Below are 50,486 nucleotides of genomic sequence, written 5' to 3' on the forward strand. Positions count from 1 at the left end.
CGCTCGCCGCCACCGCGGCCGGAGCCGCCACCACCGTCGCCTGGGGCCGCTGGAACGGGCGAATCGGCAAGAAGCGCCTGCGCAGGCGCCTCCCGCGCCGCGCCGACTTCATCGCCGCCGCATCCGCCGTCACCACCGGCGGCGGCCTCGTCACCGCCATGGCCGCCACCGGCGGTCTCCAGCCCGGCCACAGCCCCTACCCCGGCCTCGTCGTCGCTTGGAGCCTCGGCCACGGCATCTACTGGTGGCGCCGTGGCAAGAAGACCGCCACCCCCGTGCCCGCACTCAGCCAGCAGCTACAGGACTGGCAGGACAACGTCGCCTCCCCTGACGGCTCCCTGCCGGGCTCCCGCCTCGTCGACGTCGTCACCACCGGCTACGGCTGGACCGGCGTCATCGTCCTCAAGAAAGGCAACTGGCGTAAGGCCTACGCCGCCTCCGCCGACATCGCCGGCGACCTCGACCTGCCCGAGGAGTCCCTGCAGATCGAGAAGGCCATAGGGCAGTCCGCGAAGCGGGCCACCATCGCCGTGTTCAACGTCAACCCGCTGCAGAAGGTCATCGACCACCCTGGGCCGCAGATCCTCGACAAGACCACCGGCCAGGCCAAAGTCGGCCTGTTCTACGACGGCGACCCCGCCCACTACGCCTTCTGGAAGCCGTCCGGGCCGGTCCACACCGTGGTCTACGGCGCCACCGACGGCGGCAAGTCCCGCTTCCTCGACATGCTGCTCGGCACCGAACGACACAACGGCATCGTGTCCTGGGTGTGCGACCCGCAGGGCGGGCAGTCCCTGCCGCGCTGGCGGGAGGCCGTCGACTGGTACGAGGACACCGCCCAGGGCGGCCTGGCCATGCTGTACGCCGTCCGCAACGTCATGTACGAGCGGTCCGCCCGCTACTCGATGATGGAGTTCGTCGACCACAAGGGCCGCAAGCTCCGCGGCCGAGACCACTTCGTCGTCGACGACCCCGACCCGCTGATCTCCGTCACCATCGACGAGGCGCACCGCGTCCTCAACCTGCAGGGCGCCCCCGCGCTGGTCCTGGAGATCATCCAAATGGCCCGCAAGTGCGGCATCAAGATCCGACTCGTGTTCCAGGGCCCCAAAGCGAACATGTTCGGCAACGCGCCCGAGTCCACCGACATCCGCGAGCAGGCCCAATCCGGCAACACGGTCATGTTCCGCACCGCCTCCACCCTCACCGACTCCATCGGCCTGCCCGGCTGGGACGTCAACCCATCCAACCTGCCCATGTACTGGCCCGACAAGACGTCCACCGCCGGCCTCGGCTACATCAAGGGCCCCGACAACCGGCAGGCGATGTTCCGTGCCTACTTCGACCGCGACCCCGCCCACTGGGCCACCACCGGCACCACGCCCACCGTCGAAGCCTCGGCTGCGGCCGTGACCGGCAAGGCCTACAGCGAGCGCCTCGAGCGTCTCGCGGCCCGCCTGCGCGGCGAAACACCCGTGCTCCCCGACGACGCGTTCACCAACGCACCTGCCGACGCAGCCCGCCGCGCCCCGTCCACCGACCCCATCGCCCAGGCCGCAGCCGCCATCGAGGCCGAAGCGCCCGCCGGCACCGACGAGAAGGTCGCCGCGTTCCTCGCCGAACGAGGCCGGCCCGTCGGCCGCAACACCATCGCCCAAGAGACCGGCCTCACGGTCAGCGCCGTCAAGAACGCCCTCACCCGCCTCAAGAACAAGGGCCAAGCCGTCGACGTCGACCGCGGCATCTGGGCCCACCCCGACCACGCCAACACCCCCGCCGACACCACCGACCTCGCCGACGCCGCCTAGGAGACCCCGTGACCGCCCAGCCCGACCCGAAGCTCATTGCCGCCGTGGAAGAGGCCATGTGCCCGCCCACTTCATTCCGCGACGACAGCCCCCTGCCCGCCTACGGACCAACCCCGCCCGTCCCGCAACCCGGAGTGCCGGCCATGTCCCAGCAGGCCACGGACATCGGCCGGGCGGCCATGTACTGCGGGCTCGCAACCGTGCCGCCCGGTCTCGTCGCCGTCGCCATCCTCGTCGCATCCGAGCACGCCGACCCGACCGTCATCGGCATGGTCTGCGCCGCACCCGCCGCGCTCGCCGTCCCGATCTTTGCTCTCGCCCGGCTGTTCCGCAGCGCCAAGCCCGAGCCGGAGGTGCACCAGCACATCCACGGGGACGTCACCCAGACCACCGTCAACGCGAAGAGCAGCGGCGTATGGGCCAAGAACATCAACCAGATCGGCGACTGAACATCAACCTGCTACGCCGAGGCCCCGACCGTCATCTGTGGCGGTCGGGGCCTTCTGCGTGGGTACGGCGCGGGCGACCCAGCCGCGCCCAGTGCCGGACGTCGGCCGCAAAGTCGGGCGCGCGCCGAGCAACTGGCAGATACGGTCCAACTCCCGCTGGCACGCTTCCCGCGTCCCACCCCGCACCATGTACACCACCTCATCCATACCGGCAGTGTGACGGAGCAGCCGAGGGAGAAAGAGCGGAACGGGCGAAGCGCCCTGCCAGAGTCATCCGGCCGGGCGCTTCGAGAGGGCGGGCTACGGGCGCCACTCCTCGCGGTAGCCAGGCCGGTCCGCATAGGGCAGGGCCATCTCCCACGCGGTCTGCTTCGCGAAGTGGACGAGCATCGGGCTGGCGGACAGCATCGCCTCCTCGCAGCGGATCAGCGTGCGCCGCTTGGCGTCGATCTCGCGCAGTACCCGCGCCGGATCATGCTCGGCGATGTGGTGGGTAATGTGTTCGGCCAGCGGCATCTCTAGCCCGTCAGCGGCCTTTGCGACTTCGGCTTCCCGGCCGCCACCTCCGCTGCCTGCCATGACCCACGGGCCGGGATCGGACCATGAGCGGCCAAGGTCGGCTGGGACCGCCCGCGCGATCCGCTCGTCCTCGTCGAGCTGAGCGCGCAGCCACTCCACCAGCTCATCCATCCTGCGCCTCCCCGGCCTGGTGCTCGCGCAGTTCAGCCAGCAGTGATGGGTTGACGATTCTGACGATGGCTTCGATGTCGCGGTCGTCGGCGGCGGCCCAGAGGACGTCTCGTGCGGCCCGGTACTTCGCGGCGAGGCGGGCGCGCTTCTCCTCGGAAAGTTGGGCCGCCCGGTCCGGGTGACTGTTGTGGGCGTTGTCGGCGATCTTCACGAGGGTGGCGTCGCTATTCGTCATGATGCGACGGATCTTCTCCTCGTAGGGGATGCCCTTCTCGTTGGTTACCGCCTCCACGATGGAGACGACACGTTCCGGGATGCCCTCCCCGCGCAGCCGCTCCGCCGTCCAGTCGGTGTCTTCAATGATGTCGTGCAGCAGCCCGGCCATAACGAGGTCGTCGCCGAACGGCGCGAGCCCAGCGGCTAGGGCTCGGACATGCTCGATATAGGGAGCCCCGATCTTGTCGACCTGCCCGGCGTGGGCCTCGGACGCGAGGGCGTCCGCCTCGCTGACGGTGATCATCCCTGCTCCTCTTTCCTGGCGGCCCGTTCCTTGTCGATGCGGTCGGCGATCTTCCGCGCCCACTCGCGGCTGTAGGGCGTGTGCTTGGCGATGGTCATGAGCGGCACGCCGGCTGTTCGGGCGTCCGCGATCAACTCGTCGAGGGTGGCCCGCGCCTTCTCGTGGGCGGTGGTGGCTCGGTCGAGCTTGCGCAGCCAGGCGGCTTCGGCCTGCGGGTCGGGGCGTGGCGTCATGTCCCAGATGGTCTCACGGGCGGGTGCCAAGTCGGTATGCACCTTGCTGCCAACTGAATGGGCATCGGTTCGCGGATTCGTCATGCCAACTATGTTGCACTCTGAAGGGTGAGCATGTCACTATCAGAGTGCCAACAAAGTTGCAGTAGGTCGCACCGCCCTTTGATCGGAGTCAGCATGGACAACGCCACCAGCGCCGCGATCGTCGTCGCCGGCACCGCCGCCGTTCTCGCCCCCATCCCCACGAAGGCCGTCCGCGACCTGACCGGCAACCTCGCCCTCCCCGAGCCAGCCCCCGCCCCGGAGCCCGAGCCCACCCCGGTCCTCACCTACGACAACCACGGCAGCTACTGGGGCGCCTCCACCATCGACAACGTCGAGATCGACATCGACCAGGCCCAGCTGTTCGGCCAGCGCGTCGACGAGTGGCACGTCACCGACCGCCACGGCCAGCCGCTCCGCATCGTCCGCCTCGCCGACCCTGACTTCCTCGACACCATCTGCGTCATCCCCGCCTAACCCACCCCAGGGCCCGGCCAGCCGGCCGGGCCCGCCGATCCACCGCACAACGAAGCCGGGGGAACCTGCCCATGCGTACCTACGCCACCGCCCAGCTGATCGGCGACCGCACCCACCAGTGCGACGTGACCGCCGTCGCGACTGCCCCGTCCGGCGCCCGCGCGTATGTCCTCCTCGACGGCATCGGCAGCTCGGACACCGTCCGCGACTGGACCTGCAACGCCGCCCGACGCCTCGCCCGTACCGCCGCCCGCCGCGGTCACGCGGAAGCCGGCCTGCGCGCCGTGTACAACCGGCTCACCAGCGACCACAACCTCCGCCGCATCTACCCGCCCCGCGACGGCAGCCCCGGCGGCAACCGCAACATCATCACCTCCTGCCTCGGCGCGACCGAGACCGACGAGGAGAACCGCAACCAGTACGGGCACCCCGCCATCGAAACCGCCGTCTGCCACGCCGACACCTTCCGGCTCCTCCTCGCCTCCGACGGCGCCTACGAACCCCACGAGGACGCCGGCCACCACCTCGCCGACCAGCTCATAGGCACGCCCGGTGAAGCCGCCCGCCACTTCGTCGACACCGCCGTCGCCACCGCCCGCGCCGCCATCAACCCGCACGCCGACAACGCCACCGTCCTCATCGCCGACATCCGTCGCTGACCCCGGAAGGAGATCCCGCCATGACCGAGATCGTCGGAAACCGCGGTGGCCACCGCTACACGATCACCGTGACCGGGCGTAGAGGCACGGCCACGATCACCCGCACCCACCACCCCGACTGCCCCTGCCACACCCAGCCGGCCCTCACCAGCCAGTCGGCGCGCACCGCACGCCGGCGCAAGCCCACCCGCCGCTAGGAGCAGCCACCATGTTCGACATCCCCGACACCGTCACCGAAACCATCCACGCCCACCAACTCACCGTAGGCCGCGTCATCTTCCTGCCCATGACCGAACACCGGGTGGAAGTGGAGACCGTGCACGTGAACGGCCAGTACGTCCACGTCGACACGACACGCGGCCACACGTTCATGTGGCCCGCCACCGAACGCCTGCGCGCCCTCCGCTGAACTCCTGCCGGGCTGTCCTGCCCGGCCTGAACCGATAGGAGCCTCCCGTGAGCCTTCCGCAGATCGTCGCCCAGCGTTCCGTGATCGCAGGCGACAAGCAGCTGGCTGTTTCCACGATCCGTATCGCCGCCGACTACTACGACACCGTGATCTTCGACGACAGCCCGGACAAGCAGCACGTCGGCATGGTGATCGGCGGCTACGTCATCGACCACTCGTCCAAGCGCGCCAACAACCGCGAATCCGCCATGGAGAACCACCGCCAGGCGCTGATCGCCGCCCGCAACGAGACGCCCAAGGAGACCCACTCGTGACCACCAGCGCCTGGCCGTTCGGCACCGACGCCAAGCAGGACGACCCGCTGACCGCCCTTCGCGTCCCGGTGGTCGACAGCTTCAACCCGAAGTGGAAGTACATCGCCGCATACATCGACGTCGACCGCAGCCGCTACAGCTGGGGCAGCCAGGAGCGGCCCACCGACGCCGAGGCCGCGATGCTCGCCTCGTTCATCGAGGAGTACAAGCACCACTGGTTCCGCGAGAGCTACCACCGGAAGCTCGCCGAGCGGCCCCTGGACGTTGACTCCGGCTGCAACACCACCGTGTTCGTGAAGTACGGCACCGACGACTGGGGGTACCGCCTCTGCTCGTGGGAGCGCGGTCCGATGTACGTGCCCGTCAGTCCGAAGCTGCGCGGCGGCGACTACGACTACGCCAAGTGTCCCGGCCCGCTGACGCTGGAGAAGGTCATGGACTACCGCCACACCATCGTCGGAGAAGTCATGCAGCACTGGCTGGACTGGAAGAAGGACCACCCGGAGGTGTTCCCCGCATGACCCGCCGCCCGATGTCTGCCCGCCGTGCCCGCGAGGTGATCGAACCCGCCGACCCCGACGGGCCCTACCCCGAACACCCCGGATGGCCCGAAGCCTGCAGCCACCCCGACGGACCCAAACTCCAACAGCCCATCACCAACTGCCCGCACTGGGAGACCCGCAGGTGAAGCCACTGCTCCACATCCCCGCCAATGACCTGCGGGTTGGTGACGTCATCGTTCACGACGATGGCGAGACCACCGTCCGTCAGCTCGACCGGAGCAGGACGCCCGCCATCGTCACCAACCCCGGCGACGACGACCAGATCGACGGCTACCTCTGGCAGCACGTCGTCGTCCGACGAGAAGGGAACACCTGATGGGACAGTCCACGAACGGCATGCTCGTCTACGGCTACGACCTCGGCGGCGAGGAGGAATGGAAGATCCGCGAGGCTGGCGAATACGGCGAGTTGCCGCCCCTCGACTGGTTCGACCCCGACAACGAGGAAGGCGACGGCTTTCAGGAAGCCGCCGAACGTCGACTCCTCGCCCAGCTGGCCGACTTCACCGAGACCGACTGGAGGGCCGACGGCTACTTCGAACGCGAACGCGAGGCGAAGGCCCGGCTCGGAGTCGAGTTTGACACCTACTGCTCCGGCGACTACCCGATGTACCTCCTCGCCGCCAAGGTCATCACCGTGTACCGAGGCTCTGCCGAGGAGATTGACATGACCGAACTCGCCATCGCGCCCGAGATGAACGGCTGGGACGAGAAGCTGAACGCCGCCGTGCAGGCGCTCGGCATCACGCCGACGCAGGACAAACCGAAGTGGCTGCTCTGCTCCTACTGGGGATGACCGCCCCACCCTGTGGGCCTGCGCCGTCTGGTGCGGGCCCACACGCATGTCGTGTGCCATTAGCCGCCGTTGTCAACCTCATGCTGCACCATTGGCCTAATGCGCCACCTGCTTCCCGCACCACACGAGGAGCCCGCCGTGCACCACCACCCCACCGCCAAGCCCTGCCCCGGCCCCTGCAACAACGCCTGGCGCCGCGCCGAAACACTCCTCGCCAGCGACGGCACCGAACACCACCTCACCCCCAACTGGGGCCAGCCCGTCCAATGCGACGGATGCGTCGGACGCGCACGGCAACAACTCGCGGAACTCCCCGAACTCCTCACCGCCATCCAACTCGAAGCCCTCTACGGCACCCGCCCACAGAACACGGCAACCATCCACAGCCGGCCCAACAACACACCCGCCTGGCCAGGACAAGCCGCCCGCCTCCTCATAGACACCCTCCTCGGAGAAATCGAGGAACTCGCCGCCGACATCCTCTACCAGCGCCGCATATGGCGAGACGCCAACCAGCCAGACCGCACCGCCATGCGCGAAGGACGCCGCATCACCGACGCCTGCCACACCCTCGCCGGCCACCTCGACTGGATGATGCAGCAGCACCCTGCTGCAGGAGAACCACACGACGCCGGGAACGCCAACCCCGGTGGACAGATCCGCCACTGGCACGCCGCCGCCCAGCGCTTCACCAAAGCCCACCCACAGCACGACATCCGCAAGATGGCGCCCTGCCCCCGCTGCAAAGGCCCCTACCTCGCCGAAGCACGCGACCTCCGCCTCGTCGACGACCGGCCCTACATCGAATGCCGCGACCCCGACTGCCAGCGCATCATGACCAGCGCCGAATACGACACCTACGTCAAAGCCCTCGCCGCCGTAGTCACGCAGGCCGCTTGACACCCGCGCGCATCATGCATGATCCTGAGGCCACGCGAAGCATGCCCGCACATGCTCAAGGCCTCACGGATCATTCCGTAGAGGCCTTCTCTCATACCCCGGCACCCTTCAAGGAGGTGGCCGCCGTGGTCGATCTGACCGCAGACCTCCAGACCACTCTCTGGACCGTCGCCGAAGCCGCCGAAGCCGCCCAAGTCCGCCCCAACGTCGTCCGCAACTGGAAGTACCGCGGCGTCCTCCAGCAGGCCGGTGAAGACCGCAATGGGCGACCGCTCTTCCGCGCCATCGACGTGATCAACGCCGAGAAGGCCACCCGCGAGAAGGCACGACGGGTCTACCCCGCGCACGCCGCCTGATGCTCCTGCGCTGGCGAGGCGCAGGAAGGGCCTTGTAGCGCCACCGCGCTCGGCCCCACCGTCCGCCCGGCCTCTGTGGGGTGGCCGGGCGGACAACAACCCCCCAGCCGGAGCGGACCGGTCACCACCCCCGGGAAGACCACCGTCTACTAGGAGACCTGCCATGCCCACCAGCGACAACGAGGGCAAGGACTGGTCCCTCGAAAAGTTCCGCTACCACCTGCCAAACACCGTCACCGACGTAGGACCGGGCGAAGGCACCTACGCGAAACTCCTCCGGCCCGTGCACGAGGGCGTGTGGTGGACCGGCATCGAGATCCACCGGCCGTACATCCGCAAGTATGGGCTGAAATCCACGAAGACGCGGAAGATGTACGACGAGCTGCACGTCATGGACGCCCGCGAAGCACCCGACCACCTCTTCTACCGGGACCTCGTCGTCTTCGGCGACGTCCTCGAACACGTCGAACGGAACGACGCCGTACAACTCCTCCAGCGCGCGGAGGCCGCCGGCGCCTGGAACATCCTCGTCTCCGTCCCCATCGTCGACTCCCCGCAGGGCGAAGTCGACGGCAACCCGCACGAAGCCCACCTCCACCAATGGGACCCCGACGACATGGACCAAGTCCTCGCCGGACTCGGCGGGAAGGTCGAGTCCATGCGCGGGTCGACGCTCGGGTGCTGGTGGTGGAACCGTGGCTGACGGGGCCAAGCCGTTTCGGCTTCGGCTGACCGACGGTCGCGTCTGGCAAGGTGCCGAGTTCCCCGACGGCTTCGTCTGCGTCCACCACCCTGGCGAACCCACCATCTGCACCATCGCCGTCAGCCTCGACGACCTCCTCGCTGACCTGCCGCCGATGCACCAGGCGCACGGCGCGGTCGTTGAGCGGCCCAACACCTGACCCCACGGAAGGCCCGCGCCCATGGCCCGTTACCAGGTCACGCTCACCGTGCGGCCACCCACCTGGATCGAACGGCTCTGGTACTGGAGCCTCGACATCCCCGCGCCTCGCGCGTGTAGCGCCCCGCTGCGGTCGGAGCCGTGGATTCGGCTCCTGCCGCAGTCCTGGACCCGCCTCCACAAGCGGTACGCGAACCGGCACGGCTTCTACTGGATGCCCTGCCTGCTCTGCTCCCGCCCCTACGGGGGCCACCAGCACGCAGGCAGCATTCCCGATCCCGAGTACGGGCCCGGCTCCGGCCGCAGCGTCGGCATCTGCCCTCACTGCACCCGGCACGGCCACCATGTACCGATCGACTACGACGACCTGCTCAACCACTGACCGTCGGAAGGTCCGCGCCAAATGAGCACCACCCAAACCGGTCCCGCCCGACAAGGTCCCATGGAGCGCTGCTCCTGCGGCCATACCAAACGTGATCACTCCGGCCGCCGCGACCACCGCGAGAAGTACGGGCCCACCGTCGCCGGACGCCCGTGGTGCCATGTCTGCGAGACGGAGTGCATCTACTGCCCGCCCGACCCCACCGAGCAGGCCCCCACCGGACGCCCCGTCGAACTCCGCGTCGCCGCCCAGCTCGAAGCCGACTTCGACAAACACCAGCATCTCCTCGCCGGCCGCGAACTGGCCCGCCGCCGCGACGGCGACCACATCATCCTCACCTGGCACGCCCCCGACGCACCCGAAGACGCCGTCCTGATGAGCCCGTGGTTCACGCTCGTCGGCGACCGCATCGAACTCGGCGGCATCGACTACTACGACACCGCCGGATACCGCATCACCTAACCCCACCCGGAGCCCGCGCCATGGATCTCCACGCCTGGATCACCCAGCAAGTCGACGAGCGCGAGCGCATCGCCCTGAAGGCGCGTGAGGACATCCTGGCCTTGCTTGCGAGCGGAGACGTCGACAACCGCTTCGCCGAGCGGCACATCGCCGCGAACGACTCGGCCGCCGTCCTGCGTCGCTGTGAGGCGGACCGCCGCATCCTCGCCCGACACCGGATCGACCCCCACGAGTCCGCGTTCCCCGCCTCCTGTGAAGGCTGCGGACTCGACAACTGGGACCTCCCGAACACCGAGAGCGTCAACGACTGCCCCGAACTGCTCGACCTCGCGCACGCCCACGGCATCACACCGGCGATCCTCGCCAGCCTCGACCGGCCGACGCCGCCCGAACCCAAGCCGCGCACCGGCTGGCGCCTCGGCCTCGGCGACATCCTCGCCCCACGCACCCCAATGCGCGACGTACCCGCCGCACTCCGCGGCCCCCACTGGAAACCCTGAACCCCACAGGAGCCCGCGCCATGTTCGAGCCCCTCAAACAGGCCCAGCCAGAGCCCGGCGGCTCCTGGACAGTCGACTTCGCCGATGGCGGCACCCGCATCATCAAGGCCGACTGGTTCGAGCCCGTAGGCGAGTGGGTTGAGTTCCGCAGCATCGAGCACGGTCTCATCGCCATGACCCGAGCCGCCGCCACCGACTGCATAACCCACATCCCGCCCACACCCTGACCAGACCGGGAGCCCGCGCCATGGCCCAGTACACGATCAGCTACCTGAACGGCGACGAAGAGGCCGTCCACGCCGCCAAGGTCGAAAAGAGCGCCGACGGCAGCGAGTACCGCTTCCCCGACCGCAACGGGCGCACTGTCGCCTATGTCCCGGCCGCCAACGTCCTCAGCATCGTCCTCGTCGAGGAGCCCAAGGCGGTGACCGGCTGATGGCCGTGCCCAGCTACCGCGAACTCGCCCAACGCACCCTCGGACAAGCCGCCTCCGAACTCAACGCCATGCCGCAAGGCCAAGTAGCCTCCGCCGAGATCCAAGCCCGAGCCGCCAAAGCAACAGCCATCGCAACCGTCGCCACCGCCCAGGCCCTCCTCGAGATCGGCGACACCCTCCGCGAACACCTCAAGCGAGGTGACGGCTGATGGCCACCGTCGAACTGCACATCGCCAACGAGATGCTCGACAGCTTCGAAGCCATCCGCCCCAACCTCAACGGCCACGAGACCGGACGCCGCCCCAGCCCCACAGCAATGGGCATCACCATCCTCGACATGGAAATGGCCGGCGCACCCGACCAGGCGAAGACCATGGAAGTCGTCCTGCAGCTCATCGACGGCCAACCCAAGATCAGCGGCATCCACTACTGGGACGAGCACGGCATCTTCCTCGCACCCGCCCTCCCCTTCCGCCGGGCGGTGAACTGATGGCCCGCCTGCAGATCCTCGAACTTCCCGAAGGCACCGGCGACGACCGGCCGCCGTTCATCCTCGTCATCGACCAGATGCCGAACGACGAGCCCGGTTTCGAAGCGCTCCGCCGCGACCTCAGCGACGGGAACCTCGCCGAACGCATCGGCTCCCGCGCCGTCCTCGTCTTCGAAGACACCATCGACATCCCCGCCAACGACACCAGCGCCTACCTCAACGCCCCGGCCGCAGCGCAGAAGGTCGTGGTCGAACTGGCTGGCCAGGACCCGCAAGGCGCCATCGACGCGGCGATACGGAAGGCCAAGGACGGACTCCGGCTCGCAGAGGAGCGCACCGACATCGCCCGCGACATGGACCGGCTCGCCAAGTGGAGGCACGAACTCACCGACGCGCTCGGCATCAACCAGATCCGCGACTGGGACGAAATCCGCAACGCCGCCGCCGCACTCCGACGCGAACGCGACGCACAGACCGAGGCCATCGAGCGCGTCCGTAACCTCCCCGAGCAGCCCGAGATCATGAACGCTCAGCACCCGGACCCCAGCGGATACCTGCACGGGTACGGCGTCGCCATCCGCGAAGTCAAGCGCGCCACCTACCCGCCCGAGCGGGCCGAACCCGTCACCGATGCCTGACGTGACGGTGAAGCTGGCCGACGGCATCCGCGAGATCACCGTCGAGATCAACGGCAGCAACGACGACCCCCTCGCACACGCCGAGGAGACCGCCGTCCGGCTGTACGGGATCGCCGTCGCCAGCAGCCCGCTCGAGCGCCGCGCTGGCTTCGGAGACTGGACCCTCAGCAGCGACACCGAACGCAGCGACGAGGAGTAGACGTGACTTCCTCGAAGGACTTCCTGCCCCGCTGGCTGCACCGGCGCGGCATCGCGCGAACACTCAGCAGCACCAGCAGCAATAGCCACCCCGACGTCCAATACCTCATGGAGTCCCGCCGCTGGACGCCCCGCTGGCTCGTCGTTTGGGCCGCGAACCGGAACTTCTCCTGGATGTACCGCAGCCAGGCCAGCCAGCTTCACCTTGCCGACGTCCGGAAAGGCGCCGTAGCTCAAGACGGCAGTCGAAGGTGGACGCTCCAATACAGGCCCACGCTGTGAGCGGCGGCTGGAAGGGCAGCGACCGCAAGAGCCGGCTGCCGTCAAACTGGCCGACCATCCGCCGCAAGGTGCTCGACCGGGACGTGGTCTGCCAAATCTGTAAGGTGCGGCCAGCCACCCACTGCGATCACATCGAAGCCAAGACCGACGCCCACGCCGAAGACCGACTCCAAGGCGTCTGCGCCACCTGCCACGGACTGAAGAGCAGTGCGGAAGGGAACGCCGCCCAACGCGCCAACCCGCGACCCGGCAGGCGACGCCCTGAGGAGAAGCACCCCGGGATCAAGGAGGGGTGATGCATCGCTACGCCTTCCTCGCCTGGGTGCCGAGAGGGCTGGAAGTCACGGAACAGCTCGCCGCGCTTCTCGTGCAGAAAGAAGGCGAATCCCGAGGCATCCCGCCCGCGGCAGACCCCGACATAGAAGTGCGGCCCGTCGAAGTACACGAGGACTCGGCAGGGTTCGTTCACCCCGATGTAGACGGTCGCGACTTCTACGTGCTGGAGTACGACGCCGATTTGGGGGCGATCGGGGAGCGCGCGCTATGCCCGCCTACCTGATCGTCCACCCGCGCGAGCAGCGCCGCGAAGACGTTCACATCGAAGGCGACGACCTCACCCTCACCGTCACCGACGGATGGGCCGTCTTCTCCGACCGCGCCGGCATCTGCCTCGCCATCCCCGCCGGGCTAGGAGCCCAAGTCCAGCGGGTAGACGAACAAGAGGATCCCGACCAACCGGAGCCCGCGCCGCAGAAGGAGTGAGACCTGTGGCCAGCAAAGGACGAAGCGGACGAGGAAAGCGCGGCAACGCCGAAACCCTCCGGCGATTCTGGGGTCCTTCGGGGGCAGGCGGAGCACGCGTGCGCTGGGGCACACCAGGAGACTGGTCAAGGTGTAATCGCCTGCTCAGCCGCTACATGGGCGGTCGCGCCCGCGGATACTGCCAGCTCATGCACCGGAGGTACACCGGCAGCTACACCGGGTCCCGAGCCAACGTCGGCCGGCGCAGCAGGTGACCCACACACTGCACGTCACCCCACTCGGCGACCTTGTCGACCACGACACCAGTACGACTGACGCCGACTGCGTGTGCGGACCAGAGGTCAGGCCAGCCGCTCACGACGATGGGTCGATCGGCTGGCTGCTGGTGCACTACTCCCTCGACGGAAGGGAGCAGGCGGAGGGGTAGACCCAGGCCGGGTCGGCGGGCAGGGAGGCAGCAGGCATGGCAGCGGTCGGTGTGGTCCAGGTCCACTGTCCCGAGTGCGACGTCGTCATCCCGATCACGATGACCGCGAAGTCGCCGACTCGCGAAGGCGACACGTTGATCGTCAATGTCGAGCCGGACCTGACGGACGCCATGGCACATGTCTGGACACATGATCCAACACCTTGGTGATTAGCAAGTCTTGATCCAAATAGAAACGGACATAGGGGGCATATCCTCCATCATGATCCTTCTGGGATCGGGGCCGTCTAGCCCCTCACTTTGAGCGTGCGGCTGAGCTGTATTTTTTCGGCCCCTGGTGGGCCGTCTCGAGGCCCCAGGAGGGTCGCCATGTCATCGAAGATCGAACCCCCTGAGGGTCTCGGACCGAAGGCCCTGGTGGTCTGGTCGGAGATCGCGGGGAACTACGAACTGCGGATCGACGAACTGCGTGTCCTGGAGGACGCTTGCCGGGAGATCGATCTGATCGAGCGGTTGGAAGCTGAGCTCGTCCACGCCGACCTGATGGTCACGGGCAGCATGGGGCAGCCTGTCGCCTCACCGCTGGTGCAGGAACTGCGGCAGCACCGTGGGGTCCTGGCCCGACTGTTGGGCTGGCTGAAGTTGCCGGACGAGGAGGAGCCGGCGAAGGGGAACGCGTCTGCGTCTGCGCGGCAGGCGGCTATGGCGCGTTGGGGCCGTGGCGCGTAGGCGGTCGGTCGAGCGTCAGGACGACGGGCACGACGAGGTCATCCGCTGGTACCGGGAGCGGCTGGCGGTTGCTGCGCCGCAGCTGAAGCTGGAGTGGGAACCGAAGCTGCTCGGCCCAACCTGGCAGCGGAACCCGGATGGCACCTGGCTGCTGCCCGAGGCCACGCTCGGCTGGGAGGCCCTGGGCTGGTGCGGTGTCTGGCTGCAGCACTCCCGCGGTGTGCCGTGGCGTTTCACCAACGAGCAGGCTCGCTTCCTGCTCTGGTGGTTCGCGCTCGACGAGTCAGGTTCCTTTGCCTACCGCGATGGTGTCCTTCAGCGTCTGAAGGGCTGGGGCAAGGACCCATTGGGAGCTTGCCTGTGCGCGGTCGAGGCGCTCGGCCCGTCCCGCTTCGCTGGCTGGGCTTCGGACGGCACGCCGATCGCGACGGACAGCCCGGAGGCGTGGGTGCAGACGGCTGCGGTCAGCTTGGAGCAGACGAAGAACACGATGCGACTTTTCCCCTCGCTATTCACTGCGGAGGCGAAGGAGCACTACCGCATTCAGGTCGGCAAGGAGACCGTCAACGCTCTGGGCGACTCCCGACTGATCCAGGCGGTCACGTCGTCTCCGTCGACGCTGGAAGGTGCGCGAGCAACGTTCGTTCTGCTGAATGAGACGCACCACTGGGACTCGTCGAACTCTGGCCACGACATGGCCGACGTGATCGAGCGGAACGCGACGAAGTCCGCGGATGGTGCGGCTCGCACGCTGCGCATCACGAATGCCTACGAGCCCGGCCAGGACTCCGTTGCGGAGCGGGACCGGGAAGCGTGGGAAGCCGTGGACGCCGGCCGGGTGATGGATTCGGGTCTGCTGTACGACTCGCTGGAGGCTCCACCGAAGGCGCCGCTGACGGTGGAGGACGCCCCTGCGGTGATCAGATCGATCCGCGGTGACGCCTCATGGCTGAACGTGGATCGGATCGTGAAGTCGATTGCCGACGTCAGGAACCCGCCCAGCCGATCCAGGCGCTTCTGGTACAACATGATCGTTGCGGCTGAGGATGCGTGGATGGCGCCCTACGAGTGGGACGCCTGCAAGGCTGAGGCTCTTGAGGTTGCGGATGGCGACGAGGTCGTCATGTTCTTTGACGGCTCCAAGTCTGACGACGCGACCGCGCTGGCGGGCTGCCGCATGTCGGACGGCCACGTCTTTACGCTTGGCGTGTGGCAGCGGCCGGCGAACTGGAATCTCGACGTTCCGTGGTCTGTTCCGCGTGATGAGGTCGACGGTGTCGTCGAGCGGGCCTTCAACACCTACAAGGTGGTGGCGTTCTTCTGCGATCCGGGCTCTGGTCAGGACGAGGACGGCGAACGCTACTGGTACGCCTACCTTGACAAGTGGGGCCAGGTGCACGGCTCGAAGCTGGTCTTGCACGCGGTCACGGCAGGCCCGAAGCAGCACGCCGTCCGCTGGGACATGGGTGCTTCCCGGCATCAGGAGGAGTTCACGGACGCGGTGCAGCGGACGCGTGAGGACATCCTCGAACGGCGCCTGACGCATGACGGCCACAAGGTGATGCGCACGCATGTGGCGAACGCTCGGCGTCGCACGAACGCGTGGGGCATCACGATCGGCAAGGAGCACCGCGAATCCGCTCGGAAGATCGACCTTGCGGTGTGCATGGTGGGCGCGCGGATGCTGCGCCGGAAGCTCCTCAACAGCAAGCAGTACGGGAAGCGGCCGAAGTCGCGCGGTAAGGGACGGGTGGTGGTGCTGCGGTGACCCTGTCCATCCCTGAGCTTCCGCTGGTGACGTTGTCGGATGACGAGCTGGCCTTGGTGCAGATGTTGCGGGCGGACATGCTGCGGGATCGGCACGCTCTGCTGCTGCGGGACGCCTACTTCAACGGCGAGCAGCTCGTTCGCGACCTTGGGATCAGCATTCCGCCGCAGTTGAAGGGCCTGCATACGGTGATCGGCTGGCCTCGGGTGGGCGTGGAGTCGCTGGAGGAGCGTCTCGATCTGGAGGCGTTCCGCTGGGCGGATGGTTCGGACTCGAGTGAGCTGGCGGAGATCGCCGAGGCGAACGATTTGTTCGACGAGTCGAGCCTGGCGCACTTGGATGCGCTGGTGTACGGCCGCGAGTATCTGGCGGTCGGCTCGGGGGACTGCGGCACGGGCGACTGCCCGCCGCTGATCTCGGTGGAGTCGCCGCTGGACATGACCCTGATGTGGGATGCCCGTCTGCGGATGGGGACGGCAGCGCTGCGGGAGTGTGCGGCCGACAGCTACATCGAGGCCGGGCCCGAGGAGCGGATGCTGGTTCTCTACCTGCCGGATCAGACGGTGATGTGTGTGCCGTCGGAGTCGGGCGGGTGGGAGGTCGTCGACCGCGACATTCACAACCTCGGTGTCGTGCCGGTCGTCAGGCTGGCGAACCGGCAGCGGACTGCGGACCGGGTCGGCAAGTCGGAGATCACGCCTGAGGTCATGAGCATCACGGATGCGGCGTGCCGGCGTCTGATGGGTATGGAGGTGGCGGCCGAGTTTTTCGGGGCGCCGCAGCGGTACATCCTTGGCGCGTCGGAGTCGGCGTTCCAGGACGCGGACGGTACTGCCAAGAGCGCGTGGGAGACGTACATCGGCCGGGTGCTCGCTCTGGAGCGGGACGAGGACGGCAACGTTCCGAACGTCGGCCAGTTCGCGGCTCATGACCCGACAGGCATGACGAAGATCATCGACCTGTACGCACGGATCATGTCGTCGCAGTTCGGTCTGCCGCCGCACATGCTCGGCTACACCACTGACAACCCCGCCTCCGCGGATGCCATCCGGTCCACGGAGGCGAAGCTGGTGAAGCGGTCGGAGCGGCGGATCCGCCGGTTCGGGGCGGCGTGGCAGCAGGCAATGCGACTGGCGTTGTGGGTGCGGCATGGTGAGCCGCCGGACAAGGCTCGGCGTATCGAGACGGTGTGGCGGAACCCGGCGACTCCGACGGTCGCGGCCCAGGTGGACGCGACGGTCAAGCTCGTCCAGGCCGGGGTGCTTCCCGCGGACAGCGACGTCACGCTGGAGATGGCCGGCTTCACCGAGGGGCAGCGGCAGAGGATCGCTGTGGATCGGCGTCGTTCGGCTGCTGCAGCTGCTGGCGGCGGGCTGATGGAGCGGCTCGCCGCTCTGGACGACCGGCCTGCCGCGGTCTTGCCGGATGTGGCGGAGGTGTCGGGTGGCGACGACGGTCTCTGACGGAGGTCGTGACCCGGACCGCTATCGGGCGGCCCAGTTGGGGTTGTCTCGTCTGCTGGTGCGGGATGTGCGCCGGCTCCGACGGTTGATCATTCCGTCGCGGTTGCGGTCGTCGATGCCGGACTGGTTCGCCGCGGTGCAGGTTGTGGTGGACCAGTACGCGCAGACGTCGGCCGCTCTGGGGGCCGAGTTCTACGATGCCCAGCGGGACGCGGCGGGGGTGCCGGGCTCGTTCACGGTGCCGGTCGTGGATCCTCCGCCGCCTGAGAAGACGGAGGCGTCGCTGCGGTGGGCGGCGAAGGACGTGTGGGAACGCGATCCTGAGGTCGGCACGCCCGCTCAGCGGGAACCGTTGGAGACGCGACTGGAGAAGGCCGAGAAGAAGGCCGAGATGGTCGCGCAGAAGCTGGTCGCCGACACGGGCCGCAGCACTGTCCTGGAGGCGGTGCGGCAGGATCCGCAGGCGAGAGCTTGGGCGCGGTCGGCGGCGCTCGGCGCGTGCGCCTTCTGCAAGATGCTCGCCTCTCGCGGTTCGGTCTTCGCCCGGGACACGGTGGGTTTCCGGGCGCATGACGGTTGCCACTGTGGCGCGATACCGGTCTTTGCGGGGCAGCGGTTCGAGGCGTCTCCGCAGGCCCGCGAGTGGGCGCGGCTGTACGAGGAGTACGCCGCCGGCCACTCGGGAAGCCAGTTGGCCCGGTTCAGGCGGGCGCTGGCTGAGCACGATCCGAACCCGCTCCCTGGAGCGTTCTGACCCTGGTCGCCCTGGTGGCGGCCTTCCTCATTTCTACAGCCCCTGGAGGGCCGATTCGTCATGCCCGAAGAGACCGAGACGACCGAGCAGCAGGACACCGGCACCGAGGAGACCGTCGAGGAGACGGCGTCCGAGGAGAGCGGTACCGAGCAGCGGGACGACGCCCAGGAGGCGGAGGCCGGCAAGCAGGAGGAGCCGTTCGACCGGAAGAAGTTCGAGGCTGAGCTGCGGAAGAAGAACAGCGAGGCCGCGAACCTCCGCAAGCGTCTGAAGGAGCTGGAGCCGGCGGCTGCCGAGCTGCAGCGCATCAAGGACGCCGAGAAGTCGGAGTCCGAGCGGCTCAACGAGCAGCTAGCGCGCGCGAATGAGCAGGTCGCGAGGACGCGTCAGCGGCTGGTGCGCACGCAGGTGCAGGCGCTGGCGATGACGTCGTTCGCCGATCCGGAGGACGCGGCCGGCGCGCTCGATCTCGACTCGTACATCGACTCTGAGGGTGACATCGACGAGGCGGCCATCAAGGCGGACCTCGACGCGCTCCTCGAGCGCAAGCCGCACTGGGCGAAATCCCAGCCCCAGGAGGGCCCGCGGCGTCCCGCACCGGACCGCACTCAAGCGTCCGGCGCCAACAAGCAACGGACCCTCAACCCCGCGGACGAGTTCGCGGGGTTCATGAACTCGCGGCTCTTGCGCCGCTGAAAGAGGTAGACCATGGCCACGGCCGCTCTCAAGCTGTCCGACGTCAACGATGCACTGCTGCCCCGCACCCTCGCGGGGCCGATCTTCGAGAAGTCGGTGGAGTCCAGTGCCGTGATGGCGCTGGCGCGTCGGGCGCCGCTGTCGCTGGACGCGACCACGTCGGTCCCGATCCCGATGGACGTGCCGACCGCGGACTGGGTCGGTCAGGCGGCGAAGAAGCCGCTGTCGAGCGGCGGTGTCGCCGTGAAGCAGATGCAGGCGAAGAAGGTCGCCGTACTCATCCCGGTCGCCGAGGAAGTCGTCATGACCAACGCGGGCGGCCTGTGGACGCAGCTCCAGCGCGACCTGCCGACCGCGTTCGCGCGGGCCTTCGACCACGCCGCGATCCACGGCAAGACCATGAAGGGTGCCGCCGGCCCCTTCGCCGACTACCTCGCGGCCACGGACAACGCGATCACGCTCGGTACGGCGCCGCGCAACGAGGGTGGCATCTGGGCCGACTTCGTCGACGGCATGGAACTCGTCGTCGACAAGGACTGGGACTTCACCGGTACCGTCGCCGACCACCGGCTGAAGCCGAAGCTGCTGCGCGCCACGGACGCGAACGGTCAGCCGATCCTCGTCGACACGCAGACGCCGGGCACCAACATGGCCTCGGGAGGCACGCTGATCGGCGAGCCGCTGGCCTACTCGCGCAGCGTGTCGGGCAAGCAGCGCCGGCAGTCGGCGTCGGTGGACTCCGGCCTGCGGGCGATCGGCGGTGACTGGTCGCAGGCGGCCTACGGGATCGGTATGGACATCACCGTGCGGATCTCGAAGGAGGCGACGTACATCGACGAGGACGGCGGCGTGCACTCCGCATTCCAGGAGAACCTGGTGCTGCTGCTCGCGGAGGCCTACTACGGCTTCGTCATGGGCGACGAGAACGCGTTCGTCCGATACACCGACACTCCGTCGGGCACCTGATGGGCGGGGCTGTCCCGGCTTCCGCGCCGGGCGGGGCAGCCAAGCCCCTGAAGATCGTGGCCCGCGTGCATCTGATGCCGCCGGAGCACAATGCCGGGGCGGAGCACATGCTCGTCTCCATGTTGCGGCCTCTGGTGGAGCGCGGGCACGACGTGCAGGTGTGGCTGTCCCGCTACGGGAAGGCCAGCCGGGAGTACGAGTACCGCGGAATCCGGGTGGTGCCGCTCGCCTCACGGCTGGACTTCCCGTCGGCGGTCCGGCGGGCGGATGTGCTGCTGGCACATCTGGAGACGGTGCCGTCGACGGCGTCGTTGGCCCGCGGCTATGGCAAGCCGCTGATCGTGCTGTGTCACAACACGCACCGGCCCACGTTCCGGGACGCTGCGGCCGGCGGGACCGCACTCGCGGTCTACAACAGCCAGTGGATGGAGCGGGAGGCGGAGCTGTTCTTCGCCGAGTACCCGAAGTCCATCCGGCCCGAGTCGTCGCTGATCGTGCGCCCGCCGGTGTTCGCCGACGAGTACGCGACGAAGCCCGGCAAGGCCATCACCCTGGTCAACTGCAATCCAGAGAAGGGCGGCAAGGTACTCGCCGCGCTCGCCGAAAGGATGCCGGACCAGCAGTTCCTCGCGGTGAAGGGTGCCTACGGCGAGCAGATCCTTCCCGACCTGCCGAACGTGACGGTGCTCGACCACGTCCGCGGTGAGGACATGCGGGAGCAGGTGTACGCCCGCACCCGCGTGCTGCTGATGCCGTCGTCCTACGAGTCGTGGGGCCGGGCCGGCGCCGAGGCGTTGGCGAGCGGCATCCCGGTCGTGGCCCACCCGACGCCCGGCTTGTGCGAGTCGCTGGGCGAGGCCGGGATCTTCGTCGACCGCCACGACATCGACGGCTACGAGGCGGTCCTGCGGAAGCTGCTCAGGCCGGCGGAGTACCGGCTGGCGTCGAAGCGGGCGAAGGCCCGCAGCGCCGAGCTCGACCCGGCCGCCGACCTGGCGGCCTGGTGCAGTGCCGTGGAGTCCGTAGCCGGATAGGAGGAGCCGTGGCATTCGTTCCTCCTACCGCCGAGCAGCTCGGCCTGTACCTCGGGCTCTCTGAGATCGACGGGGCGCGCGCCGACCTGTTGATCGCCACGGCGACCAGCCTGTGTCAGACGATCGTCAAGCCGCTACCCGAGGGTGCAGAGGCGGTCGTCCTTTCGGTAGCCGGCCGCGCCTATGTGAATCCGCAGCAGGTGTCTTACGAGACGATCGGTCCGATGTCGGTGCAGCGCCCTCAGGGTTCTGGAGGCCTGTACCTGACGAAGTCTGACAAGAGCGCCCTCAAGTCCCTCGCCGGGCGTGGCGGCGCGTTCACGGTGGATCCGACTCCCGCGACGGCGGATCCGTCGCCGACGTGGCCCATCGACGATGCCGGGTTCGCCGATGAGTTCGAGCCCGGGTGGGGGTACAGCTGATGCCGGCGCCGTATCCGTTCGGGGAGACGGTACGGATCAAGCGCACCGGCCCTTCGCCTGGGCGGGATCCTCGCGGGCAGCCGTTGCCGGGCCCGGATGAGTCGTTCGATCTGGCTGGGTGTGTGGTGACGCCGCGGCAGCAGTCGCCCCAAGTGGGTGGCTCAGATCAGCAGGAGAGGGACACGGTCATCGTCGGCTGGACCGTCTACGCCCCGCCCGACCATCCGCGGATGCCGCTGCGCACCACAGACAAGGCCGTGGTCCGTGGCGTCGTCTGCGAGATCACAGGCGAGCCGGGCGACTGGGGCCGCTCACCCTTCACTGGAACCCGCGGCCCGGTTCAGTTCGCCGCTGACCGCGTCACCGGCTGATCTGTAAGGGAGGTGGCTGTGGCTGCCAGGTTCAAGGTCAAACGCAAGGGGATCGGCCAGATGCTGCGCATGCCGGGCATGCAGGCGGAGATGAAGCGCCGAGCCGAGGTCATCAAGAGCGTCGCCGTATCCCTGTCGCCGGTCGACGAGAACAGTCCCGACCCCGGCCACTACAAGAGCTCTTGGGAGACGGACAGCACCGCCCGGGGTGGCCGCCGCCGGGACCGTGCGGTGGGTTATGTCCGCAACACCGCTTACTACGCCCGTTGGGTGGAGTACGGCACCGAGAAGGTGCCCGCCCACCATGTCCTGCTGCGGGCGGCGCAGATCGGCGGGCGGAACCAGTGACCGTCCTCGTCGACATCGAGGGCGAGCTAATCCCGCGCGCTCAGGCCCGCTGGCCGAACGCTGTGGCCCGGGACGAACTCGACAACAACCTGCTGAACGAGCTGCCGACGATCCAGATCACGCAGATTCCCGGCGGCGGCATTGCCGCGGGTCGCTTGGCCCGGATGCTCGTCGACATCGACGTGTACGCGGCCACCCGCGCGGAAGCGTTCGATCTCGCTCGCGAGGTCGTCGCATGGGTGGAGCGGGAGCTTCGCGGATCGACTACCGACACGCTGGCCATCGGACGGGCTGGCGTCGTCACCCTGCCTGCGATCCGCCCATACGAGAACACCGCCCTCCGTCGAGTGGGCTCCACCTACGAGATCTTCTGTCATCCGGTCTCCTGACCGGCTACGGGCCCGCGCCGTGCCCCGTCAGTTCCCGCCCGTGCGCGGGCTTCACGCATGTCTGGAGACATCATGGTCAACATCACCCGCGCTGCGGATTTGCTCGAGGTGGGGGCGAATGGCGGCGGTTGGGCGGCGCCCGTCGGCACCACGTCGCCGGGGGATCCGGCGATCCAGCCGCTGTCGCCGTGGCAGCCGCTGGGCGCCATTTCGGACGACGGCCTGGTGCAGGGGTTCGACGAGGACTCCGAGTCGTTCACGCCGTGGGGGTTCACGGCCCCGATCCGCACCACCATCACCAGCTCGCTGCGGACGTTCGGGTTGACGGTGTGGGAGACCGGCCGCACCACCGTGCAGTCGCTGCAGTACCGCCTCGACGCCGCGGACCTGGCGCCGGCGGGCGGCCTGACGACGTTCGCGGAGACCGCCAGCCCGGCGCCGGACCGGCGCGCTTTCTGGTTCGTCGTGCTCGACGGCGACAACTTCCAGCGTGGCTTCTACGTGCCCGAGGGGGAGATCACGGAGCGGTCCGACGTGTCCCACAAGCAGGACGAAGTCGCGGGCTACGAGTGGACGATCACCGCCTACCCCGACTCCGCCGGCTTCACGGTCTACCACTTCGACAGGGTGCCGGAGACCGCGGACTACACGGGGTCCTGAGACAGGTGGACGGGCCGTAGGCGTCCTGCGGGGCGTCACCGTTGGCGCGGGCCCGGCCCGTCCACCTCTACACCAGCCCGCGCCAGGAGATGAGTGAGGAGCCCGCGCCATGGCAGCAGCGAGCAAGAGCACCAGTACCAGCAGGAAGCCGCGCAGCGCCTCGCGTGCCGTGGCCCGGCCCGCCACCACGCGGCGTGCGGTGGAGTTGGACGTCGAGCCGGACGAGGACGTCGAGGTGTCGGCGGCGGATGCGCAGGAGATCGAGGCTGCCGGCTACGTCACGGTCGAGCTGTGCGGTGAGGAGGTGCAGGTCATTCCTCCGGCGGGGTGGCGTGCCTCGTGGCAGCGGGCCCTGAACGCGGGGCAGATTGACTTCTTCGCCGAGAAGGTGTTGCACCCGGACGACTACGACTACTACCTCGAGGCCGATCCGACGGTGCAGGAGTTCCAGGAGTTCGTGGCGGAGGCTGCCGAGCGCTCGGGTGAGAGCTTGGGAAAGTCCGTGGCACGATCGCGATCTGGCGGGCGCACGCGGAGGCGGTAGAGGCCGACCTGATCGAGCGGCGCTACGACATTGCCGACGTCCTGACGGGTAAGCGGTCGTGGCGGTGGTTGCGGGTGTTCATCGAGCATCTGCCGCCTGAGTCGCACACGATGACCGCCCTGCGGAACGAGCTCACCTCGTTGCAGCTTGCGGAGCAGGCGGACAAGGGTGAGCCGGAGAAGGGTCGCTGGTCGCAGCAGGAACAGCTCCTCGCCGCGGCGGTGGATGCGATCCGTCGCCTGGAGTGGGTGCTGATCTGCGTAAACACGGAGAAAAAGTCACAGCGGCCGGATCCGCCTGAGCCGATGCGTCGACCTGGTGCTGGGCCGCGGAAGAAGAAGGCGCAGCTCACCGAGAAGAGCGCCGACAGGCTGCTGAAGCTGCTGCAAGGGGGCGCCGCGTAGGGCGCTGGGAGGAGGCTCCTGGTGCCTGCTATCTCTGTCGGCTCCGTCGAAGTCGACATCGTCCCGAATGCGCGCGGGATTCAGGCGCAGCTGCGGGCGGCTTTGCTGCCGGCGGCGACGACGATCGGTGACGAGGTCGGCCGGATTATCGGCCGTCAGATGTCGGCGCACATTACGGCGGCGGTCCGTGATGGTGTGACGGCTGGTGGCCGTACCGCTCAGGCTCCGGCGGCCCGTCAGGGTCAGCAGACGGGGTCGACGTTTGCTCGGTCGCTGAAGGCTCAGCTGCAGGCGGCGTTGGCGACACTGCCGGAGATCCGTCTGCGTGCGAACTCCTCGGACGCTCAGCGGGAGCTCGCCGACATTCAGGCCCGGATGCGGGCTTTGTCGGATGTGCGGATCGGTATCGACGTCGATTCGGCGACGGCCACCGCGGCAATGGCTCAGCTTCAGGCGCGTCTGGATCGGTTGTCGGCATCGGATGCGGACGTGCAGGTGCGGGTGGATGCTGCGGCTGCGTCGGCGCAACTGGCGGCGTTCAACGCGCAGGTGAACCGGCTCGACGGGCGTACCGCGAACGTGGACGTCGACGCGAGGTCGGCGGCGGCGAATCTGCATCTGTTGTCGACGGCGGCGCTTGCGTTTGGTCCGGCGCTGTTGCCGGTCCTTCCGGTGGTTGCCGCCGGCTTGGGCGCGATCGCGGCGGCTGCTACCGCGGCGGCTGTCGGTATCGGCTCGATCGCTTTGGTGGCTGTGCCTGCGTTTGCCCAGATGGGCAAGGTCATGCAGGCCCAGAAGGCTGCCCAGGACGCGGCGACGCAGGCGACGATGCAGGGCGGGCAGGCGTCGTCTCAGGGGGCGCAGAGGGCGCTGCAGATGGCGGGCGCCCAGCAGTCCCTCGCTACTGCGCACCGGAATGCGGCCCGTCAGATTCGGCAGGCTGAGCAGGGCGTTTCGGACGCGGTACGGGGCGCGGCGGAGGCGAACGAGCGGGCCGTCGAGCAGGTGAAGTCTGCCCGGCGGGGGCTGGCGGATGCGGTGCAGCAGGCCGCGGACCGGCAGCGGCAAGCGGCCGAGCAGGTCCGTAGCGCGGAGGAGTCTCTCGCGGACGCGCAGCGCACCGCCCGGCAGGCGCAGGAGGATCTGACTCAGGCTCGCGCGGATGCCGCCCAGCAGTTGCAGGACTTGGAGTCGCGGCTCGCGAATGCCCAGCTGTCCGAGCGGGACGCGATCTTGCAGGTGCAGGAGGCCCGTACTCGGCTGCGCGCGGTGCAGGAGGCGGGTGCGACCGCCTCGTATCTGGAGCAGCAGCGCGCCCAGCTCGCCTATGACCAGGCGGTGCAGCGGCTCAAGGATCAGCAGGCCGAGACGAAGGAACTGACCTCCGAGAAGAGGAAGGCGGACAAGGCCGGCGTCGAGGGCTCCGACCTGGTGTTGGATGCGCAGGAGCGTCTCCAGCAGGCCGAGGAAGGTGTCGCCGACCAGCAGCGGTCGTTGTCGAAAGCCCGGGAGGATGCGGCCCGGCAGGCAGTGCAGGGCCAGCAGGACATCGCTGAGGCGCAGCAGCGGGTTGCCGAGGCGCAGCGGAACGTCACCCGCACGCAGGAGGATGGCGCCCGGTCGGTTGCGCGTGCTCAGGAGCAGCTTGCGCAGGCGCAGCAGTCGGCGGCGGATTCGATCGCGTCGGCACAACGGCAGATTGCCTCCGCGTCGCTTTCAGCGGCGGGGGGCGTGGATCAGGCTGCCCTGGCGCAGCAGAAGTATGAGGCTGAGCTGGCGAAGCTCACGCCGAGCGCACGGGAGACACTGACCGCGTTCCTCGGGCTGAAGGACGCTTTCTCCGCCTGGTCGAAGAGCCTGCAGCCCGCCGTCATGCCGATCTTCACTCGTGCCCTGAACGGCCTGAAGAACAGCCTGCCGGGGTTGACGCCGTTCGTGCTGGAGGCCGCGGACGCGATCAGTGGCTTGCAGGAGCGGGCGTCGCGTGGGTTCAAGTCGCCGTGGTGGAAGGAGTTCAAGGCCGACCTCGAGGGCTCGATCAAGCCCGCCATCACAGGGCTCGGCATCTCCTTCGGGAACGTCTTCAAGGGCATGGCCGGCGTCATGCAGGCCTTCTTCCCGCACATGGACTCCATCTCCTCGCGGATGCAGACCATCACCGGCCGGTTCGCGAACTGGGGCACTTCCCTGAAGGGGAGCCCGGAGTTCGAGCGGTTCTTGTCGTACTCCTCTGAGCATGCGCCGATCCTGGCGGACACCTTCGGCAAGATCGGCACCGCTCTGTTCGACATCGGGCAGGCCCTGTCGCCCGTGTCGAAGCCGCTGCTCGAGCTGCTCGGCGGGCTGGCCTCGGGCGTGAGTTCGCTCGCCACGCATGTGCCGGAGCTGGTGATCGGCCTGTGGGGGCTGCTGGTCGTCACACGGCTGTGGCGTATCGCTTTGGTCCTCACTTCTGGCGCTATGGCGGCCTTCACCACCATCAGCATGGCTGGCCCGTGGGGGTGGATCGCCCTTGCTATCGCCGGCGTCGTTCTGGCGGTCCTCTACCTCTATCGGCGGTTCGCGTGGTTCCGGGATGCCGTGCAGGTTGTGTGGTCGGGGATCCAGGCCGGGGCCATGTGGCTGTGGAACAACGCGCTGAAGCCTGCCTTCAACGGCATCATGACTGGCCTGCGAACGGTCGGCGGCTGGGCGATGTGGCTGTGGAACAACGCGATCAAGCCGGCTTTCGACGGGATCGTCTTTGTCGGGCGCATTCTGCTGACAGCGCTGGTCACTGCTGTCTTGCTCCCGATCATCGTCGCGTTCAAGCTGGTCGCTGCGATTGCGATGTGGCTGTGGACTGACGCTCTTACGCCCGCCTTCAACGCCATTGCTGCGCTGGCCTTGTGGCTGTGGAACAACGCCTTCAAGCCTGCTTTCCAGTGGATCGGTGACAAGGCGAAGTGGCTGTGGAACAACGCCATCAAGCCTGCCTGGTCTGGCATTCAGGCGGGTGCCAAGTGGCTGTGGTATGAGATTCTCCGTCCGATTTTCCGTGCCTTTGTGGACGGGATGAAGGAGATCGGCCGCTGGGGCAAGTGGCTGTGGCAGAACGCGATCAAGCCAGCATGGGACGGTATTGTCGCGGCAGGGAAGTACGCGTGGGAGAAGGGCATCAAGCCCATCTTCGATAGCTGGAAGAAGATCGTAAAGGGGCTGGGGGGTGTCTTCGATGACGCCGTCGGCGCCATCAAGACCCAGTGGGACCGGCTGAAGTCGGTAGCGAAGGCCCCGGTCCAGTTTGTCGTCGACACCGTCTACAACAAGGGAATTGTCGGCGTCTGGAATCAGGTTGCGAGCGCTTTCGGCGCCCCCAAGCTGCGCGAGTTCAAGTTCGCCCGCGGTGGCATCATGCCCGGTTACACGCCGGGCCGGGATGTACACCGGTTCGTGTCTCCGACGGGCGGCCGGCTGGAACTGTCGGGTGGCGAGGCCATCATGCGGCCGGAGTTCACCCGCGCGGTCGGCTCAGGGTTCGTCAACACGATGAACTCCATCGCCCGCAGCAGGGGCTCGCAGGGCATCAAGGCGGCCCTGGCGCCCGCTCTCGGGGGGAACCCGCGCACGCCGACGGACACGTCGCTGCGCTACTCCTCGGGCGGCGTCGTCCAGCGGTTCGCGGACGGTGGGATCTTCGGCTGGATCAAGGACCGGGCGTCGGATGCGGTCGGTGCCGGATCGACAGCCTGGAACAAGATCAGGGAAGGTGCGTCCTGGCTTGGTGACACGCTGGAAGCCTCCGCGCGGGCTGGTGTGAAGCACACCGTCGACCCGCTGCTGAAGTCCTTCCCGGGCATGGATACCGGCTTCGGCCGGCTGATCCGCCACATTCCGACGCGGATCATCGACGCCTTGTTCGGCTACAGCAAGGAGGCCGACAAGCGGGGCGCCGGCGGTATCGGCGGGCCGCGGATCGCTGCGGCGTTGAAGTGGGCGCGCACCCAACACGGCCTGCCCTACCAGTGGGCCGGTAACGGAAACCCGTCCTGGGACTGCTCTGGTTTCATGTCGGCGATCGAGTCCGTCATCCGAGGTCAGCAGCCGCACCGGCGGTGGGCGACGATGGCGTTCTCCGGTCGGACGGCCCCGCCCGGGTGGGTGAAGAACGGCAACAGCGCCTTCCGTGTCGGCATCACGAATGCCGGGGTGGGCCACACCGCGGGCACCCTCGGCAAGACGAATGTCGAGTCCCGTGGTGGCGACGGCGTGGTCGTGGGTTCAAGGGCCCGCGGATATAAGGACTCACTGTTCACGGACTGGTACGGGTTCATGCCCGGCAAGTACGACTCGGGCGGCATGCTCCAGCCCGGCTTCAACCTGGCCTACAACGGCACCGGCCGGCCGGAGCCCGTCCTGACCGGCAGCCAGTTCAACGCGCTCGCCCGCGGCGGCCAACAGCTGGGCGACTTGCAGGTGTCGGTGTACGTCGGCGATCAGCAGATCACCGACATCGCGCGCGCCGAGGTGCGCACGGCACAGGGCGAGCTGATCCAGGTACTCAACGCGGTGTGAGGAGGTCATCTTGGCGATTCCCGGGAACTTCCTCTCTCCGACGACGGAGTCCATCGACCCGAACACTTCGGGGTGGACCAGCAAACTCAACTGCACGATTAGCAAAGGGACGGGCGGCCGAAACGGGGACGGGTGCCTGATCGTTAAGAGCGTGGCGGCGGGGGAGGTGCAGGCCCGTACCGTCTCCTCGTATCCCGTCGTAGCGGGCACCGTCTACTACGCGTTCGCGGACGCGAGCGGTGTGGTGCCGGAGCGGATCGGTATCCGCTGGCTGAACCGGGCGGGCTGGGAGATCAGCGTCACCTGGTCGCTGACGACGATGGCGGCCTCGTCGGGATGGCATCGGGTGTCGGTGGCGGGCACGGCTCCGACGGGGGCGACGCAGGCGCAGGTGCTGCTGTCGTCCACGGAGACCGGGGCCGGCGTCAACCACTTCTGGGAGAACGTCTACCTCGGCTTGCCGATCCGCACCACCGGCAACCTGTTCCCCTTCAACACGGAGAGCACCGAGATAGACGCCAGCGGCTGGGCGGCCGTCGTCAACGCGACGATCTCGCGACAGGTGCCAGCGGTGACCTGGGCTGTCACCAACTACACGGCGGGCGGCCACACTCTGGCGATGACCGCGGTCGCCGCAGGCAACGCGGCCATCATCAGTGTCGACCGGCCGACGGTCACCCCGGGCCAGGAGTATCTGGCCTACGCCTACCTGCAGCCGCCCGCGGTGACGGCGCAGGCGTGGATCGAGCTTCGCTTCTACGATGCGACCGGTAGCCAGATCCAAGCCACCCGCAGCATGTTGGCGCCGCCGACTCCGGCGACGGGCATGTACCGGCAGCGGGTGTCCGCGACGGCCCCGGCCGCTGCGGTGACGTGCGCGCTCGCGGCCGGCCTGGATGGTGCGTCGGCCGGGCAGGTGCTGCGACTGGAGACGGTCGCCATAGGGGATGTGCCTACCTTGCAGGCGGGCAGCGTCCTGCCGTATGCAGATGCCAGCTTCGAGCAGGGCATCGCAGGGTGGTCGGTGGCGTCCGGGGTGGCGACGATCGCCCGCACCACACCGTGGGGCGCGTCCGCCTATTCGGGCTCCTACGCGCTCGCCGTCACCTCGACCACCGCCACCAGCTCGGTCATCAGGTCGGCGCGCTTTCCGGTCACGGGGGGCGTGAACTGGAGGGCTCTGATTCACGCTCATCCGGCGGCCGGAGCGTGGTCGACCGTGCTGGTGCGGGTCCGCTGGTATGACGCCGCGAACGTGGACCTCGGGGCGTCCGTCGGTATCGCCTACGTGCTGCCGGGCAGCAGCTGGTATGCGATGCAGGCCGATCAGGAGGCTCCGGCGGGGGCGACGCAGGGGGCGGTCGAGGTCGTTCCGACCGCGTCGGCGACCAACAGCGTGCTGCACGTGGACCGGGTGGCGCTGTGGGAGGTGCTGCCGCTCACCGCGGTGACCGCCGATTCGGAGGACGGCTACGTCACGCTCACCCTGCGGGAGCTGCCGCTGGACTACACGCTGACGGTGTACCGGGTGACGGCTGCCGGGGCGTGGACGCTGGTGCGCGGACCGTCGGGGCTCATCGACCGGCAGCTCATCACGTCGGACCTCCTCGTTGTCGAGGACCACGAGGCGCCGATGGGTGTGCAGGTCTCCTACCACATCGAGATCTACGACTTGGCCGGCGCGCGGTCGACCAGATCGTCGGGCACGGTTCAGCTCACTCTCGACGACATCAACGAGGCGTGGCTGAAGGACCCGGGGAATCCGCAGCGCAACATGCGGGTGATGGTGGCGAAGGCTCCGGACTGGCAGCGTCCGATCGAGCAGTCCACGCTCGTGGTCCGCGGGCGCCGCAACAAGATCGTCCTCTCCGGCGGGCGGCAGGGCCTCGAGGGAGACCTCCCCATCTGGACACGCTCCGACGATGAGCGTCAGGCCCTTCACCTGCTCCTCGACTCCGGCAACATCCTGCTGTGGCAGGCCGCGCCGGGGATGGGCGTGGACGACATGTACGTGTCCGTCGGGCAAGTCACCGAGACCCGGGTCGCCCGGGTCGCTCAGGACGAGTGGCGGGCGTGGACGCTGCCGCTCGTCGAGCAGGACATGCCCGTCACGACCGGCGTCAACGGGGCCGCGGGCCGCACCTGGCGCGACGTACTGACGGAGTTCAGCACGTGGCAGGACGTCCTGGACACCTACGGGACGTGGGAGGACGTGTTCCTCGACTGGCGGGGGTGACGTCGTGTATCCCGTCTCCGACCGGTTTCTGGCACGCCTCGCGGAGTCTCATCAGGTGGCCACGGAGGTGAAGCTTTTCCTCACCGATGGCAGCGTCGTGGACCTCGAGCACATCGGGGGCAGTGTCACCGTCGATCGAGGGCAGGCGATCCGCCGTACCTGCACCGTCACCGTGCCCGATCCGCACCTAATCCCGCGGACGCCGGCCGATCAGCTCGCCACCTATGGGGCCCGGCTGCGAATCGCCCGCGGCATCGACTACGGCGACGGTAGCCGGCCCGAGCTGGTGCCGCTCGGTCTGTTTCGCCTCGACTCGGTCGACGGCGACGTCAATGATGGCCCGGTCACGCTGCAGGGGAAGGACTTGTCGGCGGTGATCGCGGACGACAGGTTCACCGCGCCGTATACGGTGACGGGCACCGTCGTCTCCGCGATCACGTCGATCGTGCAGCGGTCCCTGCCGGACGCCGAGGTCGTCTCCACCATCACCGACACGACGATCGGCCGCCGTACTTTCGACGTGGAGGGTGATCCGTGGGCGGCCTGCCAGGAGATCGCCGCCGCTGCGGGCGCCGAGGTGTACGCCAACGCGGACGGGTTGTTCGTCATCGCAGTCCTGCCCGACCCGCTGACCACCCCGGCTGTGTGGGAGGTGGCGGCCGGTGAGGGCGGCGTGTACATCAACGCGAGCCGCGGCATGACCAGCGAAGGCGTCCACAACGGGGTCCTGGCTCGCGGCGAGAACACGACCGAGGGGGTGGCCCCCGTCTCCTATCTGGCGGTCGACACCGATCCCGACTCGCCCACCCACTGGGGTGGCCCGTTCGGGCGCCGGCCGCTGTTCTACTCGTCGTCGACGCTGATCACTGCGTCTGCCTGCCAGGCCGCGGCCCAGTTGAAACTGGCGGAGGCCAGGGCTCCGAACGCCAGCGGCGACATCAGTTCCTTGCCGAATCCGGCGCTGGAGCCGGGTGACGTGCTGCGCATAGTCCACCCCGACCGCAGTCGTGAACTCCACCAGGTCGCGTCTTTCACCGTGGCCCTGGATGCGGGCGGGGACTTCCCGATCGGCACCATCAGCGCCAAGGAGGGCTCATGACCAAGCCCGCCCCGCGCGTACATCGGGATCTGGCCTGGGCGATCAAACAGCAGGCGAAGCGGGCGGGGGAGCAGACGCCGTCCGTGCGGGGCGCGGACTGGCGGCTCGCCACCGTCACCGCGGTCGGCGTGGACGGCACCGTCACCGCGGACGACATCCTGTGCCGCCGCATGGAGACATACACGCTGCCCCTTGTCGGCGACGTCATCGTCATCACTCAGTCCAGCAGCGGGAACTGGCTCGCGCTCGGCCGCACCGACCCGGGGACCGGCACGCCATGGCGGGCGTACACGCCGGCCTGGACAGCAGCCACTACCAACCCGAGCCTCGGCAACGGCACCATCACCGGCCGCTACACGCGTCTGCCGGGCCGAACCTGCGTAGCCGCGATCCGCCTCGTCACAGGCTCGACGACGACCTACGGATCTGGCGCCTACCTGTTCAGCGTCCCGCTCGCCGCGGCCGACGACGTCGTCGAGTACGTAGGCACGGCCCGCCTCACCGCCGGATCCACCTACATCGGCCAGGCATTTCTCGGCGCGGGCAGCAGCGTCATGAACGTCACCTTCCCCGCGGCGGCAACACCGGCGACCGCGGCGAACATGTCGCCGACCGCGCCGGCCACGCTCGCCTCCGGGCACATCCTCCGCCTGGAGATCACCTACCAGACCGCCTAGGAGCCCCATGCCCACCACGGACGACTACGGGCAGGGCGTCAGCATCGCGTCGCTCTCCGACGCCCCCAACGCCGAATCCCTGGCCAAGAACATCGCCAACGCCATCGTCGCCCGCAGTGTGCTGCGGTTCGCGTCCGCTTCCGCGCGCAGCGCCGCGATCGACAGCCCGGCTGCCGGGATGGTCGCTTACCTGCAGGACACCAAGCAGCTGACCTTCTACGACGGCAGCAGCTGGATCGTGTTCTGGGGTTTCACCGACGAGACCACCGCGGGTGCCGTCGCCGCCAGCGGCTGGTCGGTCGCGTCCTTCCGCGCCCGCAAGACAGCCGGCGTCTGCTCGCTGAGCATCGAACTCTCCCGCACCGGGGATCGGATCGGCTCTTCGTCTGCCGGAAACGTAGAGGACGTCCTCATGTGCGCCCTCCCTCAGGGGTGGCGGCCGGACATGAACACCTCCGCGATCTGCGGAAACGGTTTCGGGTTCGGCGAGGCACGCATCGAAACCGACGGACAGATCTACCTGCGCGCGTGGACAAGCGACGGCGAGATCTCCACCGGAGACATCGTCCGCGTCTCCGCCTGCTACGTCCAATAAGGAGCTACGTGATCACCACCGTGGAGGGCGTCACCCTGACCGGCGTGTACGCCACCGACGAAGTCCCCGCCTCGACTCTGCCGATCGGTACCGGGCCCGCGCAGGGATACCGCACCCTGCTGAGAGTGGTCGTGCCCGTCACCGCGGGCGACGTCCTCGACGTGATCGGCCGGGCCCGCGTCACCAATGACACCGATCCCGGGTACACGGTCGGAGTCGGCTACCACCTGTGGGCCTACGACGCGGACTCCGGGCAGGGCTCGTCTGGCCCGTGGACGCGGATCAGCTCCTACTGCGGCGACAACGTCGACCGGACACGGCATCACATGCCCCTCATCGTCGACACCGTGTACACGGTCCCCGACGACTGGCCGACCGGGCACCGCATCGTCGTTGTTCTCCGCGGCGATGCCATGTCCACCAGGGCCGACGGGCAGTCCATCACCGTCGACAAGGCCTACGGCCAGCTCACCGTCCGCCGGTACACGCCCACCGCCTGACCCGCACTGTCCTCGCACGCCCCGCGCCCGCTGGCCGGGGCTTTCTTCATGCCCTGGAGTCCGCATGGCACCACCCCTGTCCCCAGAACGGTTCGTCGCCATCCTGAGAGCGGAGGGCGTGAGGATCTCCGAGTACCCGGGCTGGCGCGACCGGGAGCGAGACGACGAGACGGGCCTCGCTTTCGGCCCCGTCCGCATGATCCTCAACCACCACACCGCCGGCCGGAACTCACGCGACATCGTGGCCCGGGACGGCGTGCCCGGGCTGCCTCCGCCGCTGGCCCACATTCACCTCGCCAAGGACGGCACGGCCACGATGTGCAGCGCCGGTCGCGCGAACCACGCCGGCCCGATGGCGGTCAACGCCTACCAGGCTTTCCGTGACGAGCAGGCCACGCACCCAGCGCCGTCCCGCAGTTCGGGCACGATCGACGGCAACGACGTCGCCTATGGCATCGAGACGGAGAACCTCGGCGACAACAAGGACGTGTACCCGTGCGCCCAGTACGACGCCTGGGTGCGCATCAACGCCGCGATCTGCCGCGAGTACGGGTGGTCGGCAGAGTCCTGCGGCTGCCACAAGGAGACCAGCGTCGAAGGGAAGATCGACCCACGCGGTCCGGTCGAGGGCTACGGCTCCCGGGGGCGGTTCGACTTCACCCCCGCGCAGTTCCGCGCCGACGTCGACGAGCGCCTGGCCCACGGACCCGACTGGGTCCCCGGAGAGGAGGAGGACCCCATGGCAGGGATCACCAAGCAGGACATCTACGACGCGGTATGGCGGACGGACGCCGTGGCTGCCCCCGACAGCGCCCCGGACCGCAAGACGAACGCCGCGTGGCAGCCGGAGTCCTACCTGAAGGACATCGGCAACCGAGTCCGCGCCCTGTCGGTGACGGTGGCCGCCCAGTCCGCCGCCATCAATGCCCTCGCCGACAAGGTCGGCAGCGGCGCCGACACCAACCAGATCGTGGCCGCCGTCCAGCAGGCCATCGCCGACGCCGTCGTCAAGGTCGACATCGACGTCACCCAGAACCAGGAGTCCTGACCATGCGTATCTTCGGCAGAGAGCCTGCTCTCGTCATCGCCACGATCAGCGCCGCCCTGTCGCTGCTGGTCACGTTCCAGTTCGGCCTGTCTGCCGAGCAGGCCGGCGCGATCGTCGCCGTCATCTCCGCGGTGTTCGCCGCGGCGACCGCAGCCATGACCCGGCCCATCGCACCGTCCGCGTTCACCGGTCTCGTCGCCGCAGCCGCAGCCCTCCTCGCCGCCTACGGCCTGGAACTCTCGGCGGAGAAGATCGGAGCGATCAACGCGATCGTCCTGTCCGGGCTCGCCCTCCTGACCCGGGTGCAGGTCACGCCGTCCACCCCGTCGGCACCAACCGGATCTACGGCGGTCTGAATGCTTTGCCGGGCGGCCCGCCGACTCGGGCGACGGGGAGCGTTCCTCGTCAGCTTCGGCGGCCTCTGGGCCCTGTATGGCTTCGGGCAGCTCATGGAGCCGCTGCCCGACACAAGCGGCATCCGCACCCTCCTCCACCTCATGCCACTCAACGCATGGGCGTGGTGTTGGATCGCCTGCGGTCTCCTCGCCATCACGGCCTCCCCCCTCCCACAGGGCCGCGACTGGTATGGCTTCCCGGCCCTACTGCTGATCGTGGCGCCGTGGATGTGCTCCTACCTGGTCAGCTGGTGGCCGCTCGGTGACAACCCGAGGGGGTGGGTAACGGCACTGATCTGGGCTGTCGCCGCAGTGCCGGTGATTGTGGTCGCCGGATGGCGAGAGCTGCCAGCGGCCAAGAGAGTGAGCGTCGATCGTGAACGCTGAGACGTGGACGGCCATCAGTGGGGGAGTGGTGGCCCTGGCCTCGGCAGGAGTGACCGCCTGGGGAGCCCGGTCGGCACGCCGCACGAAGCGGCAGGAGAACCGGGACGACTTCCTTGCCATCACGCAGCAGCAGGGCCGCGCCATCGAGCGACTTGAAGCGCGGGTGCAGCGGCAGGAGACGGAGGCGGAGAAGCAGCGGGAGCGGATCACCGACCAGGACGAGGCGATCGGTTGGCTGCTACACCGGGTACGGTCTCTGGTCACCCACATCAAGAAGGCCGGCCTCGAACCGCCGGCCGCTGAGCCGATGTCGGACCGCGCCCGCCGCTACATCCATCACATCGACGTGTGAGAGCTGGAGTCTGAGATGCCGGATGCTCCGGAGCGGTTGCCGCGCCGCGACGACACTGCCGCCGACATTGGGTCGCTGGTACGGCTCGGGCGGCAGGATCCCCCGCCCGTACCGCAGGCATCTCCGGGGCGGCCAGTGCCACCCCGGCCTGCCGAGCCCGTACCCGACCCGGTCGACGAGGCCGAGATGCTGCAACTCTCCGCGGCCCTCACGGAAGCCGGTATCACCCCGGCCGCCGACGACCTCGCCGCCGTGCAGAGGCTGGCAAGTCTCGACGCCCAGACCGTCGCCGTCGTCCAGGGCTGGCTGCGGAAGAAGGGCAAGCCCGAGACGCCGGCCACAGGGCCGAGCAAGTAGGAGACGCCATGGCTGACGATGAGGACCCGCCGCCTTTCTGGCTGTCGCCCTGGCCATTCCTCGAACCCGACTGGCCGCCAGACGACGAACCTGCGTAACGGTAGTACGCCCGGCAAGAAGCAGAGCGAGACTGGGCGCATGAACGACTTCGACCTCGACACCGTGCGTGCGCCCGTCGCCCTGCGCTGCTCGACTCAGGTCGGCGACCGTCAGATCGCCGAGGTGCAGGAAGTGCCGCGCCTTGCCTGGGAAGATGCCGACGAGCTGATGCGAAACACCCTGAAAGGCGCACTGCGTAACCGCCTCGCCGACAGAGTTCTCGCAGCAACCGGCGCCCTCCCTGACTATGGGGCCATCGGCCGGGAGCCGGTCGAGGTTCACGTGCCGACCGATCTCCAGGACCAGTTGTATCGAGAGACGCTAGCGCGAGCCGGAAACACCTGACCCCGAACCGCAACGCCCCGCACCTCCGCTTCGGCGGCGGGTGCGGGGCGCTTCGTCGTGCTCAGAACTCGAGTTGCTTCTTCACCTCGGCGACGTTCGGCCCGGAGTCCTCGGACGAAATCTCCCAGCGGTGCGCCTTCTCCTCGCCGTCGATGTAGATGAGCGTGCCGCCCTTCGCCTGCTCCGGCGTCAGGTCGAAGACCTGGGAGCGCCACTGCCAGGCGCCGGGCTGGACGGGGTCGGCGTTGTTGTACTTGTCCATGACCACGTTGAACGCGTTTCCGCCGCCCGCATTGATCATCTCCCCGTCTGGGGCCATCCACTTCCAGCCCCCACCGCTGATCGGGGCAGGCTCGTCGGCCGCGACCGCGGTCATGGCCTTGTCCTTCATCGTGACGACGGCGAACACCCCGTTCTCTGCGGTCTCGCCGCCGCCTTCCTTCGTGAACACGACCGTGTCCGGCGTGATCTCTAGGACGCCCTCGCCGCCGTCACCAGTTGTCCGGGCCGGCGTCCCGAGCTTCATGCCCTTCTCGACCTGCCCGGCCGACGGCTCCTCGGCCTTCGACGTCTCGACGGCCGACGGTTTCGTCTCCGCTTTGCTGTCGTCTCCTCCGCCGCATGCGGTGAGTGCGGCCAGCAGTAGGGCAGCCGTGGCTGCCATCGCGCGAACGCGCATCGATCCCCCAAGTTGAACGTCCAAGCACCGTAGACCGCCCACTGCGGCTACGGGCAGCTCTCCTCGAACTTGACGGCCGTGAACGTCACCGGCTGCCCGTTCAGCGCCGCACCAGCTACCGGATCCTGGCTGCAGACCTGCCAGTTCGACTCCATCAACACCATCCGGTCCTCCGCGGTCGCGTCGTTGACGGTGAGCGACGTACCGGAGTCCAGGGCCGTCCGTGCCGCCTTCACTGACTTCCCCTTGAAGTCCGGCATCTTCCCGCCTGCGGTCGACGGCGCCTTCTCCTCCTTCGCCGGGCACGTCTCCTCGAGCTTTACCGTCCCGAAGTCCAGCTTGGTGTCGGTCGGCGCGGACGTGCCGGCCTTGACGCTCTGGCTGCACACCTTCCAGTTCCGGTCGAAGGCCTGCATGCGGTCCCGGCCGAGCGCGTCATGAGAGGTGAGCCCGTAGAAGCCGGCCTCCTGCGCCTTGTCCTGCGCCGACTGCAGGCCCATCCCGACGACGTCGGGGACGGTTGCTTTCTCGCTGACCGGCTTGTCGTCCTTCGCCGAGCCACCCTCCTCGGGTCCGTCCGAGCTTGCCGGCGAGGCGCTGGTGTTCGTGTCCTTTGAGTCGTCGGTCGGCTGGCAAGCGACGACACCGCCGCACATGGCGACGAGCAGGGCAGCAGTGATGATGCGGATACGCACGGATCCCCCCAAGTTGAACGTCCAAGCACCGTAGACCACACGCGCCCTACAAATAGCCGTCTGTCACCGAGCCGTGACACGACAACGCCCCGCCCTCCTGTTTCGGCAGGGGAGCGGGGCGCTTCGTCGTGCGCGAGCGGCGTCAGTACTCGTTCTCGCGATCCCAGCAGCGGACGTCCATCGGCTGGCCGGTGATCGTGTCGGAGTAGACCATGCCGCGGATGGGCTTGTTGCAGAGGCAGCACTTCGGCTGCTCCTCGCCGTTCACCGCTTGCCTGCCCAGGAGCGGATGGTCATGCGGTCGACGCGAGCTTCGCGGGCGACCTCAGCCTCGGCTCGGCCATCCTCCAGCGCCTGAAGGGCCACGGCCTTGAGGGCCGCGGTCTTCTCGGCCAGCTCCACCTTGACCTTCTCCCGCTCACCGGCGGCGTCGGTGAGGCTGATGGACGCGGCGGGCGGGTGGAGTTGGACGCGCTGCTCGTTGCCGCTGTACTCGGCGAGGCGGCGCTCGCGGATCTTCTCGGCCTGGGTGGCGGTGTCGGCGTAGATGACCTGCGCTTCGTCCTTGCCGAGCTCGACCCAGATGGCATAGCGGGGGCCGCGAGCGTCGAGCTCCTGCCGGGCTGCGTGCTTGGTGTACATAGGGTTCCCTCCCTCGACCTGTAGACCACTCTACAGCCATGTCTGTAGAGATGTCTACAGGAGGTAGGGGAATGGCCTGCCGAGCGTGCCCGGTTGGGTGGTCGACCTCTCGATAACATGCCATATCGCGGGCGTTATTTGGGGTGATTGTCCGACTCTCCGTCGGCCCGCTTGCCGGTAGTCCGCCCCTCGGCGATCTGCTGAGCGCGCGCCCTGCTGATGCCGAGTTCGGTGGCAACCTGGGCGTGACTGAGTCCGTCGTCGCGCATCTCCCTCACGGCTTCGTGTCGGATCTCGCGCAGCCACTTCTGCAAGTCGGGGATGGCTTGCAGTGCTGCGCCTACATCCTTGGCGCGCTGGATGGCGTCGCCCTGCTCGGCGAGGTGCTTGAGGTTCTCGAAGGGGCTCGGCGGGTTCGTCATGGAATCAGTGTAAGGGGTGGGTTGACATCTGTAAGGGGTGCCCTTACATTTAGAGAGTCAGAGAACGGCAAGCAGGGGAGACGAAGATGATCCGCGAGACCTACAAGGGCCGTCAGCTCAAGGCCATCAAGGGCAAGTCGTTCGGCAAGTCGCGGATCTCCGTGAACGGCACCGAGTGCGGCGAATGGCTCGGCACCCAGGCGGACGCCATCGAGTGGGCCAAGCGCACCATCGACGACGTCGACTCCCGCCCCTTCGAGGGCCGCTGGGCCGAGTGCTGGTACGCGCCCGGCACCTACGAGCTCAACGAGATCGGGCACGTCGCGGCCCCGGGCGGCGTATGCTCGTGCGACCTCTGCAAGACCGAGCCCTGGAACTCCTGCCAGAACATCACCGCTGGCGGCGTCTGTGTCTGCGACCACTGCATGAAGCCCTACCTCGCCGACTCTGCCGAGCAGGCGGAAGAGGTCGAGCCGAAGGCCGACTGGAACACCGCCATCGCCAACGTGTGCCCATGCGGTCACGGTCACGAGGGCGTCGACCGCTGCACCGTCGAGGACTGCGACTGTGTCGGATATCGCCCGTCGGCCATCGACCTCGTCTTCTCTCCCAGCGCCCAGCTCTGGGGGCTGCGCAAGGGAGGCAAGGTCACCGCACTGCCGCTGGACCGCCCCCGCAGGACCAGTCGCCAGGCCCGCGTCGCCGCGATCCGTTCGGCAGCGGCGCTCTGAACGAACTCGCAGCGATGCCCCGGCTGAAGGAAGCAGCCGGGGCATCGCCCGTACCGTACCCGATCGGAGAGACCGTGACCGACCTTGTCCCGCGTCAGCCGGACGCCATCCCTGCCGTCTACGACGCTGCGACGCTCGCCGTCCTGGCCGCCATGGAAGAGGCAGCCGAGAAGCACCTCGACGCCATCCGCCCCCACAACACGAAGCGCAGCTACGCCAACGACTGGGCACTCTGGGAGGAGTTCCACGACTGGCTCGGGGAGCGCACCGGCCACCGCATCGCCTCGACCAACGTCACCCGGGGCACGCTCGTCGGGTTCGTCGTCTGGCTCGACACCATCAAACTCGCCGCACCCAACTCCATCGACCGCCGCATCACCGGAGTCACCGTCACCGCCCGCAACGAGCACGGCATCGAGGTACCCAAGGCCGCCACCGTTGCCGCGCGGCAAGCCCTCAAACCGCTGAAGAACGACCCCGAACGCATGGCGCGCGGCAGGGGCAAAGCCGCCGCCGTCACGCCCGAGCAGCTCCGGCAGATGAACGCCGCCGTCGCCGACGGACTCACCGGACTCCGCGACCGCGCCCTCTGGCTCATGGCCTTCTCCATCGCCGGACGCTCCGCCGAAGTCGCCGCCCTCCGAGCCGAGGCGATCGTCCACGTCAGCCAAGGACTCGAAGTCCACGTCCCAGCAGTGAAAGGGAGGCCGCCCCGGGACGTCGTCGTCCACTACGGCCGCAACCCCGACACCTGCCCCGTCCGCGCCTGGCTCACCTGGCGCGCCGCCGCAGGCATCACGACCGGCCCCGCCTTCCTGCCCATCACCGTCCACGGCCGCCTCGGCGACCACGCCCTCTCACCCGAAGCCGTCCGCGAGATCATCGCCCGCAACGCCGAACGCGCCGGCCTCTCCGTCCGCCTCACCGGACACAGCATGCGGGCCGGGTTCATCACCACCTCTCGACGCGCAGGGAAGCGAGAGGAGAAGATCCGCGAACAGAGTGGCCACGCCGAGAACAGCCCCGCCTTCTGGGGCTACATCCGGGAGGCTGACAAGTGGACCGACGCCGCGAGCGAGGACATCGGGCTGTGATGGGTGACGTCGACCGGGACTGGTTGATCACCCAACTGTGGCCGGGTGATGAGACTCTGGACGGCTACGTGCCGCGGGTGGGAGAGCACGTCTTCTGCTACCGGCCGTCGGACGGCAAGACGTATTGCGGGATCGTCGAGGACAACCGGGGCGGACTGTTCCTCACGACGTGCCACAGCGGGCGCCAGGTGCTGACGGCCGCCCGGTGGAAGGTGCAGTCGCAGCCGTGGACGAGCACCTGCCCACCACTACGCGACGCCTGAGCACGACGACGCCCCCGCGGCCTGCCTGGCTGCGGGGGCGTTGTGTTGTCTGGGGTTCAGCCCCAGGTGGTGTCGTCCATGATGCCTCCTCTGGTGAGGTGCGGACACGCTACGCGGAAGCTGCCCGTCCTGTCAGCCCTGCGTGCCACACTGGCTTCGGCCCGTCTCGCCCCCCCCGTCGAGGCGGGCCGTTGTGTCAGCTGTCGCAGCCGGTGCCGTCGCCGTCGAGGCGGGAGTCGTACCCGGGCTCGCCGCGACGCGCGGTGCGGGTAATCCCCCTGCCTTGTCAGCCATGTGGGCTACAGTCGTACCAACACAACTTCATGCACCTCCCGGTGCGCAGGCCGCGGCTACTTCTTCTGGTGAATCACGCCGCACGCCGACTTTGATCTCGGGAGGCACAGCATCGGGGGTGCCCGGTGCGCAGGCGACGGTTACTTCCACTGTTAATGGGGTGGTTGCGGGTTCGAGTCCCGTCGGGGGTCTAGTGGCTTCCGTAGCTCAATCGGTAGAGCGCCTACGTTCCCGTCACCGACTTCGATCTCGGGCACCCCACTGCTGGTCCTCCCCTCCTACGTGAGGGGCTTTTTCATGGCCAGGTTCAACACCCGCGGCGCCCGCCCGGCCGCCAGCTCGCCCGTGAAGTCGACCGGGGAGCAGACCCGCACCCACGAAGGCGGCGCCGGCTACCTCCGCGACGCGCGCTCCGAGCTCTTCCTCCTCGCCGTCACCAACATGGTCGGCCAGGACACCTTCTACGAGACGGGCGGCCAGCGCGACGACCGCTACACCCAGCTCGTCCGGCAGCTCGCCGTCGAAGACCCCGCCTGGACCGCCGGCCTCCTCAGCTGGCTCCGCAGCGAGGCCAACATGCGCACCGCCTCCCTCGTCGGTGCGGCCGAGTTCGTCAAGGCCAGACTGGAGGCGACGCGCAACGCGACGGCCCCCACGGACGGTTCCTTCTCCGAGGGCTGGAACCGGCGCGTCATCGCCTCGGTCCTTCAGCGGGCCGACGAGCCCGGAGAGCTCCTCGGCTACTGGACGTCCCGCTACGGCCGTCGCATTCCCAAGCCCGTCAAGCGCGGCATCGAGGATGCCCTCGGATCCCTCTACACCGAGCGGTCCCTGCTGAAGTACGACACCGACTCCAAGGGCTACCGGTTCGGTGACGTCATCGAACTCGTCCACCCCGCGCCGGCCGCGCTGTGGCAGGGCGATCTGTTCGAGCACGCCATCGACCGCCGCCACAACCGCGACAAGCCGATCCCGGAGTCGCTGCAGCTGCTTCACACGCGTGCCGAGATCGCCAAGTGGGACGTGCAGAAGCGGCGCGACCTGATGAAGCGCCCGGACGCCGCGGACTTCCTGCGGCATGCGGGCATGACCTGGGAGGGGCTGGCGGGCTGGCTGCAGGGGCCGATGGACAAGGAGGCCTGGGAGGCGATCATCCCGTCGATGGGCGTGATGGCGCTGGCGAGGAACCTCCGCAATTTCGACGAGGCCGGCGTATCCGACGAGATGGCCGCGCAGATCTGCGCCCGGTTTGCCGACCCGGAGCAGGTGGCGAAGTCCCGCATGTTCCCGTTCCGCTGGTGGGCGGCGTACAAGCACGCCCCGTCGCTGCGGTGGGCGCACGCTTTGGAGCAGGCCCTCGGGCACAGTCTCGCGAACGTGCCGCGCCTGAAGGGCAGCACGCTGATTCTGGTGGATCGGTCGCCGTCGATGTTCCCTGGCTACGGCTTCTCCACCCCGAACCGGTCGGACATCACGCTTGCCGAGCAGGCAGCCGTGTTCGGCTCGGCTCTCGCCTTGCGGGCGGAGAAGCCGACGCTCGTCGAGTTCGGCGGCGGTTCGAAGAAGCTGGATGTGGTGAAGGGCGGCAGCGTCCTCAAGCACATCGAAGCGTTCGGGCGGATCGACGGCACCGACATTCCGGCCGCGGTGAAGGCGCATTGGTTCGCGCACGACCGGATCGTCATCGTCACCGACGAGCAGACCCGGCCGGGCTGGCTGCCGTCGAACATGTGGGGCCACGGCGGTATGCGGGAGACCGCGATCGACGACCTCGTACCGAAGGCGACGCCGGTCTACATGTGGAACATGGCTGGCTACAAGCCGGGCGCGATGCCGTCTGGGAAGACCGGCCGCCATACGTTCGGTGGGCTCACGGACCAGGCGTTCCGGATGATCCCGCTGCTGGAGCGAGGGCGCGACGCGCGCTGGCCGTGGGAAGGCGTCCCCGCTTCCTGAAGTTCGCCGCGTAGGCCAACCTCCGAGCGCCCGGCCAAATGGCCGGGCGCTCGCTTGTTCAGCCCCGCGGCTGGGGGAGTTCTCCGGGCTTGACGGGCACGATCTGTATGTCGGTGCAGCCGGCGTCCTCGAGTTCGGTGCGGCGCCGGTCGGCGGAGGGCTTGTCGTAGGCGACGGCGGATGCGCGCGGCTGGCCGTCGGGGCTGGTCCAGGTGAAGGCGTAGCTCTGCATGGGCTCATTTTCGCTGGCGGCACTGACAGTGGGCGAGTTTCAGTCACAGGTCTACCGCGTGGCTGGTTCCTGATGCATGGTGGTGCGCACGGGATCATCGCACCCCCCAGGTGATGACTCCCCTTTCGGGCCCTGCCGTGCGTCGCCGATGCGGCAGGGCCCGCCGCACCTCCCGTCTCCTCCCCGCGGGAGGCCATGCGGCTGCCCGTAGGGTGGCGGCATGCACCCCGCCCGCTTCCACCTCGTCCTGACCGTGTCCGGCCGACCGGTCGCACAGGGCTGGTGGGCGTCGGAGGCGACCGCCCGCGGGAAGTTCGCGGGGTGGGTGGGGGAGTGGGGCAAGCCGGAAGCCCGCGTCACCCTCGTCGACGAGGACACCGGCGAGACGTTGACAACCTGGCCCGAGACGGCGTGAGGCTCTGCCATCCTGGCGGGGAGCAGAGGAGACGCCATGGCCCACCGCCCGTACCCGAACGTCGACCGCGCACTGAACCAGATCGGCCGCCACTACCCGGACCCGCCCACCGTGGAGCTGGAGTGCTTGCGCCCGATGGGCGAGTCCTTCGCGCGGCTGCGGGAGAATACGCGGCAGGCCCTCGCGTCCCAACCCGGCCGCTACGTCCTGTCGGCGCGGGTCCCTGGAGGTGGTCGGGTCGTGACGCTGTCCCCCGGATCGGTTTCGCCTGAGGTGGCCAGCCGCTTTCCGTCCGAGTTCATCGAGCAGGTCAACCAGGCGCCGCGCCCCGGCACTGTCAGTGGGCCCTCATAAGCTGGTTGCATCATCAGCCCTTGCTGGCGCAGTGCTGAGGCCGCCCCGTCTGGTCACGCAGACGGGGCGCTCCGCTGTCAGAAGCCGGGCCCGTGGTTGCGACAGCCGAAGGTCGGGCACTCCGGCCGGATGGTGACGAGAGGGTCGAGCTGATCGTCGAAGGGCCCGGTCGCGTTGGCGGTGAGGAGCCGCATGGTGTGGCCGCAGTACTCGCAGCGCGGACGGGGGAGTGCGCGGACTTCGGAGCGGCGGCAGGACTTCGGGAGTTCGGTCATGCTCTGACGGTGGCACAGGTTCGGCAGCTTGTCTGAGACGCCTTCCCCCATCGCAGGTCAGGCATCACTTTCGAGGCGCCTCGAAAGTGATCAAGGGGTCTCCTTGGCGTGCCTGACGGTCTGCTTGAGCGCCATCTCCACCGTGTATCGGTCGAGTCCGGCGGCTTTGGAGTAGGCGGTGATCCCGTCCTGCACGGCCTGTGCTTGGTCGACGGTGAGGGCCCCTGCCTGGATCGCCGCCCAGGCGGATCGTTCCAGCTCCAGCAGGTCGTCGGGGAAGTCGTAGTCAGCCACGAGCCGGATCCTACGCGGGGCCGCTCTCGGGTTCGGGGGTGACTGGTCGTCGTGGGTGGTCGACGCCGTCGCGGCGGACGTACCACTCCATGAAGCGGCGGAGTTCGGCTGACCGGTCGCTGTCCGCGCGCGCAGAGGCGTCGCCGAAGTCGGTCCAGAGCTGGTCGTCGACTCCGCGCACTCCGCGCAGCTTCTCCCGGTGCTGATTCGCCATGGGGCAATCATGCATGGGTGGTTGACCACCTGTCGAGGGGGTGCCAGGATGGAGGTGGTTAACCACCTGTGAGCGAGGAGAATGAGCATGGAAATCGTGAGCATCGGGAACGACGGCATCGTGACCGTCAAGATGACCGCGCAGGAGGCGGCAGCCGTCCGCGATGACCTCGGCCAGATCTGGGCCAGCAAGGTCAGCCAGCCCGGCGACAAGCTCCACAGCCTGCTCGAATGGGCCACCCCCAACCAGGTCACCACCGAGAAGTGAGGACATCGACCATGCTGACCAAGAGCCCCAGGGAACAGGTAGCGCAGGAGTTGATCGACGGCGCCGCCGCTGTTCTTCGACTCGACGACCAGACGATCACCCCTGACCTCGGCCAGGCAGTCGCGAAGCTGCTGCGGTCCTGTGCCGTGTATGCCAGGGCGGTAGGAGACGAGCCCAGCACGATCAAGGACGCACTGTTGGTTGCTCGCGCTGTGATGGCCGCCGGCCGCACCATCGAGAAGTGAGGACGCCGACCATGAGGAACCCGACCGATCTCCGGGCCCGCGCCGACGAACTGGAGAGCCGCGTGTCTCCGGTCACCGCCGGCCCGCGTACCGACGACGAGCGCATGTGGCTGGAGAAGGCCGCCGCCCTCCGCGCTGAAGCGAACCAGATCAACGCCGCCGACCGCGCCACCGAGAAGTGAGGGCTTGAGCCCCGCACGCAGAAGCGCCCCCGCCAGGATCAGTGGCGGGGGCGCTCGCACGTCAGCCTACGCTGCGGTCGTCATCTCCTCGCGGACGGCTTGCACCCACTCGTCCCGCAGCCGCTCATACCGCTCCCGGGTCGGCCCCCACAGCCAGCCGCCCGTCGCCACCAGTAGTGCACGGATCTCCGCATCCACCACCGCGGCAGGCCGCGCGACGCCCGAAGGAAGGGGAGAGGACATGACGATCAGCGTAGCCGCGCCGTCCGACAGCGGGCTACGAACGAAGACCAGACGATTCCCGCGATACGTCGTCAGGCTAGGTAGGCGACGAGAACGGAGTGACCATGCCAAGCCGACAGGACGAGGCTTTCGATGCGGCGGCAGCCATCGTGACCTGCATCCTCAGCGGAGACATGCGCGAAGCCCGCAGCATCGCATTCAGCAGCGACACGATGCACGCCGACATGATTCTGGTGCTTGCTAGTGCACTGGCCGCCGGACACACAGCGGAATCGTGGAGAGAGTCGCTTCTTGCGGCCTACCTGGAGGACGACTCGTGAGAGGCCCCATAACGGCGTGCCTGCTCCACGCCGACTACCACGTCATGTCCCCTGACTGCTGGGGTGCGACTTTGGAATGGTTGGGGCGCCACGAGTCCATGCCGGAGGCTGAGCGGCGGGCCGCATACCAGGCTGCTGTAGAAAAGGCAGCCCTGGACGCCCTCCGTCCACAGGAGACCTGACAGAGGACGGGCTACCCCTCCTCCGGCGGCTGGCCGACGTAGGTGCCGCGCCCCTGCACCTTCCACACGACCTGCTCCTCGACGAGGAGGTCGAGTGCCCGCCGGACCGTGGACCGGGCCAGTCCGTACTCCTGCACCAGCCTGGTCTCCGACGCGATCGGCCGGCCCTCCGCCCAGTCCCCGCGCGCGATCCGCGCCTTGAGGATGTCGGCGAGCTGCCGGTACGGGGTGACGGGCCCTTCATGGTCGATCTCGGCATCCGGGTCAGTGGCCATGACGCGACGCTAGGCAAGCCACTACAGACCGGCACCTTGGGATACGGGTCGATACGTTTCGAGACAGGCCGATACAAGTCGGCGTAGCCTGCAGTTACACGCACTGGAGCCTCCGGGGAGCGTGCCCCGCCACCCCGGAGGCAGCCGACGAAGGAGCCGTCGACGTGGACGAGCCTACGGAACCACAGCCCGAGCACCAGACCGCCGTACCGGACAGGACGACTTGCGTCTGCAGCAGCCAGGACCACGAACCGCTGCGCATCGGGGAAAAACTGTCGCCTTCCGGGGGCGCCGTGGGGCCGGTGTACGTGTGCCCCGCCCAAGCCCCGGCCGGCCTGCGGAGCATCCTGTGACCGGCCGGCGGACCGGCGGGAAGAGTGAAGCCGTTGCGGGTGCATGCCGTCTGGGGGAGTGCGGGCACTGCCACGGCAACATGGACCTGAAGTCCGGTCCCGGGCCCGCAGTGCCGCTCCTGCGGTGCGCCCACCACTGCCACCACGGGCAACCAATCCGGGTGCGGAAGACGTAGGTTCTCACCGGCCGGGCGCCTTCGCCTCGCAGGCAACGGGCGACTCCTCTTTGATGCCTGTGGGGAAAGTGCTGGCCACAGCTTTAGCGGGGTGTCACGAAATCATGCCGGGCGCACGCGACTCGCATGGATATGCGCGTTCCGCACACTTCCTTTACAGGTCAACCTGCTGTTGAATTTTGGCCTATAGCCCCGGTCAGGAATCGGCCACAGCGGCGTCAATCAGCCGTGAAGGAGGTCGGTGACGTGCACACCGAGGACCCGTGCGATGCGCAGCAGGGTTCCGATGCGGGCATCCACTGTGCCCGCTTCGATGGCCTGGTAGGTGGAGCGAGCAATGTTGGCCGCGAGGAACACGGACTCCTGGGTGCGGTCGGCGTGCAGTCGGGTGACGCGGATGCGGTCGCCGATGGAGCGCTGCTCCTCAAGGAGCCAGTCGTCGTCATCGGGGAGCGCGGGCACTCGACAAACGCTCGACCGAAGATGATCATAAGTCAGCCCGGTTTACCGGGCATTCTTGGATCTTGACAGGCGCGTCCGAGAGGGCGCTATGTGTTACTGCCACCCCCCACTCGGCAGCCCTGTGGACAGCTGAACACCGCAGGGCCATAAGGGGTGCCTAGAATCGAACAGGTGTTCACTCTTCCGGGTGAATCAAGGTATCGACCTGCGGCTTTGGGATAGGTGCAGGGCTGATGCAAGCAGACGTGCCGACGGGCCACATTCAGGGCGCCCCCTTTTGTGGCCGTCGGCGCGAGTGCTCCCCCAGCCTCCAGGCTGGGGGAGCACGCCGCCCGGGAGATTTGGGAGATGAACTGGGAGACGATCATGTAGGAGGAACCCGGGGGAACGCTGAAGGAACCCAGAGAAACGCCCTCCCATCTGCGCAACAACCAGGGGAACCGTCCCCCGCCCCCAGGTAGGAAACCGGGACGCCGCGATCTACACCATCTTCGAGGGCACGAGCGAGATCCAGCGCCTGGTGATCGCCCGCACCCTGTCGGGCATGCCCATCCGCTGACGCGGCCACCCGGACGACCCGGCGGTGCGGACGGCACCGCCGGGTTGTCCGCGCCCCGCTCCCGGGGAACGCTCGTGTGTGACCGACGCGACGGAGGACGCGATGACACACACCGCCCGGGACCTGATGGAGACGACCACCAGGGAACTCGCCCCCGACCCGCATTCCAATCCGCTGGTCCCGCTGATCGCCCGCGGCGAGGCGGACCGGGCCACCCTGGCCGCGCTCGCCCTGGAGCAGCGCTGGGTGATCCCGGCGGACCGCCGCGCCTTCCTGCACCTGGCGCAGCGGGCCACGGCCGAACCGGACGCAGCCGCCTACTTCACCGCCCTGGCCGAGGGCGAGGCACTGGCGGCGGAGCACCTGAAGGCCTTCGCGGCCGCGTGCGGCGTGGACGAGGCCCGGGCGGACGCCTACGACCCCCTGCCGGGCTGTCAGGCCTACCCCGCGTACGTCGCCTGGCTGGCCCTCAACGCCGAGCCGGCGGACGTCGTCCTGGCCCTGACCGCCAACTTCTCCGCCTGGGGCGGCTACTGCGCGACGATCGCCGGGGCCCTGCGCACCCGCTACGGCTTCACGGACGAGGCCTGCGCCTTCTTCGACTTCTTCGCCGAACCGGCGCCGGCCTTGGACCGCACGGCCACCGAGGCGGTGCAGAAGGCCCTGGACGAGGATCGCCTGAACAGGAAGCGCGCACACCAGTACGGCCGCACGCTGCAGATGTACGAGGCGATGTTCTGGACCATGCTGAGGGAAACACCCTAGGGGCGCGGGGGACCGCGCGATCAGCCGCGAGCGACCCGCGCCCGGCATCCGACGGGGACTCCTAGGGCGCGGTCCCGCTGCTGTGGGCGATACACGCGACGTCGATGCGATCGGCGAGCTTCGCCAACTCGATCGTCAACGCGGCAACCGTGTCCTCGTCGAGTCCGCCCTCCCCGGCCTCGACGAGCCGGACCCACCGCCCGCCCACGGTTCGGAGCAGCTTGCTGACATCGGCGGCGGCCACTTGCAGGGTCCCGCGGTCGTCGACGATCAGAGGCAGAGTCACTTCGCGGTTCACAGTCGGGATCGTATCCGCGCGAGCATCACACACCCTGCCAAACCGTGGTGATGTTGCAGAACTCGCGGATTCCGTGCCCGGACAGCTCACGCCCGTACCCGGACCGCTTGACCCCGCCGAACGGGAACGCCGGATGGGACGCCGTCATCCCGTTCACGTAGACGCTGCCCGCCTCCAGGTCCCGGACGAACCGGTCGGTTTCGGCCTCGTCGCGGGTCCACACGTTGGAACTGAGCCCGAAGGAGGTGTCGTTGGCGATCAGCACCGCCTCGTCCAGGTCCGCCGCGCGGTACAGGGTGGCGACCGGACCGAAGGCCTCCTCCCGGTGGATGCGCATCTCCCGGCCGATCCCGGCCAGGACGGTCGGCGGGTAGAACCAGCCGGGTCCCTCGGGGCGCTCGCCGCCGCACAGCACCGTGGCGCCGGCCCGCACCGCGTCGTCGACCAGTTCCTCCAGGTCGCTGCGGCCCCGTTCGCTGGAGAGCGGGCCGACGTCCGTCTCCTCGTCCATCGGGTCGCCGACCCTGAGCGCCTTCATGCCCGCCGTGAAACGCTCGGCGAAGGCGTCGTAGACGTCCGTGTGCACGATGAACCGCTTGGCGGCGATGCAGGACTGCCCCGTGTTCTGCGTCCGCGCGGTCACCGCCACCTCGGCGGCCCGGTCCAGGTCGGCGGACGGCATGACCACGTAGGGGTCGCTGCCGCCCAGCTCCA

84 protein-coding genes and 1 pseudogene (2 of these 85 running past the window's edge) are annotated in these 50,486 nt (G+C 68.4%); 68 read left to right on the forward strand and 17 right to left on the reverse strand.

What is annotated here, in order from left to right; genetic code table 11:
* A protein-coding gene (locus ACF07S_RS10270; protein WP_391973933.1) for a hypothetical protein crosses the window boundary here: on the forward strand, positions 1 to 1,808 show its 3' portion. Its footprint begins 220 nt before the window's first position; 1,808 of the gene's 2,028 nt are visible here — the last part of the coding sequence; its start codon lies beyond the left edge, outside the window; it ends in the stop codon at positions 1,806 to 1,808.
* An 8-nt stretch (positions 1,809 to 1,816) separates the two neighbouring features.
* Entirely contained in the window at positions 1,817 to 2,257 is a 441-nt protein-coding gene (locus ACF07S_RS10275; protein ID WP_391973934.1) for a hypothetical protein, read from the forward strand.
* 300 nt (positions 2,258 to 2,557) lie between these two features.
* Here ACF07S_RS10275 and ACF07S_RS10280 read toward each other — a convergent pair whose 3' ends face one another.
* The 3 genes from ACF07S_RS10280 to ACF07S_RS10290 are packed head-to-tail and all read right to left on the reverse strand — an operon-like array spanning position 2,558 to position 3,700.
* Positions 2,558 to 2,947, reverse strand: coding sequence for a DUF6221 family protein (locus tag ACF07S_RS10280; RefSeq protein WP_391973935.1), 390 nt, complete (start codon positions 2,945 to 2,947; stop codon positions 2,558 to 2,560).
* On the reverse strand, positions 2,940 to 3,467 hold the full coding sequence (locus ACF07S_RS10285) for an HD domain-containing protein (RefSeq protein WP_391973936.1): 528 nt from the start codon (positions 3,465 to 3,467) through the stop codon (positions 2,940 to 2,942). The genes ACF07S_RS10280 and ACF07S_RS10285 overlap by 8 nt, the downstream gene beginning before the upstream one ends.
* Positions 3,464 to 3,700, reverse strand: a complete 237-nt coding sequence (locus ACF07S_RS10290) for a hypothetical protein (RefSeq protein WP_391973937.1) — start codon at positions 3,698 to 3,700, stop codon at positions 3,464 to 3,466. Before ACF07S_RS10290 ends, ACF07S_RS10285 begins: the two co-directional genes overlap by 4 nt.
* 177 nt (positions 3,701 to 3,877) lie before the next feature.
* On the opposite strand from ACF07S_RS10290, the gene ACF07S_RS10295 reads away from it, so the two are divergent.
* The 53 genes from ACF07S_RS10295 to ACF07S_RS10555 all read left to right on the forward strand — a co-directional run bounded on the left by ACF07S_RS10295 (position 3,878) and on the right by ACF07S_RS10555 (position 36,885).
* Entirely contained in the window at positions 3,878 to 4,219 is a 342-nt protein-coding gene (locus ACF07S_RS10295) for a hypothetical protein (RefSeq protein WP_391973938.1), read from the forward strand.
* A 71-nt stretch (positions 4,220 to 4,290) separates the two neighbouring features.
* Complete coding sequence (locus ACF07S_RS10300; RefSeq protein ID WP_391973939.1) at positions 4,291 to 4,878, forward strand: mucin-2; 588 nt, start codon at positions 4,291 to 4,293, stop codon at positions 4,876 to 4,878.
* Positions 4,879 to 4,898: 20 nt separating this feature from the next.
* Positions 4,899 to 5,075 carry a hypothetical protein gene (locus tag ACF07S_RS10305; RefSeq protein ID WP_391973940.1) on the forward strand — a complete coding sequence of 59 codons (177 nt, stop codon included), beginning with the start codon at positions 4,899 to 4,901 and terminating at the stop codon, positions 5,073 to 5,075.
* An 11-nt stretch (positions 5,076 to 5,086) separates the two neighbouring features.
* Entirely contained in the window at positions 5,087 to 5,287 is a 201-nt protein-coding gene (locus ACF07S_RS10310) for a hypothetical protein (protein WP_391973941.1), read from the forward strand.
* Positions 5,288 to 5,334: 47 nt separating this feature from the next.
* Positions 5,335 to 5,601 carry a hypothetical protein gene (locus ACF07S_RS10315; RefSeq protein WP_391973942.1) on the forward strand — a complete coding sequence of 89 codons (267 nt, stop codon included), beginning with the start codon at positions 5,335 to 5,337 and terminating at the stop codon, positions 5,599 to 5,601.
* Positions 5,598 to 6,122, forward strand: a complete 525-nt coding sequence (locus ACF07S_RS10320; protein WP_391973943.1) for a hypothetical protein — start codon at positions 5,598 to 5,600, stop codon at positions 6,120 to 6,122. Before ACF07S_RS10315 ends, ACF07S_RS10320 begins: the two co-directional genes overlap by 4 nt.
* Positions 6,119 to 6,289, forward strand: a complete 171-nt coding sequence (locus ACF07S_RS10325; RefSeq protein WP_391973944.1) for a hypothetical protein — start codon at positions 6,119 to 6,121, stop codon at positions 6,287 to 6,289. The genes ACF07S_RS10320 and ACF07S_RS10325 overlap by 4 nt, the downstream gene beginning before the upstream one ends.
* The gene (locus ACF07S_RS10330; RefSeq protein ID WP_391973945.1) at positions 6,286 to 6,480 is read left to right on the forward strand and encodes a hypothetical protein; all 195 of its coding nucleotides are present in this window, start codon (positions 6,286 to 6,288) and stop codon (positions 6,478 to 6,480) included. Before ACF07S_RS10325 ends, ACF07S_RS10330 begins: the two co-directional genes overlap by 4 nt.
* On the forward strand, positions 6,480 to 6,959 hold the full coding sequence (locus tag ACF07S_RS10335) for a hypothetical protein (protein WP_391973946.1): 480 nt from the start codon (positions 6,480 to 6,482) through the stop codon (positions 6,957 to 6,959). Before ACF07S_RS10330 ends, ACF07S_RS10335 begins: the two co-directional genes overlap by 1 nt.
* A 99-nt stretch (positions 6,960 to 7,058) precedes the next feature.
* A complete protein-coding gene (locus tag ACF07S_RS10340; protein ID WP_391973947.1) occupies positions 7,059 to 7,859 on the forward strand; it encodes a hypothetical protein in 801 nt (266 codons plus the stop codon).
* A 125-nt stretch (positions 7,860 to 7,984) separates the two neighbouring features.
* Positions 7,985 to 8,215: a hypothetical protein gene (locus ACF07S_RS10345; protein ID WP_391973948.1), complete on the forward strand. Its 231-nt coding sequence runs from the start codon at positions 7,985 to 7,987 to the stop codon at positions 8,213 to 8,215.
* Between the two features lie 163 nt (positions 8,216 to 8,378).
* Positions 8,379 to 8,918: a class I SAM-dependent methyltransferase gene (locus ACF07S_RS10350; RefSeq protein WP_391973949.1), complete on the forward strand. Its 540-nt coding sequence runs from the start codon at positions 8,379 to 8,381 to the stop codon at positions 8,916 to 8,918.
* Positions 8,911 to 9,117, forward strand: coding sequence for a hypothetical protein (locus ACF07S_RS10355; RefSeq protein ID WP_391973950.1), 207 nt, complete (start codon positions 8,911 to 8,913; stop codon positions 9,115 to 9,117). The genes ACF07S_RS10350 and ACF07S_RS10355 overlap by 8 nt, the downstream gene beginning before the upstream one ends.
* Positions 9,118 to 9,138: 21 nt before the next feature.
* Positions 9,139 to 9,498: a hypothetical protein gene (locus ACF07S_RS10360; RefSeq protein ID WP_391973951.1), complete on the forward strand. Its 360-nt coding sequence runs from the start codon at positions 9,139 to 9,141 to the stop codon at positions 9,496 to 9,498.
* A gap of 21 nt (positions 9,499 to 9,519) precedes the next feature.
* Positions 9,520 to 9,960 carry a hypothetical protein gene (locus ACF07S_RS10365; RefSeq protein ID WP_391973952.1) on the forward strand — a complete coding sequence of 147 codons (441 nt, stop codon included), beginning with the start codon at positions 9,520 to 9,522 and terminating at the stop codon, positions 9,958 to 9,960.
* Between the two features lie 20 nt (positions 9,961 to 9,980).
* Positions 9,981 to 10,460 carry a DUF6221 family protein gene (locus ACF07S_RS10370; protein ID WP_391973953.1) on the forward strand — a complete coding sequence of 160 codons (480 nt, stop codon included), beginning with the start codon at positions 9,981 to 9,983 and terminating at the stop codon, positions 10,458 to 10,460.
* A 20-nt stretch (positions 10,461 to 10,480) separates the two neighbouring features.
* A complete protein-coding gene (locus tag ACF07S_RS10375) occupies positions 10,481 to 10,687 on the forward strand; it encodes a hypothetical protein (RefSeq protein ID WP_391973954.1) in 207 nt (68 codons plus the stop codon).
* Between the two features lie 20 nt (positions 10,688 to 10,707).
* A complete protein-coding gene (locus ACF07S_RS10380) occupies positions 10,708 to 10,896 on the forward strand; it encodes a hypothetical protein (protein WP_391973955.1) in 189 nt (62 codons plus the stop codon).
* Entirely contained in the window at positions 10,896 to 11,105 is a 210-nt protein-coding gene (locus tag ACF07S_RS10385) for a hypothetical protein (RefSeq protein WP_391973956.1), read from the forward strand. The genes ACF07S_RS10380 and ACF07S_RS10385 overlap by 1 nt, the downstream gene beginning before the upstream one ends.
* On the forward strand, positions 11,105 to 11,386 hold the full coding sequence (locus ACF07S_RS10390) for a hypothetical protein (protein ID WP_391973957.1): 282 nt from the start codon (positions 11,105 to 11,107) through the stop codon (positions 11,384 to 11,386). The genes ACF07S_RS10385 and ACF07S_RS10390 overlap by 1 nt, the downstream gene beginning before the upstream one ends.
* Positions 11,386 to 12,024, forward strand: coding sequence for a hypothetical protein (locus ACF07S_RS10395; RefSeq protein ID WP_391973958.1), 639 nt, complete (start codon positions 11,386 to 11,388; stop codon positions 12,022 to 12,024). Before ACF07S_RS10390 ends, ACF07S_RS10395 begins: the two co-directional genes overlap by 1 nt.
* Positions 12,017 to 12,223, forward strand: a complete 207-nt coding sequence (locus ACF07S_RS10400; protein ID WP_391973959.1) for a VCBS domain-containing protein — start codon at positions 12,017 to 12,019, stop codon at positions 12,221 to 12,223. Before ACF07S_RS10395 ends, ACF07S_RS10400 begins: the two co-directional genes overlap by 8 nt.
* A gap of 2 nt (positions 12,224 to 12,225) precedes the next feature.
* Positions 12,226 to 12,504: a hypothetical protein gene (locus ACF07S_RS10405; RefSeq protein ID WP_391973960.1), complete on the forward strand. Its 279-nt coding sequence runs from the start codon at positions 12,226 to 12,228 to the stop codon at positions 12,502 to 12,504.
* Positions 12,501 to 12,800: an HNH endonuclease gene (locus ACF07S_RS10410; RefSeq protein WP_391973961.1), complete on the forward strand. Its 300-nt coding sequence runs from the start codon at positions 12,501 to 12,503 to the stop codon at positions 12,798 to 12,800. Before ACF07S_RS10405 ends, ACF07S_RS10410 begins: the two co-directional genes overlap by 4 nt.
* Complete coding sequence (locus tag ACF07S_RS10415; protein ID WP_391973962.1) at positions 12,800 to 13,063, forward strand: hypothetical protein; 264 nt, start codon at positions 12,800 to 12,802, stop codon at positions 13,061 to 13,063. The genes ACF07S_RS10410 and ACF07S_RS10415 overlap by 1 nt, the downstream gene beginning before the upstream one ends.
* Positions 13,048 to 13,266: a hypothetical protein gene (locus ACF07S_RS10420; RefSeq protein WP_391973963.1), complete on the forward strand. Its 219-nt coding sequence runs from the start codon at positions 13,048 to 13,050 to the stop codon at positions 13,264 to 13,266. The genes ACF07S_RS10415 and ACF07S_RS10420 overlap by 16 nt, the downstream gene beginning before the upstream one ends.
* A 250-nt stretch (positions 13,267 to 13,516) precedes the next feature.
* Positions 13,517 to 13,693, forward strand: a complete 177-nt coding sequence (locus ACF07S_RS10425; protein ID WP_391973964.1) for a hypothetical protein — start codon at positions 13,517 to 13,519, stop codon at positions 13,691 to 13,693.
* A gap of 36 nt (positions 13,694 to 13,729) precedes the next feature.
* Positions 13,730 to 13,903, forward strand: a complete 174-nt coding sequence (locus ACF07S_RS10430) for a hypothetical protein (protein ID WP_391973965.1) — start codon at positions 13,730 to 13,732, stop codon at positions 13,901 to 13,903.
* 159 nt (positions 13,904 to 14,062) lie between these two features.
* On the forward strand, positions 14,063 to 14,422 hold the full coding sequence (locus ACF07S_RS10435) for a hypothetical protein (RefSeq protein WP_019757532.1): 360 nt from the start codon (positions 14,063 to 14,065) through the stop codon (positions 14,420 to 14,422).
* Positions 14,412 to 16,190: a terminase gene (locus ACF07S_RS10440; protein WP_391973966.1), complete on the forward strand. Its 1,779-nt coding sequence runs from the start codon at positions 14,412 to 14,414 to the stop codon at positions 16,188 to 16,190. The genes ACF07S_RS10435 and ACF07S_RS10440 overlap by 11 nt, the downstream gene beginning before the upstream one ends.
* Positions 16,187 to 17,653 (forward strand): phage portal protein, encoded by a 1,467-nt coding sequence (locus ACF07S_RS10445; RefSeq protein WP_391973967.1) that lies wholly within the window; start codon positions 16,187 to 16,189, stop codon positions 17,651 to 17,653. The genes ACF07S_RS10440 and ACF07S_RS10445 overlap by 4 nt, the downstream gene beginning before the upstream one ends.
* Positions 17,634 to 18,407 (forward strand): hypothetical protein, encoded by a 774-nt coding sequence (locus tag ACF07S_RS10450; RefSeq protein WP_391973968.1) that lies wholly within the window; start codon positions 17,634 to 17,636, stop codon positions 18,405 to 18,407. Before ACF07S_RS10445 ends, ACF07S_RS10450 begins: the two co-directional genes overlap by 20 nt.
* 60 nt (positions 18,408 to 18,467) lie before the next feature.
* Complete coding sequence (locus tag ACF07S_RS10455) at positions 18,468 to 19,103, forward strand: hypothetical protein (protein WP_391973969.1); 636 nt, start codon at positions 18,468 to 18,470, stop codon at positions 19,101 to 19,103.
* A gap of 12 nt (positions 19,104 to 19,115) precedes the next feature.
* On the forward strand, positions 19,116 to 20,069 hold the full coding sequence (locus ACF07S_RS10460) for a phage major capsid protein (RefSeq protein WP_391973970.1): 954 nt from the start codon (positions 19,116 to 19,118) through the stop codon (positions 20,067 to 20,069).
* Between the two features lie 74 nt (positions 20,070 to 20,143).
* Complete coding sequence (locus ACF07S_RS10465; RefSeq protein WP_391974109.1) at positions 20,144 to 21,103, forward strand: glycosyltransferase family 4 protein; 960 nt, start codon at positions 20,144 to 20,146, stop codon at positions 21,101 to 21,103.
* Between the two features lie 8 nt (positions 21,104 to 21,111).
* Complete coding sequence (locus ACF07S_RS10470) at positions 21,112 to 21,525, forward strand: hypothetical protein (RefSeq protein ID WP_391973971.1); 414 nt, start codon at positions 21,112 to 21,114, stop codon at positions 21,523 to 21,525.
* 152 nt (positions 21,526 to 21,677) lie between these two features.
* Complete coding sequence (locus ACF07S_RS10475) at positions 21,678 to 21,896, forward strand: hypothetical protein (RefSeq protein WP_391973972.1); 219 nt, start codon at positions 21,678 to 21,680, stop codon at positions 21,894 to 21,896.
* Positions 21,897 to 21,914: 18 nt separating this feature from the next.
* Complete coding sequence (locus tag ACF07S_RS10480; protein WP_391973973.1) at positions 21,915 to 22,244, forward strand: HK97 gp10 family phage protein; 330 nt, start codon at positions 21,915 to 21,917, stop codon at positions 22,242 to 22,244.
* Positions 22,241 to 22,633 (forward strand): hypothetical protein, encoded by a 393-nt coding sequence (locus tag ACF07S_RS10485; RefSeq protein ID WP_391973974.1) that lies wholly within the window; start codon positions 22,241 to 22,243, stop codon positions 22,631 to 22,633. Before ACF07S_RS10480 ends, ACF07S_RS10485 begins: the two co-directional genes overlap by 4 nt.
* Positions 22,634 to 22,690: 57 nt before the next feature.
* Entirely contained in the window at positions 22,691 to 23,293 is a 603-nt protein-coding gene (locus ACF07S_RS10490) for a phage tail protein (protein ID WP_391973975.1), read from the forward strand.
* 109 nt (positions 23,294 to 23,402) lie between these two features.
* Positions 23,403 to 23,837 carry a hypothetical protein gene (locus ACF07S_RS10495; protein ID WP_391973976.1) on the forward strand — a complete coding sequence of 145 codons (435 nt, stop codon included), beginning with the start codon at positions 23,403 to 23,405 and terminating at the stop codon, positions 23,835 to 23,837.
* A gap of 74 nt (positions 23,838 to 23,911) precedes the next feature.
* Complete coding sequence (locus ACF07S_RS10500) at positions 23,912 to 24,241, forward strand: hypothetical protein (protein WP_391973977.1); 330 nt, start codon at positions 23,912 to 23,914, stop codon at positions 24,239 to 24,241.
* A gap of 21 nt (positions 24,242 to 24,262) precedes the next feature.
* A complete protein-coding gene (locus ACF07S_RS10505) occupies positions 24,263 to 28,795 on the forward strand; it encodes a hypothetical protein (protein WP_391973978.1) in 4,533 nt (1,510 codons plus the stop codon).
* A 10-nt stretch (positions 28,796 to 28,805) separates the two neighbouring features.
* Entirely contained in the window at positions 28,806 to 31,031 is a 2,226-nt protein-coding gene (locus ACF07S_RS10510; RefSeq protein ID WP_391973979.1) for a hypothetical protein, read from the forward strand.
* A 4-nt stretch (positions 31,032 to 31,035) separates the two neighbouring features.
* Positions 31,036 to 32,130 (forward strand): DUF5047 domain-containing protein, encoded by a 1,095-nt coding sequence (locus ACF07S_RS10515; RefSeq protein WP_391973980.1) that lies wholly within the window; start codon positions 31,036 to 31,038, stop codon positions 32,128 to 32,130.
* On the forward strand, positions 32,127 to 32,807 hold the full coding sequence (locus ACF07S_RS10520) for a hypothetical protein (protein ID WP_391973981.1): 681 nt from the start codon (positions 32,127 to 32,129) through the stop codon (positions 32,805 to 32,807). The genes ACF07S_RS10515 and ACF07S_RS10520 overlap by 4 nt, the downstream gene beginning before the upstream one ends.
* A gap of 7 nt (positions 32,808 to 32,814) precedes the next feature.
* Entirely contained in the window at positions 32,815 to 33,402 is a 588-nt protein-coding gene (locus tag ACF07S_RS10525; RefSeq protein ID WP_391973982.1) for a hypothetical protein, read from the forward strand.
* Between the two features lie 8 nt (positions 33,403 to 33,410).
* Positions 33,411 to 33,902, forward strand: coding sequence for a hypothetical protein (locus ACF07S_RS10530; RefSeq protein WP_391973983.1), 492 nt, complete (start codon positions 33,411 to 33,413; stop codon positions 33,900 to 33,902).
* 64 nt (positions 33,903 to 33,966) lie between these two features.
* A complete protein-coding gene (locus ACF07S_RS10535; protein ID WP_391973984.1) occupies positions 33,967 to 34,950 on the forward strand; it encodes an N-acetylmuramoyl-L-alanine amidase in 984 nt (327 codons plus the stop codon).
* A gap of 2 nt (positions 34,951 to 34,952) precedes the next feature.
* Positions 34,953 to 35,306 carry a hypothetical protein gene (locus tag ACF07S_RS10540; protein WP_391973985.1) on the forward strand — a complete coding sequence of 118 codons (354 nt, stop codon included), beginning with the start codon at positions 34,953 to 34,955 and terminating at the stop codon, positions 35,304 to 35,306.
* Positions 35,307 to 35,721: 415 nt separating this feature from the next.
* Positions 35,722 to 36,084 carry a hypothetical protein gene (locus tag ACF07S_RS10545; RefSeq protein ID WP_391973986.1) on the forward strand — a complete coding sequence of 121 codons (363 nt, stop codon included), beginning with the start codon at positions 35,722 to 35,724 and terminating at the stop codon, positions 36,082 to 36,084.
* Positions 36,085 to 36,219: 135 nt separating this feature from the next.
* On the forward strand, positions 36,220 to 36,441 hold the full coding sequence (locus ACF07S_RS10550) for a hypothetical protein (protein ID WP_391973987.1): 222 nt from the start codon (positions 36,220 to 36,222) through the stop codon (positions 36,439 to 36,441).
* 138 nt (positions 36,442 to 36,579) lie between these two features.
* Positions 36,580 to 36,885 carry a hypothetical protein gene (locus ACF07S_RS10555; protein ID WP_391973988.1) on the forward strand — a complete coding sequence of 102 codons (306 nt, stop codon included), beginning with the start codon at positions 36,580 to 36,582 and terminating at the stop codon, positions 36,883 to 36,885.
* A gap of 61 nt (positions 36,886 to 36,946) precedes the next feature.
* Here the strand turns inward: ACF07S_RS10555 and ACF07S_RS10560 are convergent, their stop codons facing one another.
* The 5 genes from ACF07S_RS10560 to ACF07S_RS10580 form a co-directional block, all read right to left on the reverse strand.
* Positions 36,947 to 37,549, reverse strand: coding sequence for a hypothetical protein (locus ACF07S_RS10560; RefSeq protein WP_391973989.1), 603 nt, complete (start codon positions 37,547 to 37,549; stop codon positions 36,947 to 36,949).
* 62 nt (positions 37,550 to 37,611) lie between these two features.
* Positions 37,612 to 38,259: a PASTA domain-containing protein gene (locus ACF07S_RS10565; RefSeq protein ID WP_391973990.1), complete on the reverse strand. Its 648-nt coding sequence runs from the start codon at positions 38,257 to 38,259 to the stop codon at positions 37,612 to 37,614.
* Between the two features lie 142 nt (positions 38,260 to 38,401).
* Positions 38,402 to 38,527 carry a hypothetical protein gene (locus ACF07S_RS10570; RefSeq protein WP_391973991.1) on the reverse strand — a complete coding sequence of 42 codons (126 nt, stop codon included), beginning with the start codon at positions 38,525 to 38,527 and terminating at the stop codon, positions 38,402 to 38,404.
* Entirely contained in the window at positions 38,524 to 38,901 is a 378-nt protein-coding gene (locus ACF07S_RS10575) for a hypothetical protein (protein WP_391973992.1), read from the reverse strand. Before ACF07S_RS10575 ends, ACF07S_RS10570 begins: the two co-directional genes overlap by 4 nt.
* Positions 38,902 to 39,035: 134 nt before the next feature.
* Positions 39,036 to 39,323 carry a sigma-70 family RNA polymerase sigma factor gene (locus tag ACF07S_RS10580; RefSeq protein WP_391973993.1) on the reverse strand — a complete coding sequence of 96 codons (288 nt, stop codon included), beginning with the start codon at positions 39,321 to 39,323 and terminating at the stop codon, positions 39,036 to 39,038.
* Positions 39,324 to 39,409: 86 nt separating this feature from the next.
* Here ACF07S_RS10580 and ACF07S_RS10585 point away from each other — a divergent pair, with 86 nt between their 5' ends.
* The 4 genes from ACF07S_RS10585 to ACF07S_RS10600 all read left to right on the forward strand — a co-directional run bounded on the left by ACF07S_RS10585 (position 39,410) and on the right by ACF07S_RS10600 (position 43,661).
* Complete coding sequence (locus ACF07S_RS10585; protein WP_391973994.1) at positions 39,410 to 40,054, forward strand: hypothetical protein; 645 nt, start codon at positions 39,410 to 39,412, stop codon at positions 40,052 to 40,054.
* A gap of 74 nt (positions 40,055 to 40,128) precedes the next feature.
* Positions 40,129 to 41,148 (forward strand): tyrosine-type recombinase/integrase, encoded by a 1,020-nt coding sequence (locus tag ACF07S_RS10590; protein ID WP_391973995.1) that lies wholly within the window; start codon positions 40,129 to 40,131, stop codon positions 41,146 to 41,148.
* Complete coding sequence (locus ACF07S_RS10595; RefSeq protein WP_391973996.1) at positions 41,148 to 41,411, forward strand: hypothetical protein; 264 nt, start codon at positions 41,148 to 41,150, stop codon at positions 41,409 to 41,411. The genes ACF07S_RS10590 and ACF07S_RS10595 overlap by 1 nt, the downstream gene beginning before the upstream one ends.
* Positions 41,412 to 42,002: 591 nt before the next feature.
* Positions 42,003 to 43,661: a TROVE domain-containing protein gene (locus ACF07S_RS10600; RefSeq protein WP_391973997.1), complete on the forward strand. Its 1,659-nt coding sequence runs from the start codon at positions 42,003 to 42,005 to the stop codon at positions 43,659 to 43,661.
* 58 nt (positions 43,662 to 43,719) lie between these two features.
* Here ACF07S_RS10600 and ACF07S_RS10605 read toward each other — a convergent pair whose 3' ends face one another.
* Positions 43,720 to 43,893: a hypothetical protein gene (locus tag ACF07S_RS10605; RefSeq protein WP_391973998.1), complete on the reverse strand. Its 174-nt coding sequence runs from the start codon at positions 43,891 to 43,893 to the stop codon at positions 43,720 to 43,722.
* A gap of 220 nt (positions 43,894 to 44,113) precedes the next feature.
* Between ACF07S_RS10605 and ACF07S_RS10610 the strand changes: the two genes are divergently transcribed.
* Both ACF07S_RS10610 and ACF07S_RS10615 read left to right on the forward strand, forming a co-directional pair.
* Positions 44,114 to 44,308: a hypothetical protein gene (locus tag ACF07S_RS10610; RefSeq protein WP_391973999.1), complete on the forward strand. Its 195-nt coding sequence runs from the start codon at positions 44,114 to 44,116 to the stop codon at positions 44,306 to 44,308.
* Positions 44,309 to 44,344: 36 nt separating this feature from the next.
* Positions 44,345 to 44,662: a hypothetical protein gene (locus ACF07S_RS10615; RefSeq protein WP_391974000.1), complete on the forward strand. Its 318-nt coding sequence runs from the start codon at positions 44,345 to 44,347 to the stop codon at positions 44,660 to 44,662.
* 77 nt (positions 44,663 to 44,739) lie between these two features.
* On the opposite strand, the gene ACF07S_RS10620 is transcribed toward ACF07S_RS10615, so the two are convergent.
* From ACF07S_RS10620 to ACF07S_RS10630, 3 genes are all read right to left on the reverse strand, one after another.
* Complete coding sequence (locus tag ACF07S_RS10620) at positions 44,740 to 44,937, reverse strand: hypothetical protein (RefSeq protein WP_391974001.1); 198 nt, start codon at positions 44,935 to 44,937, stop codon at positions 44,740 to 44,742.
* A gap of 90 nt (positions 44,938 to 45,027) precedes the next feature.
* Positions 45,028 to 45,231 carry a hypothetical protein gene (locus ACF07S_RS10625; protein ID WP_391974002.1) on the reverse strand — a complete coding sequence of 68 codons (204 nt, stop codon included), beginning with the start codon at positions 45,229 to 45,231 and terminating at the stop codon, positions 45,028 to 45,030.
* Between the two features lie 10 nt (positions 45,232 to 45,241).
* The gene (locus ACF07S_RS10630) at positions 45,242 to 45,445 is read right to left on the reverse strand and encodes a hypothetical protein (protein ID WP_391974003.1); all 204 of its coding nucleotides are present in this window, start codon (positions 45,443 to 45,445) and stop codon (positions 45,242 to 45,244) included.
* Positions 45,446 to 45,532: 87 nt separating this feature from the next.
* Between ACF07S_RS10630 and ACF07S_RS10635 the strand changes: the two genes are divergently transcribed.
* From ACF07S_RS10635 to ACF07S_RS10645, 3 genes are read left to right on the forward strand one after another with little or no spacing between them, the layout of a single operon-like run.
* On the forward strand, positions 45,533 to 45,712 hold the full coding sequence (locus tag ACF07S_RS10635; protein WP_391974004.1) for a hypothetical protein: 180 nt from the start codon (positions 45,533 to 45,535) through the stop codon (positions 45,710 to 45,712).
* 11 nt (positions 45,713 to 45,723) lie between these two features.
* Positions 45,724 to 45,957, forward strand: a complete 234-nt coding sequence (locus ACF07S_RS10640) for a hypothetical protein (RefSeq protein WP_391974005.1) — start codon at positions 45,724 to 45,726, stop codon at positions 45,955 to 45,957.
* An 11-nt stretch (positions 45,958 to 45,968) separates the two neighbouring features.
* On the forward strand, positions 45,969 to 46,139 hold the full coding sequence (locus ACF07S_RS10645) for a hypothetical protein (protein WP_391974006.1): 171 nt from the start codon (positions 45,969 to 45,971) through the stop codon (positions 46,137 to 46,139).
* Between the two features lie 66 nt (positions 46,140 to 46,205).
* Here ACF07S_RS10645 and ACF07S_RS10650 read toward each other — a convergent pair whose 3' ends face one another.
* Complete coding sequence (locus ACF07S_RS10650) at positions 46,206 to 46,382, reverse strand: hypothetical protein (protein ID WP_391974007.1); 177 nt, start codon at positions 46,380 to 46,382, stop codon at positions 46,206 to 46,208.
* Between the two features lie 104 nt (positions 46,383 to 46,486).
* Here ACF07S_RS10650 and ACF07S_RS10655 point away from each other — a divergent pair, with 104 nt between their 5' ends.
* Positions 46,487 to 46,702 (forward strand): hypothetical protein, encoded by a 216-nt coding sequence (locus ACF07S_RS10655; protein ID WP_391974008.1) that lies wholly within the window; start codon positions 46,487 to 46,489, stop codon positions 46,700 to 46,702.
* Positions 46,703 to 46,895: 193 nt separating this feature from the next.
* On the opposite strand, the gene ACF07S_RS10660 is transcribed toward ACF07S_RS10655, so the two are convergent.
* Positions 46,896 to 47,159, reverse strand: coding sequence for a GntR family transcriptional regulator (locus ACF07S_RS10660; protein ID WP_391974009.1), 264 nt, complete (start codon positions 47,157 to 47,159; stop codon positions 46,896 to 46,898).
* A 164-nt stretch (positions 47,160 to 47,323) separates the two neighbouring features.
* Here ACF07S_RS10660 and ACF07S_RS10665 point away from each other — a divergent pair, with 164 nt between their 5' ends.
* Positions 47,324 to 47,512 (forward strand): hypothetical protein, encoded by a 189-nt coding sequence (locus ACF07S_RS10665; RefSeq protein ID WP_391974010.1) that lies wholly within the window; start codon positions 47,324 to 47,326, stop codon positions 47,510 to 47,512.
* A 398-nt stretch (positions 47,513 to 47,910) separates the two neighbouring features.
* Here ACF07S_RS10665 and ACF07S_RS10670 read toward each other — a convergent pair whose 3' ends face one another.
* On the reverse strand, positions 47,911 to 48,150 hold the full coding sequence (locus ACF07S_RS10670; RefSeq protein WP_391974011.1) for a helix-turn-helix transcriptional regulator: 240 nt from the start codon (positions 48,148 to 48,150) through the stop codon (positions 47,911 to 47,913).
* A 463-nt stretch (positions 48,151 to 48,613) separates the two neighbouring features.
* On the opposite strand from ACF07S_RS10670, the pseudogene ACF07S_RS10675 reads away from it, so the two are divergent.
* Positions 48,614 to 48,709: pseudogene (locus ACF07S_RS10675) on the forward strand (acyl-CoA dehydrogenase family protein); the annotation flags it as partial.
* 102 nt (positions 48,710 to 48,811) lie between these two features.
* Positions 48,812 to 49,474 carry a transcriptional regulator gene (locus ACF07S_RS10680; RefSeq protein WP_391964341.1) on the forward strand — a complete coding sequence of 221 codons (663 nt, stop codon included), beginning with the start codon at positions 48,812 to 48,814 and terminating at the stop codon, positions 49,472 to 49,474.
* A gap of 61 nt (positions 49,475 to 49,535) precedes the next feature.
* Here the strand turns inward: ACF07S_RS10680 and ACF07S_RS10685 are convergent, their stop codons facing one another.
* Together ACF07S_RS10685 and ACF07S_RS10690 are read right to left on the reverse strand one after the other, a co-directional pair.
* Positions 49,536 to 49,772: a DUF6213 family protein gene (locus ACF07S_RS10685; RefSeq protein ID WP_391964209.1), complete on the reverse strand. Its 237-nt coding sequence runs from the start codon at positions 49,770 to 49,772 to the stop codon at positions 49,536 to 49,538.
* A gap of 25 nt (positions 49,773 to 49,797) precedes the next feature.
* Positions 49,798 to 50,486 carry the 3' end of an NADP-dependent succinic semialdehyde dehydrogenase gene (locus ACF07S_RS10690; RefSeq protein WP_391964208.1) on the reverse strand. 697 nt of this gene lie beyond the right edge of the window, so the window shows 689 of its 1,386 coding nt (coding positions 698-1,386); its start codon lies beyond the right edge, outside the window; the stop codon is at positions 49,798 to 49,800.

It is taken from the genome of Streptomyces sp. NPDC016640 (assembly GCF_043076215.1).
Lineage (GTDB): Bacteria > Actinomycetota > Actinomycetes > Streptomycetales > Streptomycetaceae > Streptomyces.

Excerpts from the sequence above, each read along its gene's own strand:
- ACF07S_RS10280 (WP_391973935.1), bottom strand. The coding sequence starts at position 2,947 with ATGGATGAGCTGGTGGAGTGGCTGCGCGCTCAGCTCGACGAGGACGAG.
- ACF07S_RS10285 (WP_391973936.1), bottom strand. The coding sequence starts at position 3,467 with ATGATCACCGTCAGCGAGGCGGACGCCCTCGCGTCCGAGGCCCACGCC.
- ACF07S_RS10290 (WP_391973937.1), bottom strand. The coding sequence starts at position 3,700 with ATGACGCCACGCCCCGACCCGCAGGCCGAAGCCGCCTGGCTGCGCAAG.
- ACF07S_RS10295 (WP_391973938.1), top strand. The coding sequence starts at position 3,878 with ATGGACAACGCCACCAGCGCCGCGATCGTCGTCGCCGGCACCGCCGCC.
- ACF07S_RS10300 (WP_391973939.1), top strand. The coding sequence starts at position 4,291 with ATGCGTACCTACGCCACCGCCCAGCTGATCGGCGACCGCACCCACCAG.
- ACF07S_RS10305 (WP_391973940.1), top strand. The coding sequence starts at position 4,899 with ATGACCGAGATCGTCGGAAACCGCGGTGGCCACCGCTACACGATCACC.
- ACF07S_RS10310 (WP_391973941.1), top strand. The coding sequence starts at position 5,087 with ATGTTCGACATCCCCGACACCGTCACCGAAACCATCCACGCCCACCAA.
- ACF07S_RS10325 (WP_391973944.1), top strand. The coding sequence starts at position 6,119 with ATGACCCGCCGCCCGATGTCTGCCCGCCGTGCCCGCGAGGTGATCGAA.
- ACF07S_RS10335 (WP_391973946.1), top strand. The coding sequence starts at position 6,480 with ATGGGACAGTCCACGAACGGCATGCTCGTCTACGGCTACGACCTCGGC.
- ACF07S_RS10340 (WP_391973947.1), top strand. The coding sequence starts at position 7,059 with ATGCGCCACCTGCTTCCCGCACCACACGAGGAGCCCGCCGTGCACCAC.
- ACF07S_RS10350 (WP_391973949.1), top strand. The coding sequence starts at position 8,379 with ATGCCCACCAGCGACAACGAGGGCAAGGACTGGTCCCTCGAAAAGTTC.
- ACF07S_RS10360 (WP_391973951.1), top strand. The coding sequence starts at position 9,139 with ATGGCCCGTTACCAGGTCACGCTCACCGTGCGGCCACCCACCTGGATC.
- ACF07S_RS10365 (WP_391973952.1), top strand. The coding sequence starts at position 9,520 with ATGAGCACCACCCAAACCGGTCCCGCCCGACAAGGTCCCATGGAGCGC.
- ACF07S_RS10370 (WP_391973953.1), top strand. The coding sequence starts at position 9,981 with ATGGATCTCCACGCCTGGATCACCCAGCAAGTCGACGAGCGCGAGCGC.
- ACF07S_RS10375 (WP_391973954.1), top strand. The coding sequence starts at position 10,481 with ATGTTCGAGCCCCTCAAACAGGCCCAGCCAGAGCCCGGCGGCTCCTGG.
- ACF07S_RS10380 (WP_391973955.1), top strand. The coding sequence starts at position 10,708 with ATGGCCCAGTACACGATCAGCTACCTGAACGGCGACGAAGAGGCCGTC.
- ACF07S_RS10385 (WP_391973956.1), top strand. The coding sequence starts at position 10,896 with ATGGCCGTGCCCAGCTACCGCGAACTCGCCCAACGCACCCTCGGACAA.
- ACF07S_RS10390 (WP_391973957.1), top strand. The coding sequence starts at position 11,105 with ATGGCCACCGTCGAACTGCACATCGCCAACGAGATGCTCGACAGCTTC.
- ACF07S_RS10395 (WP_391973958.1), top strand. The coding sequence starts at position 11,386 with ATGGCCCGCCTGCAGATCCTCGAACTTCCCGAAGGCACCGGCGACGAC.
- ACF07S_RS10400 (WP_391973959.1), top strand. The coding sequence starts at position 12,017 with ATGCCTGACGTGACGGTGAAGCTGGCCGACGGCATCCGCGAGATCACC.
- ACF07S_RS10415 (WP_391973962.1), top strand. The coding sequence starts at position 12,800 with ATGCATCGCTACGCCTTCCTCGCCTGGGTGCCGAGAGGGCTGGAAGTC.
- ACF07S_RS10420 (WP_391973963.1), top strand. The coding sequence starts at position 13,048 with ATGCCCGCCTACCTGATCGTCCACCCGCGCGAGCAGCGCCGCGAAGAC.
- ACF07S_RS10430 (WP_391973965.1), top strand. The coding sequence starts at position 13,730 with ATGGCAGCGGTCGGTGTGGTCCAGGTCCACTGTCCCGAGTGCGACGTC.
- ACF07S_RS10435 (WP_019757532.1), top strand. The coding sequence starts at position 14,063 with ATGTCATCGAAGATCGAACCCCCTGAGGGTCTCGGACCGAAGGCCCTG.
- ACF07S_RS10455 (WP_391973969.1), top strand. The coding sequence starts at position 18,468 with ATGCCCGAAGAGACCGAGACGACCGAGCAGCAGGACACCGGCACCGAG.
- ACF07S_RS10460 (WP_391973970.1), top strand. The coding sequence starts at position 19,116 with ATGGCCACGGCCGCTCTCAAGCTGTCCGACGTCAACGATGCACTGCTG.
- ACF07S_RS10465 (WP_391974109.1), top strand. The coding sequence starts at position 20,144 with ATGCCGCCGGAGCACAATGCCGGGGCGGAGCACATGCTCGTCTCCATG.
- ACF07S_RS10490 (WP_391973975.1), top strand. The coding sequence starts at position 22,691 with ATGTCTGGAGACATCATGGTCAACATCACCCGCGCTGCGGATTTGCTC.
- ACF07S_RS10495 (WP_391973976.1), top strand. The coding sequence starts at position 23,403 with ATGGCAGCAGCGAGCAAGAGCACCAGTACCAGCAGGAAGCCGCGCAGC.
- ACF07S_RS10520 (WP_391973981.1), top strand. The coding sequence starts at position 32,127 with ATGACCAAGCCCGCCCCGCGCGTACATCGGGATCTGGCCTGGGCGATC.
- ACF07S_RS10525 (WP_391973982.1), top strand. The coding sequence starts at position 32,815 with ATGCCCACCACGGACGACTACGGGCAGGGCGTCAGCATCGCGTCGCTC.
- ACF07S_RS10535 (WP_391973984.1), top strand. The coding sequence starts at position 33,967 with ATGGCACCACCCCTGTCCCCAGAACGGTTCGTCGCCATCCTGAGAGCG.
- ACF07S_RS10540 (WP_391973985.1), top strand. The coding sequence starts at position 34,953 with ATGCGTATCTTCGGCAGAGAGCCTGCTCTCGTCATCGCCACGATCAGC.
- ACF07S_RS10555 (WP_391973988.1), top strand. The coding sequence starts at position 36,580 with ATGAACGACTTCGACCTCGACACCGTGCGTGCGCCCGTCGCCCTGCGC.
- ACF07S_RS10560 (WP_391973989.1), bottom strand. The coding sequence starts at position 37,549 with ATGGCAGCCACGGCTGCCCTACTGCTGGCCGCACTCACCGCATGCGGC.
- ACF07S_RS10575 (WP_391973992.1), bottom strand. The coding sequence starts at position 38,901 with ATGTACACCAAGCACGCAGCCCGGCAGGAGCTCGACGCTCGCGGCCCC.
- ACF07S_RS10580 (WP_391973993.1), bottom strand. The coding sequence starts at position 39,323 with ATGACGAACCCGCCGAGCCCCTTCGAGAACCTCAAGCACCTCGCCGAG.
- ACF07S_RS10585 (WP_391973994.1), top strand. The coding sequence starts at position 39,410 with ATGATCCGCGAGACCTACAAGGGCCGTCAGCTCAAGGCCATCAAGGGC.
- ACF07S_RS10595 (WP_391973996.1), top strand. The coding sequence starts at position 41,148 with ATGGGTGACGTCGACCGGGACTGGTTGATCACCCAACTGTGGCCGGGT.
- ACF07S_RS10600 (WP_391973997.1), top strand. The coding sequence starts at position 42,003 with ATGGCCAGGTTCAACACCCGCGGCGCCCGCCCGGCCGCCAGCTCGCCC.
- ACF07S_RS10605 (WP_391973998.1), bottom strand. The coding sequence starts at position 43,893 with ATGCAGAGCTACGCCTTCACCTGGACCAGCCCCGACGGCCAGCCGCGC.
- ACF07S_RS10610 (WP_391973999.1), top strand. The coding sequence starts at position 44,114 with ATGCACCCCGCCCGCTTCCACCTCGTCCTGACCGTGTCCGGCCGACCG.
- ACF07S_RS10615 (WP_391974000.1), top strand. The coding sequence starts at position 44,345 with ATGGCCCACCGCCCGTACCCGAACGTCGACCGCGCACTGAACCAGATC.
- ACF07S_RS10620 (WP_391974001.1), bottom strand. The coding sequence starts at position 44,937 with ATGACCGAACTCCCGAAGTCCTGCCGCCGCTCCGAAGTCCGCGCACTC.
- ACF07S_RS10630 (WP_391974003.1), bottom strand. The coding sequence starts at position 45,445 with ATGGCGAATCAGCACCGGGAGAAGCTGCGCGGAGTGCGCGGAGTCGAC.
- ACF07S_RS10635 (WP_391974004.1), top strand. The coding sequence starts at position 45,533 with ATGGAAATCGTGAGCATCGGGAACGACGGCATCGTGACCGTCAAGATG.
- ACF07S_RS10640 (WP_391974005.1), top strand. The coding sequence starts at position 45,724 with ATGCTGACCAAGAGCCCCAGGGAACAGGTAGCGCAGGAGTTGATCGAC.
- ACF07S_RS10645 (WP_391974006.1), top strand. The coding sequence starts at position 45,969 with ATGAGGAACCCGACCGATCTCCGGGCCCGCGCCGACGAACTGGAGAGC.
- ACF07S_RS10650 (WP_391974007.1), bottom strand. The coding sequence starts at position 46,382 with ATGTCCTCTCCCCTTCCTTCGGGCGTCGCGCGGCCTGCCGCGGTGGTG.
- ACF07S_RS10655 (WP_391974008.1), top strand. The coding sequence starts at position 46,487 with ATGCCAAGCCGACAGGACGAGGCTTTCGATGCGGCGGCAGCCATCGTG.
- ACF07S_RS10660 (WP_391974009.1), bottom strand. The coding sequence starts at position 47,159 with ATGGCCACTGACCCGGATGCCGAGATCGACCATGAAGGGCCCGTCACC.
- ACF07S_RS10680 (WP_391964341.1), top strand. The coding sequence starts at position 48,812 with ATGACACACACCGCCCGGGACCTGATGGAGACGACCACCAGGGAACTC.